Genomic DNA, 48,920 nt, shown 5'->3' with positions numbered 1-48,920 from the left:
AAGTATCTTCAAAACCAACCCACTGTTTTTATGCAAGCCTTTTACGGATTTTGCTTTTTGTATCTCCTATATTTCTTTTTTATAATAGTATTGAGATTGTCGTTGTCATATAAAGATAGACAAGAAGTAAAGATTGCTTTTCTGCCAGCAAACTCTCATTCATCCGAAAATATAGGCTTTACTTTTTTTGCATAATCTCGCCCTATGGAATCTGCTTTTTTGCTAAAATAAGAATCTAATATTTCTGCTTCAGCCAAAAATGAAAAATCATTATTTTTCATTAACTCTTTCGCAATTCCATCTTTTGTTAATTCACAAAGACATGAATAAATATCATCTTAATCTCCATAATATTTCATTTTTTTAAAGATTTTATATTCATTTTTAGCTATAGAGTCCAATTCTCTACTTGCAAAATAATCAAGGCAAGTTTTAGAAATATATTTCTTTTTTTTATCTTCTTCCGTTTCTATAAAATATTTGTTTTCCGGCATATGCTGGATAGCGTTCTTTCCAAGGGTTTTCATTTTCTCCCAAAACGGCATAGGTATATAATCATTCGGATTAAACAAATCTTCTTTACCCATCATTTTCATAATGCTGTCATTTTGGTAATTTTCAAAAAGACAATAATAAAAAACTTCTTGCTTGTAATTATTAATCCAGAACTTCAATTCACCTTCCTTATCTTTCTTTTTAGAAGGCTTCTTTGGGAAATCAATTCCATGATAATGGTCTAAATCAGTATATTTAGAGCCTGACTTGCATGAAAAAAATAACGTAAGGATTATTATCCCTGTAATTAAAAATTTAATAATTATTCTAGTATCCATACATCTATTCTTTTTATTCGTAAATTAAAAAAACAATTAAATGGGCAAGTAACCTTGCCAGCGGTGTTGGTGTAAATATAGTCAGCGTGTCCCGAAGCGTCGTTAGTATTTTCAACAGTGATCATAGAATATATTCCAGAAATGTTTTGAAGCTCTTGCAAGTTAGGAAAATTTTCGCCATTTGTTCCGCCATCGCTACTTGTAAATGAAAGATGCTTATTATTATAAGGAGTTGCAGAAGTAGCAGGATTTGTACCGAAAGTTTCACGCATCCAAGCGTTCAATGCTTTAGCGTTTAGAAAAAAGAACTTCCCAGCGAATTCAGCCCCACCTCCTTCTATGGTTTTACCAGGTAGGTTTGGAATCACTACCCCGCTTCGATTAAGAGCTATAGAAACTTTTAAAGCACAAGTATTATTTGTTTCAGAAGGATATTGATTGCGAACTTGTAAAACAGCTCCACCCACTAAATTATATATATTATCTGCACCTGCCAATAAAGATATACCATCAGCTGCTTTAGGCATTCCTGCTTTATAAGCATCTCTCGAAGGCAAATCTTGTTGAGGAAATGATAGGTTTGGGTTTTCCCAAAAAGCACTGTCATAATCCCAGTCCTGACCCTCTGTAGGTGTCATAAACCAATTTTTGAATTGTGCCATAGTCACAGAGGGATTCATTTCTAAATAATCTACCGCCCAACTACCAAAATCAATCGCTTCCTCGTCTTCTCTATTTTCGTAAAGATAATCAACTATTGTGTTTCCTTCATCATATCCAGCATTTTGCATAAAGCCTTTAGTATTATTTATTTTTACCGTATTGACGCCGAAAAAATTATTATTTAAAAACGAATAAAATGCCCAAAGGTTGAGTCTGTTAATACTTATGGAAGTTAAATTAGGATAAATGGAATTTAACTGAAAATTATGGTAATTAGTGAGTGCTTGTACCATTTGTTGTCTATTCTGTATGCCTACCCTGCCACCGTTTTTCCGGCAAAAATCTATCAAATAGGAGTGAATAAAATTATGCTCAATTATTAAATCCTGTAATTCTGGCGCTAGCGTACTTGTAAATGCCACTACTTGACCAGCAAGCAGAAAATCTAAATTATCAATGGCAACGTCTCCTTCGTAAGGATTTGGAATATAGATACCGCTATCATTACCGCCGCCTCCACCAGATGAACCTCCAGAACTTGGTGGATTGCCTCCTGGCACATTACCAGTATCTTCAAAACCAACCCAGACGTATGAAATTGTCGTTTGGAGGCATTCCCCTGTCTCGCAAGTCAAGCCATCACATGATCCTCTCTTTATACAATAAGCATTATTAGTACAAACTACATTATAACTAACCACAACAGCATAACCTGCACGTGCAGACATTCTATTATAAACCATTTCTGAACTTTCAAGCTCTCCTGTATGTGTAGGATTGGTTTTTTCGATATTATAAAAAATGATTTCATTCCATTCGGTTCCTATTTTTTCATACACAAGATTATAATATTCTTTAGCATTTAAGTCTTGAGAAACTGGATAAATTTTAAACGAATAGGTTGTTTTGCTATCAACTGGATTTACATATTTTTTTATACCAATGGTATCTGTGACAAATTCAGCTTCAATATCACGGGCCATTAAGTCCGTTGACCTATTTATATTCGCTGTTTTAATGTAATCAAATTTGGTTATACCTGTTTCGGCCTTGAATTGTTTAAAGGATATTTCATTCTTGTGAGGTACACCAGCATGGGAATGTTGGGACTCTAAATCTTCTTTGCTACAACTAAAAAATATAATTGTAAAAAGAAATAATACAACTGTTTTTAATTTGTTTGGTTTTCATACTCTACATGGCTTTAAGTTAAATTTTAAAATGTATATTTTTTTATTTAACACAATTATTAAAGTAAATTGCGATAATTCAAACTTATCAAAATTCATTCGATAACTATTTCGTTTTTCGGTATAATTATTTACTTTTATGAGCAAAATAAATCGTTTTATGGAATATTTAGAAAAAGAAATTGAAGAGAGTATTGAAAAAATTCTTAAAAAAATTAAAGATACTCGTAAATTAAAAGGCTTGTCTCACGAGAATATGGCAGTAGAACTAAATATTAGTCCATCGGCCTACAACAAATTAGAAAGAAGGGAAACAACTTTATCTTTAGAACGTTTGCTAAAAATAAAGCAGATTTTAGATTTATCTTTTTCTGATTTATTCGATATCAATTCAGGAGATGTTTACCACCAAGATTTAAAAGAGCAGTCTATTGGTACAGTGCAGAACTTATATCAAGAAAATAAAGAAATTACAGAAAAACTCATTAAATCACAGCAAGACGAAATCATCTTTTTAAGAGAGTTAATTAACAAAACAAATAAGTAAACTGATTACTTTTACTTTTGAAATTTATAAAGTACATATCTTTACTACTAGAATCACACTGATAATTTAATGAATTCAACACCCAAAGGCAAACTATTTCTAATTCCCACTACTCTAGGCGAATGCAATCCGATGGACGTGCTTCCGCAAACGGTTCAACGAGCCATTGAACTGATGGACACATTTGTAGTAGAAAACGAAAAAGACGCACGAAAATTCATCAAAAGCATTTGTCCCGAAAAAATCCAGGCCAATCTTAAATTGAGTGCTTTGAACAAACGCACGGAAAAGTCGGAACATTTTGCCATGATACAGCCTTGTTTAGAAGGTCAAAACATCGGTTTAATGTCGGATGCAGGTTGTCCAGGTGTTGCCGATCCAGGTGCTGCAATTGTAAAAATCGCGCACGAAAATGGCATTCAAGTCGTACCACTTGTGGGACCTTCTTCTATTTTGTTGGCCGTGATGGCATCCGGAATGAACGGACAAAGTTTTGCATTTAACGGTTATTTGCCCATTGATAAAGACGAGAAAAAAGCCATGCTGAAAAGTCTGGAAAAACTTTCCGCTGATAAAAACCAGTCGCAATTATTTATCGAAACACCGTATCGAAATAATAAAATGCTGGAAGATTTACTCACTATTTTGCAGCCTTCGACCCATATTTGTGTGGCTGCTGATATCACGTTGCCAACAGAATACATCAAGACAATGCGTGTTTCTGAATGGAAAAAAATAAAAGTTGACTTGCACAACCGCCCTTGCATTTTTATACTGCACAAAATGTAATTTTCAACCGTAATAAAAAATCCGCTCATCAAAAGAAGAGCGGATTTTTAGGTTTATTCAGGATGGTTGTTCTATTAGTAATAGTTGTATCGTCTTACTTTAGCAATATATTTTGCCAAACGAATTACTTGGTGGCTGTAGCCGTACTCGTTATCGTACCAAATGTACAACACGATATTTTTTCCATCAGCAGAAACGATTGTAGCGTTGCTGTCATAAATAGATGGGGCCGAAGTTCCGATAATGTCCGAAGAAACCAACTCGTTATTAACCGAATATTTAATTTGCTCCACAAGTTCGCCCTCCAAAGCATATTTTCGCATAATCGCATTGATGTCTTCAATCGAAGTTTCTTTTTCAACTTCCAAGTTAAGTACAACCAATGAACCATTTGGAACAGGAACACGAATTGCGTTTGATGTCAATTTACCAGCCAGCGAGGGCAATGCTTTTGCAACTGCACTTCCAGCACCCGTTTCGGTAATCACCATGTTTAAACCCGCAGCTCTACCACGACGGTATTTTTTGTGCATGTTATCGGTCAAATTCTGGTCGTTAGTATAAGCGTGAATCGTTTCCAAATGTCCTTTTACCACTCCTAAAGTATCTTCAATCGCTTTCAAAATTGGAGTAATCGCATTGGTCGTACAAGAGGCAGCCGAGAAGATATTTACCTCATCTGGATTGTATTCGTTTTGGTTTACCCCGTGAACGATATTTGGAACCCCTTTTCCTGGAGCCGTCAACAACACTTTGTGAGCTCCTTTAGAAGTCAAGTGTCTCGACAACGCTTTCTCATCGTTAAAGGCTCCCGTATTGTCAATAATCAAAGCATCCTCAATGCCGTAAGCCGTATAATCGATTTCTTCTGGACCATTTGCCGTAATAATATGAACGGTTGTTCCATTGATAATAAGTGCATTGTTTTCCAAATCAGCATGAACCGAACCTTGAAAATCTCCATGAATAGAGTCATGTCGCAACAACGAAGCTCTTTTTTCTAAAGTAGTCGCGTCGTTTTTGTCTCGTGTAACAATCGCTCTCAATCGCAACTGACTTCCTTTACCTGTTTTGGACATTAATTCTCTGGCCAATAAACGCCCAATTCGACCAAAACCGTAAAGTACTACGTTCTTTGGCTGAATTTCTTTGAACTTTTTAGCTTCTTTTAATTTAGAAATCACAAAGGATTTAGGGTCGTTAAAATTGTCGTGCTCTAAATGAAACTCGTAAGCCAATTTACCAATATCCAATTTCGATGGTGGCAAATCCAGTGAAGCAATCGCCTCTGCAATTTCAACTGAATCAAATACAGATATTGGTTTTCCCACAAATGCGTTGGCGTACTCGTGCAAATTAATAATATCACTTACGTTACGGTCGATCAACTGATTTCTAAAAAAAACCAATTCAATTGATTTGTCGTACCACAAATCGCTGATGATGTTGATGAATTTTACTCCAGCACGTCTTCTGTCGGCTTGAAAAGAGAGTTCCTTTTCGTAGGTCATGTTTTTATCCATTTCTGTAATTGTAAAAAAGTTAGTGTTGTTTTTTAAAATTTGGGGCAAAAATACTCATTTCAAACGTTTTCGTAAAGTATTTTGGCAACAATTTGATTAAACAATTCCAAAAAAATTTAACCAACTACGAAACCTCCTTTCAAATTTTCTTTCTTTTGGGCGTTTCCCTACGGGTCGTGCTGTACGCTGTATCCCCGATGAAAAATCGGGGGATGCCGCTTCCATCACTAACGCGGGGTTCTGTAACAACAGAAATTTTCGGATTTAAAGGGAAAATCTACATAATGCAAAAAAGCATCACTCCTTTGCGTCTTGACTCCCGAAATTTAGGGATTGCGGGAATCTTAAAAAATTATAGAAATAGAAAATTAGCTATCAAACAAAATTTTTAGGACTCATTTCAGAAACAAAATGATCCCTTTGCCAACATTGAGTAACCAAACCTTGTTTGTTTTTCGGAATACTCCAAGGCGGATAAACTCTAAAAGCGCGTTTTCCTTCTTTCAAATGTGTCGAAACAATTTTTTTCGCAATTAATGCCGACTTTGGAAAAATAAAGTATCCCAAATCCGATTCACTTTCAACCTCAATAATCAAAAAGTTAAAATCATCCGATTCCTCAAAAGGAGCAATTACACCACTCGGAATCCGTTTCCAAAACACCACAAATTGACCTTCTTTTTTTGGCGTTATTTTTGCCTTTCGAAAATGAAATTTAATTGTTTCCAGTTCAAAACTACAAGCACAATATGCTTGACTCTCTGGAAATTCAATAAAATGGATTATTTCATTATCAGCATTAGGAATTGCAATTTTTATTTTTTCTAAAACAGACATACTTAAATTTTACAGCGAAAATAATCTTTTAAAAAAAAAAGAGCCGATTTGCATCGACTCTTTTCAATAAATGTATTCTATACTAAATGATTATTCGCACCAGTTGACCACTATTGGTCATAATTTCCAACTGAACTCCTTGGGTTTCGTCTTTTCCACTCATCAGTTTGTTTACTTGTTGCATGTCGGTTACGGGAATATTATTTACCTTTAAAATTACAGCCCCTGTCAGTTCAGATTCAAACTGTACCAATCGAGGATTTTCGATGCTGGAGATTTTAACACCTGAGTTAATTCGAAACTTCTTTTTATCTGCAGTAGTTAAATTTTCTAATTCTAATCCTTTGAATTTTGACCGAACGATGTCATTTTTCGACAAGGTAACCGAAGTACTCATTTGCTTCTCTTCTCTCAAAAACGACACTTGCACTTCATCATTTGGACGTTTGGTATTGATATATCCGTTCAAATCAGCAAAACTTTGGATGGTTTTATTGTCAATTTTAGTAATCACATCCCCTTTTTTCAAACCGGCTTTTGCAGCACCCGAATTTTTAACCACATCACCTACATAAAATCCTTCGGAAGTTTTCAATCCCAATTCCTTAGAAATAGACGGATTTAAGTCGGAACCCTGAACGCCTAACATTCCGCGTTGCACCATTCCGTATTCCAAAATGTCTTCGATGATTTTTCGAGTGATATTAGATGGAACCGCAAAAGAATACCCCACGTACGAGCCTGTAGTTGAAGAAATCATCGTGTTGATTCCGATCAGTTCTCCTCGGGTATTGACCAATGCACCACCACTATTTCCTGGATTTACAGCAGCATCGGTTTGAATGAATGATTGCAATCCCGAAGTGTCCAAATTTCTAGCTTTAGCCGAAACGATACCTGCTGTAACAGTAGAATTCAAATTATAAGGATTTCCAACTGCCAAAACCCATTCGCCTACTTTTACATTATCAGAATCGGCGAAAGTAGCATAAGACAATTTTTCGTCGGCATCAATTTTGATCAACGAAATATCCATTTTCTCATCTGTCCCAACCAATTTTGCCTTGTAGGATTTTCCGCTATTCAAAGTGATTTCAATATTTTGAGCATCTTTGATTACGTGATTGTTGGTTACGATATATCCGTCTTCTGAAATTATTACACCAGATCCCGTTCCAATTTGCTCTTGTTGTTGACCTCCTCTATAACCATAATAATACTCTAAAATGGGATTTGAAACAGTACGATACGAAACATTTTTAACGTGAACAACCGAATGAACCGCTTTGTCGGCCGCATCTACAAAATCAATGTTTTCTGCTCCAAGACCCACATTTTGAGAATAATTGGGAGTGGCCACACTAACTACGTTTTTTGAATTTGAAAATGAGGAATTTTCATCAAAAAGTAATTTATAAGCGCCAAGTGTTGTGGCTCCACTTAACAACGCTACTACGAAAAGACTACTTAAATTTTTCATTATCAATTAAAAATTAAATTATTTAACGTCAAAATTAAGGTTTTCACTACTAATGTAAAATCGCTTTAACGCTCGATTAACAATGATTAACTTTTCATTAATATACGTAACTTTGTACCACTAAATGTTTATTATGGAACTTCAATTTTCTAAATACCAAGGCACCGGAAATGATTTTGTGATGATTGATAATCGCTTACAAATCTTTCCCAAGAATACCGCACTTATTAAAAAATTGTGTGACAGGCGTTTTGGCATTGGTGCTGATGGACTCCTATTACTAGAAAATGATTCCGAGACTGATTTCAAAATGGTGTACTACAATTCGGATGGAAATGAAAGTTCGATGTGCGGAAACGGTGGTCGAAGCATTGTAGCTTTTGCTAAAAAATTAGGCATTGTGGATTCAGAAACTACATTTATGGCTATTGATGGCGCACATTTTGCAACTATTGACGCCACAGAAACGGTTGCTTTGCAAATGAAAAACGTGGACGAAATTAAAATTGCAAACGACTATGTTTTTATGAATACGGGTTCGCCTCATCATGTCGAATTGGTTTCAGATCTTAAAAATGTGGATGTCAAAAATGAAGGAGCCAAAATTCGTTACAGCGATCTATATGGAAACGCGGGTTCGAATGTAAACTTTGTAGCACAAATAAATCCCGACACGTTTGCCGTTCGAACCTACGAACGGGGTGTGGAAGACGAAACTTTGTCTTGCGGAACAGGCGTTACTGCTGTTGCTCTTGCAATGTTTGCCACTGGAAAAACGACAAGTCAAAACGTTCATCTAAATGTTGAAGGCGGTTCGCTTACCGTAACTTTTAAAGAGAAAGAAAATAAATTTGCAGATATTTTCTTGATTGGACCAGCAACTTTTGTGTTTTCAGGTTGTGTAGAAATTTAAATTTTGTACAAAATGATTACTTTAAAAGGACCTAATCTATTTTTAAGAGCGCTCGAACCCGAAGACTTGGAGTTCGTGCATGCTATTGAAAACGACGAAGAAATTTGGACTTACAGCAATACGCAAACGCCGTACAGCAAATTTTTAATTCGGCAGTATTTAGAAAATGCGCATCAAGACATTTACGAAGCCAAACAATTACGGTTGGCCATTTGCAAAAACAATACTACGGAAGCTATTGGTTTGATTGACTTATTCGATTTTGATCCGCGAAATAATCGTGCTGGAATTGGAATTGTAATCCAAGACAGTTACAACCGCAAACAAGGTTTCGGGGCAGAAAGTTTAGGATTATTGATTAGCTACAGTTTTAAGCAACTGCATTTGCATCAATTGTATGCAAATATTGGTAGCGAAAATGAAACTAGTTTAAAGCTTTTTACTACTTTTGGTTTCCAACAGTGCGGCGTCAAAAAGGATTGGAATTTAATTAAAAATACTTATCAAGACGAAGCCTTATTTCAACTCATTAATCCATTTATTTAAAAAATCAAACTCGTGAACTTTAAAAAAATCCTCGTTTATTTTTCTCTTGTTGTAGTAGTTGCTGCATCCATTTACGGCTATATGCTTTACAGAAATATTTTCTCACCAAATACTCGTTTTGCCGAAAAAGAGATTTTTGTATACATCCCAACCGATGCGGATTATAACAAAGTACTGGAAATCGTCAGCCCATACATTACTGACATCGAGCGATTTAAAATGACTGCAGAAAAGAAATCCTATACAACGAACGTTAAGCCAGGTCGATTTTTATTTAAAAAAGACATGAATAACAACGATTTGATTGTCGCACTGCGAAATAATGTTCCGCTGAATTTGGCTTTTAACAACCAAGAGCGTTTGGAGGATTTTGCTGGTAGAATTGGTTCACAAATTGAAGCCGATAGCACTAGTTTGATGCAAAGTTTTACAGACGAAACTTTTTTGAAAGAACAAAACATGACGCGCGAAAACGTGCTGAGTTTGTTTATCCCAAATTCCTACGAGTTTTTTTGGAACACCTCTGCTGATAAATTCCGCGATCGTATGGCGAAAGAATACCGAAAATTTTGGACACCGGAACGTTTGGAAAAAGCAAAAAAACAAAATTTAACACCGTTAGAAGTTACCGCTTTAGCATCCATCGTTCACAAAGAAACAGTGAAATCCGACGAACGTCCAAAAGTGGCCGGAGTATATTTGAACCGTTTGGAACGAGGGATAAAATTAGAAGCAGATCCAACCGTTATTTTTGCGGTTAAAAATAATGCAAATGATTTTACTTTAGAGATTAAGCGGGTTTTGTACAAAGATTTAGAAACCGATTCGCCTTACAATACCTATAAATATGCGGGTTTGCCTCCAGGTCCTATTGCCATGCCTGATGTTACGGCGCTTGATGCGGTGTTGAATCCTGAAAAGCACAATTATATTTTCTTTTGTGCGAGTGTGACCAATTTTGGCTACCACGAATTCGCTGTTACTGCCGCACAACACGAAGTCAATCGGCAGAAATATGTAGCATGGATTAGTAAACAAGGCATAAAAAGATAAAAGTGACAAAAAAGTTTCGCCATAGCTTACTTTTTTTTCTAGCAGGAATGAATGCTGTTTTCGCTCAAGGCAAAATGGAATCTTTCTTAACACCTTCCGACACATTAAATGTTAAAAGACAAAATGCAGTATTTGCTACCGAAGTCGTGGCTTCTTCGGCAATTCTTTTAACATTAAACGAACTTTGGTACAAAGACTATCCAAAAAGTGATTTTCATTTTAAAAACGACAATGCACATTGGTTGCAAATGGACAAAGCGGGACATGTTTTTTCTGCTTACCACTTGGGTCGTTTTGGAGCGGAAGCTTTAGAATGGAGCGGAAGCAGCAAGAAAAACCAACGTTTGTATGGTGCTACTTTGGGATTCGTGTTTTTGTCTGCGGTTGAAGTAATGGATGGTTTTTCGGGCGAGTGGGGTGCTTCTTACGGCGATATTTTGGCCAATGCCTCGGGAACTGCATTGTATATTTCACAAGACTTGTTATGGAACGAACAACGCATCACACCCAAATTTTCTTACCATCAAACCGTTTATCCCACTGCGCGACCAAATACTTTAGGCAAAAATTGGAGCGAGCGAATTTTGAAAGATTACAACGGACAAACCTACTGGCTTTCAGCGAATGTTGCTTCTTTTGTACCCAATTCTAAAATTCCAAAATGGTTGAATTTGGCCTTTGGATACGGTGCCGAAGGAATGATTACAGGCGAAGATGTTTTAGTCAATTCGGTTTTTTTTCCAGAAAACAAAAGAACGCGTCAATTTTACCTGAGTTTGGACGTTGATTTAACGCGAATCGAAACCAAAAATCATCTTTTAAAGACCGTTTTCTCGGTTTTTAACACCCTAAAAATTCCTGCACCAACCCTCGAAGTCCGCGCTAACGGGAGGCTCACCTGGCATGGTCTTCATTTTTAGATTATATTAACACACTGATTATCAGATTTATATTTTTATTCGTATATTTGCTGGCTGAAATTTCTCAAAGTGACAGAAGTTGAGAAGAAATTTAAGTTATGATCAAAAAATGGATATATTACACTAGTATTGCACTTATTACTGCTTTTATAACTTTAAGTTTTAAAGCTACTACAGAAAAAAATAGCAACGTTGTAACACAAGACGAAGTGTCTTTTTACATTCTTCCATCCCTCGAAGATATTGACAACGAAGCTGAATTCCTCAATTTTAACTTTCCTTATACCGGAAAAACCTTTACTGGATTTAAAGAAGCACTTGCATTTAAAGAATCGCAAGGTCGTTACACTTTAATCAATTCCCTTGGATATATGGGAAAATACCAGTTTGGTCGTTCGGCACTTCGTGCGATTGGAATCCACGACAGTTCTGAATTTTTAAACAATCCGCGTTTGCAAGAGAAAGCATTTAAAGCACTTTTGGCAAAAAACAAGTGGGAGTTACGTAAAGAAATCGAAATGTACGAAGGAAAAGTGATTAATGGAGTTGTAGTTACCGAATCGGGTATCTTGGCAGCGGCTCATTTAGGTGGAGCAGGTTCGGTTAAGAAATTCTTCAAAAACAAGGGTAAGCGGGCGATCAAAGACCAATACGGAACAACATTGAAAAGCTATATGAAAAAATTTGGAGGTTACGACACCTCGTTTATTCAAGCGAATAGTAATGCAAAGATTAAGCATTAATTGCGAATAAAAACAATAGGCTTTTTTCTTTTCAAAGTAAAAAATAAAAAAACTCCCGAAAATTTCGGGAGTTTTTATTTATAAAAAGATCAACTTAAATTACGCTTTTCCAGCAGCAATTAAATTCAGTGCTGAACCAGCAACGAACCAACCTATTTGTCCGTCGTTATAGGTATGATTGGTTACGATAACATCGCTCGAACCGTCTTCATGCACGAACTCTAAACTCAACGTTTTACCTGGAGCAAACTCAGTTAAGTCTAAGAAATTGATGGTATCGTTTTCTTGGATTTTCTCATAATCCGCTTCGTTAGCAAAAGTCAAAGCCAACATTCCTTGTTTCTTCAAATTGGTTTCGTGAATTCGGGCAAAAGATTTTACCAAAACGGCTTTCACGCCTAAGAAACGAGGTTCCATTGCGGCATGTTCACGAGAGGAACCTTCGCCGTAGTTGTGATCGCCCACAACAATTGAAGGGACATTTGCAGCTTTGTAAGCTCTTGCAACCGCAGGAACCGCATCGTAAACGCCTGTTAACTGATTTTTGACTGTATTGGTTTTTTGATTGAAAGCGTTTACCGCTCCAATCAACATATTGTTAGAAATATTATCCAAATGACCTCTGAAACGCAACCAAGGACCTGCCATAGAAATGTGATCGGTAGTACATTTCCCGAATGCTTTAATTAATAACTTCGCACCGGTAATGTTGTGTCCGTCCCACGCTGTGAAAGGAGCAAGTAATTGCAAACGCTCTGAATCTTCGCTTACTGACACTACAACACTAGAGCCATCTTCCGCCGGAGCTTGAAAACCTGGATCTTCCGCGTCAAAACCATTCGGAGGTAATTCGTCACCCGTTGGTTCATCCAATCGAACCTCTTCCCCATTTTCGTTAATTAAAGTATCGGTCAACGGATTGAATCCTAAATCACCAGCGATTGCTAAAGCGGTTACCAATTCAGGAGAACCTACAAAAGCCAAAGTATTTGGATTACCGTCGGCTCTTTTAGAAAAGTTACGGTTAAAAGAATGAACGATAGTGTTTCGTTCTTCTTTTTCGGCGCCTTCTCGGTCCCACATCCCGATACATGGGCCACATGCATTGGCAAAAACAGTTGCACCGATTTGGTCGAAAGTATCAATAAATCCATCACGTTCAATGGTATAACGAACTAGCTCTGAACCTGGTGTAATGGTAAACTGCGACTTTATTTTTAAATTTTTCTCTGAAACTTGTTTTGCAATTGAAGCAGAACGTGCGATATCCTCGTAAGAAGAGTTGGTACACGAACCGATTAAACCTACTTGAATGTTTAAAGGCCAGTTGTTTTTAATCGCTTCTTCTTTCATTTTAGAAATTGGCGTAGCCAAATCTGGTGTGAAAGGTCCGTTTAAATGCGGCTCTAATTCAGAAAGGTTGATTTCAATCACTTGATCAAAATAAAGCTCTGGATTCGCATACACTTCTGCATCACCTGTTAAATATTCTGCCACTTTATCTGCAGCATCGGCAACATCAGCTCTGTTTGTAGAGCGTAAATATCGACTCATTGAAGCGTCGTACCCAAATGTAGAAGTTGTAGCTCCCACTTCGGCACCCATATTACAGATGGTTCCTTTGCCTGTACAAGACATTGCAGTTGCACCTTCACCAAAATATTCGATGATTGCACCTGTTCCTCCTTTTACCGTTAAAATTCCTGCAACTTTTAAAATAACATCTTTTGGTGCAGTCCAGCCTGATAATTTACCCGTTAATTTGACTCCAATTAATTTAGGAAATTTCAATTCCCACGCCATTCCTGACATCACGTCAACAGCATCGGCTCCACCTACTCCAATGGCAACCATACCTAAACCACCTGCATTAACAGTATGTGAGTCGGTACCGATCATCATACCACCTGGAAAGGCATAATTTTCTAAAACTACTTGATGAATGATTCCCGCTCCTGGCTTCCAAAAGCCTATTCCATATTTATTTGATACTGAAGAAAGAAAGTCAAATACTTCATTACTTTGTGTTTTTGCGCGAGCTAAATCAGTTTTTGCATCTACTTTTGCTTGAATTAAGTGATCACAATGCACAGTGGTGGGAACTGCAACTTTTGGTTTTCCAGCGTGCATAAATTGCAATAAAGCCATTTGTGCGGTAGCGTCTTGACATGCTACACGGTCTGGAGCAAAGTCAACGTAATCTTTACCTCTGGTAAAAACGGTATTGGGACTGCCTTCCCACAAGTGATTGTATAAAATTTTCTCTGTTAAGGTAAGTGGACGACCAACAAGTTCACGTGCTTTATCCACACGAGACGGCATGTTTTCATACACTTTTTTAATCATTTCAATATCAAAAGCCATAATGTTGTATGTTAGTTTTTTAATGATGCGAATTTAGTGAATTTAAAGCAAAATTGCAATTTGTCTAACAAAAACAACTATTCAAACGATTATTACTGCCAAATCATCAAATTAGTTGATTAATATTAAAAATTTTTATTTTTAAAACAAAATATTATGCAATTACTATTTTAAGCATCAATTTTTATCAAATTCGGAATTTGGCATCTGAACAATAAAAATAGAACCTTTCTAAATTAGTTAAAAAAAAAGTCCGTCAGCTTTAAAACTACGGACTTTTTAATAGGTTATCTTTTTTTTGATTAAAACAATTGCGTGATAATTTGTTCAATTGTTATTCCTTCGGCATCGGCTTTGTAGTTTTTTACGACCCGGTGGCGTAGTATTCCAATCGCAACGGCTTTTACATCTTCGATATCAGGAGAAAACTTTCCATTAAATACTGCATGGGCTTTAGCTGCTAGAATTAAATTTTGTGAAGCTCTTGGTCCGGCACCCCAATCGATGTAATTTTTAATATAAGCATTCGATAAATCATTGGTAGGCCTGGTTTTAGAAACCAAGGTTACCGCATATTCGATTACATTATCTGCCACAGGAATTCGTCGAATTAAATGTTGGAAATCGATAATTTCCTGTGCTGTAAAAAGTGGATTTATGGTTTGCTTTAAATCTGAAGTTGTGCTTTTTACTACTTGAACTTCTTCAGCAAATGAAGGATAATCGAGATTGATTGAAAACATAAATCGATCCAATTGAGCTTCTGGCAAAGGATAGGTTCCTTCTTGCTCGATTGGATTTTGCGTAGCCAAAACAAAGTAAGGCAAGTCTAACTTATAATTGTGTCCGGCAATAGTTACCGATCGTTCTTGCATTGCTTCTAATAAAGCCGCTTGGGTTTTTGGAGGCGTTCTATTGATTTCATCTGCCAAAATAATATTCGAAAAAATAGGCCCTTTGATGAATTTAAAATTACGATTTTCATCCAAAATTTCACTTCCTAAAATATCCGAAGGCATTAGATCGGGTGTAAACTGAATGCGTTTAAAATTCAAACCCAATGCCTGAGCGAGCGTATTGACCATCAATGTTTTTGCCAGTCCGGGAACCCCTACTAACAATGCGTGACCTCCTGAAAATATGCTCAACAATATCTGATCGACCACTACATCTTGACCTACAATGATTTTCGCAATTTCGGCTTTTAGAGCCATTCTTTTTTGCACTAAATTTTGAACAGCAGTAATGTCAGACATGTTTTTTTCTTTAGAATTATAAATTTAGACTTTAAATTGACTTAGACTTTCAACCAGTTGTTCATGAATTCACAACTTTTATATTCGCCGTTGATTTTGATATAGGTTTCCTTAATTTTAGCTTCCGTCCATTTGGCAATCTCTTTAATTTGCTTATCCCGCAAGGCAAATTCTTTGATTTTCAAATAATCTTGCGAATAATCAACAGGATGAGAAGGGATGCGATTAGTAACCATCATCAATTTATATACTTTACCTTTTACACGGTCTTCTTCAAGATAAGGCAACGAAACTTCTCCTGTTTTTAAGTTTGAAACTTGTCCGTAAAGAACAGCATCTAACTTAGTCATATCAAATTTGGTATCTAATGATTTTGGGTTTAATAAAGTTCCCCCGTTTGCTCTTGTTTCTTTTTCGTCTGATGAACTTCGAGCCGCATCTGCAAAACTGATTTCGCCGTCCACAATTTTCTTGCGAATTGAAGCCACTTCATCTTTGGCTTCCTTCAAGGCTTCTTCAGAAACTTTTGGAGCCATCAAAATATGCCGCAACTCTACGTCTTGACCTTTGATTTTTTCTACAAAAACAATGTGGTATCCGTATTCTGTTTCGAAAGGTTCCGAAATTTGACCTTCGTCTAGGCTAAAAGCTACCTCTTTAAATTCTTTTACCAATGGCGATTTTCGATTCACTTTCATGTAACCACCATTGGATTTTGACCCTGGATCTTGCGAATAAAGCACTGCTTTACTATAAAAACTCGAACCTGCAGCAATGTCTCTTTTAAATTCGTTGAGTTTGTCAATAACTTTCTGTTTTTCTGCTTGACTGATTTGTGGTTGAATTACAATTTGCGCAATCTCGACCTCGTCACTGATCACAGGTAATTCTTCTTTTGGGATATTTACGTAAAAATTACGGACTTCTTCGGGTGTAATTTCTACTTTTTCGATTATTGAATTGGTCATTCTTTTAGTCAACTCATTCATTTTCAGAATTTCAAAAAAGTAACGACGAAATTCCTCTTCCGAATTTTTCTTGTAAAATTTGACCAAATCATCGACAGAACCGCGACTTTGCTCCAACATGATTCCGATTTTTTCTTCCATCGTACTGTTGATTTCGGCATCACTCACCACAATACTGTCTTGCAACGCATGGTGGGCATACATCCGTTCTTCGAGCAATTTGCCTAACATTTGACAACGTGTAATGTTTGAAATATCGTTGTCGCTGTTGGCCAATTCCACTAAACTTTTATCAATATCCGAATCCAAAATAATATAATCGCCCACAGTGGCAATTACACCATCAATTTTTTGTCTACCTGTAAAATTAGTTGAAGTTTTGGAATTCTTCTTTACCGTATCCATTACCACCTCTTGGGCTGTCGCTAAAAACAACGAGCCAAAAGTCAACAACACTACGGCTAAATTTTTACTACTTATAAACTTCATAATCTTTATTTTTGATTGCATCATCTGTAATTTCCTTCTCAAATTTTTTAATTAATTCTAATTTTCTTCTATTTAAAATTACTTGTCGCAAAGTTGGTTTTAAATATTCAAAAGGACTGATTTGATTTCTATTAATCACCTTTTTTATTTTTACTAAATAAACGCCGCTGTTTTCATCCACTTTTTCGAACGCCATACCTTGGCTTATGTATTTATCCCTGTTATCGGGGTTTATAAAAGGTAATCTACGATAGACCTCGTTGAGCGATACCCAAACCGAATCATTTAAGGCAGAATTTTTAAACTGCATCTGATACATTCGCCAAAATGCTGCATCCGATTTTTTAAAGTTTAAAAACTTACTTTTAATTGCGGCAAGCTTAGGATGATCTTTCGAAGTATGAATGTACCGCAATTGAACAATGGTTCCGTTGGTTTTAAAATTCTCCTTGTTATCTTCGTAATATTGCTTAAGCTCTTTCTCAATAATTAACGTATCCACTGTGGTTTGTACCACTTTTTCAATATACGCTTTTGTGTACAAATCATTTTTGTACTGCTTGATTAAACTATTGAATTCCTCTTTTTTAGCATCGTCTAAATTTCTTTCTGCGGCTTTGATGAGCAATTTTTGTGTTGCCCATCGATCAATGTAACTTTTTATTATAAGAGTGCTTTCGGCTTTGGAACTGTTTTTCGGAACCAAGCTATCTAGTTCTGAACGGTATAAATAACTATTTCCAACTCGTGCCACAGCTTCAGTAGCGCTTTCTTTTGTGAAATAACTACAGGAACTAACCCATAACATTAGTAGTATCAGCCCGCTGTTTCTTATCATTTATAACTTAATTTCCGCCTTAACTTGTTCAAAAACTTCCGAATTTACTTTGATGGTAAACTCTTTTTTCAAATCAGAAACCCAATTTTCTTCTAAATATTGTTGGTAGTCGTTAATAACTTTTCCTTCACATTCCTCAAATGTTTTTTGACCGGCAGGAATTATATCTTTTACGCGACTGATAAAATAATAATTTCCTTCTTTTACAATAGCCGTCAATCCTTTTTTATCACTTACATTTTTTGGCAACAAGGTACTTCCTTCTTCAAAAAGTCCTTCTTTGTCAATCACTTCAATCTCTTTTCCGGAGTTTAAAGCTTCTTTAATTTCAGATGCCGACTTGCCTTTTTTCAACATTTTTTGTACTTTCTTGATATAATCTTCCTTGGTAGAAGAAAAAACCAATACATCGTATCGTTTATTCCACTGGTACTTTTGTTTGTTTATGTCGTAAAACGATTGCAATCCCAACGTGTCGGTTTTCGACTTTTCCCAAATTTCTTTTTCCATCAAGTCAAACAACAGTAAGCCGTCGCGGTATTCACTCATCACGTTTGCAAACTCGGGAAATTCATTTTCCAGATTCGCGTTGTAATACGCATTCAACTGCTGGTCTGTAAATTTCTCAAACAGTACCGATACCATCGTTTTTAAAGGTTTAATTTCTAAAGCCTCTTTTTGACTCGCTTGGATAAAGTTCAGAAAATCTCTGCCCGGTGCATTTTTGGTATTGATGGTTAAAATTGTTTCACCGAAAGGCGTTTTAACGTCTTCACTGGTCCAAGTCCCTTTGTAAAAATCTTCTGTGAGCGCTTTTTCTACTGCCGCATATACCTTCTTGTTTTTTGTAATGGTATATTTCTTTCTTAATTTATCGGTGAGTGAATTTTCAATTAAACGAGAGCGTTCGTCACGACTCAACTTTGTTTGCAAGTCGGCTTTTACTTCATCAAATGATTTAACGGCATTTTTGTTGTTGAACTTGACAATATGCCAACCAAAAGCAGTTTCAAAAGGAGCAGAAAGTGGTGTTTCTGGAGAAAGGCTAAATGCAACGTTTTCAAATTCTTCAGCACTCAATTGTCCTGAACTGAAGGGCGCCATTTTTCCACCATTTGGAGCAGACGATTTGTCTTCCGAAAATTGTTTTGCCACTTGTTCAAATTCTTCGCCTTGTTGTAACTTTTGATATAATTCTTGAATACGCAATTCATTTTTTTTATTCAGTTCTTTGTCATCCGATTTTAACAACATAATGTGCGAAACCACGACTTCACCTCGGTTGTTTCGAACATCGTTTACTTTAATCAAATGGTATCCAAAGCGGGTACGTATGGGCTGCGACACCTGACCTACTTGAGTATTGTAAGCCCCAGACTCAAAAGGATACACCATTCTAAAAACTGAAAAATAACCTAAATTTCCTTGGTTTTCTTTAGCAGATGGATCCTCGGAATATTGCATAGCCAAGGCGCCGAAATCTTCTCCTGCAACAATTTTCTTACGAACTTCGATTGCTTTGTTGAAGGCTTTTAGTGTATCTGCTGGACTTGCATTTTCATCTACAAGAAATAAAATATGTGATCCATTGATTTCTTTCAGCGAACGATTGTAGGCTTCCTGAATCAATTCGTTCGTAACTTTTACGTCTGTTAAATAATTTTTAGCCAATTGGGCACGGTAGGAATTGAGTTCATTCACATACTTTGAACCGTTTTGTAACCCCAATTGATTGGCTTTATTGATTTTGAGCTTATAACCTACGTATAAATTCAAGTACTGATTGAGGTCTTTTTGAGATTCGTCCTTCACTAAATCAATATTTTTATTGTAAACCCGTTTGAATTCATCCGTATAAAAAGGAGCGTCATCGATAGTAAACAATACTTTTTTGGAAGAATCTTGTGCCTTGGCAATGGCACTAGTTACTATCAAAAAACCGAACAACAAGTGTTTTAAATTCATTCCTTAGACCTATTTAGTTTATATTATTTTTAGATTTATAATGGTGTTTTGCTGTTCATTGGAAATGGCAGTAAATGCAATTTACAACGACCCACAAAATTAACAATTCAAACACATTATGCAAGTGAGTTGATTACTATTAACATAAAATTATACGGGAGTTTTATTTAGTTCGTTGCTAAATCGTTAATTTCAAATTCTGGTGACAATAAATTCGCTTCGACGGTTGAGTTGGTGTTCGGTCTCCGAACAAGGAAATTCATCTGCACATTGATTGATCAATTGTGTTTCTCCATAACCTTTTGCCTTCAATCGGCTGCTGTCGATTCCATTTTGAAGTAACCAGGTCAAAGTGGCTTGGGCGCGCTGATCGGAAAGAATTTGGTTATTTTCGAAAGAATCTCTACTGTCGGTATGCGACCGAATTTCAATAGACAGATTGGGATTTTCAACCAAAACTTTTTTTATTTTAGCGAGTTCTTTTGCCGCGTCCTCTCGAATTATGGACTTACTCAAATCGAAATAAATCGGCTGTAGCGACAGCTTTTTCGCTAAATCATCGCCCAATTCAAAAGCTGTTTTTTCTTTTTCAATAAAAATCTTCTCTAAAACAGCCGTTGAATAGCGTGCAGGATTGATTGAAATATGGGCAGAAGTATAGCCTCTTTCTATCATTTTTATCGTGTATTTTTTTCTTCCATCTACTGAAAACTGGTATTTACCGCTAGCATCAGTAGTCGTTTGATCTATTTGATTGGATTGAGCATCAAATAGTAGCACGGCAATACCCGCTTTTGTCTCTTCGGGATTTTGAATAATTACGGTTCCTTGTAAAATAGTAGTAAAGGAAATCGGAATCCAATTGTCAAATGCATAGATATCATCCATACCTTCACCACCAGATCGATTTGAGGTAAAAAAACCTTTTTTAGTTGTTGAATCGATAATAAATCCGAAATCGTCCACCTGTGAATTTATGGGCAAACCTACATTTTGGGGTTCATTAAAATTAGACTTTCCATCATGGATTGACACAAAAATATCCAGTCCACCAAAACCGTTGTGACCGTCGGAAGCAAAATACAGTTCACCCGCATCGCTGATGAATGGAAAAGTTTCTCGACCTTGCGTATTAATCACGGATCCTAAATTTTTGGGTATTCCAAAAGTACCATTCGGCTCAACCTGCACTCGGTACAAATCAGAAGCACCAAAACCACCCGGCATATCGGAAGCAAAATAGAGTGTTTTTTCGTCGGCACTTAAAGCCGGGTGGGCCACACTGTACAAATCGCTACAAAAAGGCAAAGCACCCACAACCGTCCATTCGGATCCTTTTTTCTCGGCTTTATAAATACTCAACAAGGTAGTTTGATTGAAATTAGTTCCTCGTTTATTATTTTCAAAATTGTTTCTGGTAAAATACATGGTCAAACCGTCCTTAGTAAAAACCGCACTGGACTCATTGAACTTTGAATTTATACTTTTGGCAAAACGGATGGGTTTTGCGTCAGCCGAATCGGAATCAACGGCATACAAATCGGTAAAACTGTGATTGGTCCACGAATGCTTTCGGGTAAAAACACCACTTGTATCTCTGGCGGAAGCAAAAACGATTTGGCTTCCATAAAAAGAGGCACCAAAATCGGCAACTGTAGAATTAAAATGTGCTAACTGAATTTTGCATCGCTTAAAATCCATTTTTTTATCTTGAGAATCAGCGAAATCAACACTTTGATCAGGGTACAAGAGCGTCATTTGTGTTAAAATAGCTTGAGCTTCATCATACTTTCCGATGGATTTCAGCACTTGTGAAAAACGAAAAAAATGATCGGGTCTATTATTCTCCGTTTCGTTAAACAGCAACTGAAACCATTTGGCGGAAGCCGTATAATTGGCATTAAAATAATACGAATCGGCTAATTCGGCATAAATTTGAGGGTTGCCTCTACCCTGTTCGACTGCTTTTTCAAGACTTTTTATGGCATCGCTGTAGGCCATTTCTTGAAACTGCTGATGCCCTTTCTTTTCCCAATTTTGAGACGCTCCGGAAACAGTCCAGAAAAGTAGCAAACAGAAACAACATAAATGGCAAATTTTCATTTTATCTAATTTAGAAAAATCGGGGTGAAACTATTTTATTATATTTCGAAAACAATTCGAATCGGAGAAAAATTTCGTGGGATCCCGAATTGTAATTTGCTAAACTGGTGGTATCGGTATCGTAAGAATAGCCTATTTGCCAAGAATCGTTTACTTGAAAACCAGCCAAAGCACTAACTGCAGCATTAAAACGATAGGCAATGCCAAATGTGAATTTTTCTACAAATAAGACATTGGCCGAAACATCAATTTGTAAAGGTGCTCCTTGTACGAATTTTGTCAGTACTGCGGGTTTAAATTGCCAATCGGCGTTCCAATCAAACACTTTTCCCGCTATGAAATAAAAGTGCATTTTATCTTTAGAAGTCCCACTAATGGCATCGTCGTAGCGTTTGGTTTCAAGAAAATTGGGAACCGAAATTCCGATGTAATTTTTGTTGGAATGATAATATACTCCCAGACCTGCATTAGGCGAAAATTGATTGTTTATTGTGTTTTGATCGTTTAGCACCACATCATTTGGATCTAAAATGGTCAAGCGGCTGTAATCGACACTTAGCAAATTAGCAGAAGCTTTCATTCCAAATGATAATTTATAGTTTGCATTTACAGGAATGGTGTACGAAACGTCGCCTGAAAAAGTGTTGCTGTTTGAAATGCCTATTTGGTCGTTAATAATCGAAATCCCGTATCCCAGTCGGGTATTTGAAATGGGTTTGTTGAAAGAAAAGGAATGCGTTATGGGAGCTCCATCCAACCCAACCCATTGGCTACGGTGTAAAAGAAACATACTAGTAACGCCTCTCGAGCCAGCATACGCGGGATTTATGGCAATTGTGTTGTACATGTATTGGGTGTACTGCGAATCTTGTTGCGCAAAAATGTTGCTCACAGAAGTAAGCAGCATTATCCAAAATAAGTAGCAACGTAATTTTAACTTCATCTATCTTCAAATGCATTTTGTAGCCAATCCAACTGAGAAACGCTACCTATTCGCCGCTGAAAATTACAAAAATAAATTTAAAGTTACACGATTGTGATTTCGGTGTTTATGTGTCTAAAATCGAATTGAATAATGAACTATAAAATTGTTATGTAAAGAACAATTGATTTTTGCGATTTTTTATAATTGCTTCGCCAGTTCAAGCAAAGTTTTCTTGTTCGCGTAAATATATACTATAATTATGCTTGTTGTTGAAAATGGAATAATAGATTCCTGGTCGAGTGACCAATTTATACGTAGGTAATTAAGGAAAATGAATGGAATGTAGTTTTAGTTTTTTTTAACAATTGTACTAATGGACATCTGGAGGAATGATTCATAACATAAAAGTAGCACCAAAATGATTTAAAAAAACAATTCAATTTTTATTTTAGAATATCTTGATTTAACCTTTATTACGCAATAATATTCTATTTTTGCAATCAAGAAAAAAAATTATGAGTTTTAATAAAGAAATAGAACGGCGACGTACTTTTGGGATTATTGCACATCCCGATGCTGGAAAAACGACATTAACAGAAAAGTTGTTGCTTTTTGGAGGTGCGATTCAGGAAGCGGGAGCTGTAAAAAATAATAAAATTAAAAAAGGAGCCACTTCCGATTTTATGGAAATCGAGCGTCAGAGAGGAATTTCGGTTTCGACATCGGTATTGGCTTTTAATTACAAAGAAAAAAAAATCAATATTTTAGACACGCCCGGTCACAAGGATTTTGCTGAAGATACGTTTCGTACTTTGACTGCTGTAGACAGTGTGATTGTAGTGGTGGACGTTGCCAAAGGGGTTGAGGAACAAACCGAAAAATTGGTTGCTGTTTGTAGAATGCGAAACATTCCAATGATTGTTTTTATCAATAAATTGGATCGTGAAGGAAAGGATGCGTTTGACTTGATGGATGAAGTAGAACAAAAACTAGGGCTGACCGTTACTCCAATGAGTTTTCCGATTGGAATGGGTTACGATTTCAAGGGGATTTACAATATTTGGGAAAAGAACATCAATCTATTCAGCGGAGATAGTCGAAAAAACATAGAGGAAACCATTGCATTTTCAGATGTCAATAGTCCGGAATTGGATAGTATTATTGGCGAGAAGCCTGCCACGAGATTGCGCGACGAATTGGAGCTTATTCACGAGGTCTATCCAGAATTTAACCAAGAGGCGTATTTGAAAGGAGATTTGCAGCCCGTATTTTTTGGTTCGGCATTAAATAATTTTGGTGTTCGGGAATTGTTGGATTGCTTTGTTGAAATAGCCCCATCTCCACGACCTAAAGAATCAGAAACCCGGTTGGTTGATTCCTACGAACAAAAGATGTCGGGATTTATTTTTAAAATTCACGCCAACATGGATCCTAAACACAGAGACCGATTGGCCTTTTTAAAAATTGTTTCGGGTACATTTGAACGCAATAAACCCTATTACCATGTGCGTCAAAAAAAGAATTTTAAATTTTCGAGTCCCAATGCATTTTTTGCCGAAAAGAAAGAAATTGTCGACATTTCTTATCCCGGTGACATTGTAGGTTTACACGATACGGGGAATTTTAAAATTGGAGACACACTTACTGAGGGAGAAGTGATCACTTTTAAGGGAATACCGAGTTTTTCTCCTGAGCATTTCAGGTACATCAACAATGCTGATCCTTTAAAAGCCAAACAACTTGAAAAAGGAATTGACCAGTTGATGGACGAAGGTGTTGCCCAATTATTTACCTTAGAACTCAACAACCGTAAGGTAATTGGGACTGTTGGAGCATTGCAATACGAAGTTATTCAATACCGGTTGGAGCACGAATATGGTGCGAAATGTACTTATGAAAATTTCCCTGTACACAAAGCGTGCTGGGTGAAACCTGATGATGCCAAAAACGCTGAATTTAAAGAGTTCAAAAGGATTAAACAAAAGTTTTTAGCCAAAGACAAATACGGACAACTTGTATTTCTGGCCGATTCGGATTTTACGATTCAAATGACGGTTTCCAAGTATCCAAGTGTTAAATTATATTTTACGTCAGAACTGGATTAGTATCAATTAAAACCAATACCTATGTTTTTTTTCAATAAGAAAAAGCCTATTTTAAAAGATTTAATTCCTGATAATCATATTGATTTCCACTCGCATTTGCTTTTTGGGATTGATGATGGTGCTAAAAATTTTGAAGAAACGTTGACGCTTGTAAAAGCGATGAATGGTTTTGGGATTACTCAATTTACCGCCACACCTCACGTAATGAATCATGTTTGGGAAAATACTTCTGAAATGATTATCAATCGACAGAACGAGGTAAATGCATTGTTCAAGCAACACCATTTAGATTTTACCATAAAAGGTGCAGCGGAATATTTAATGGACGATTCATTTGTGAAACTATTTCAGAATGAGCCGTTATTAACCCTTAAAGAAAATTATGTTTTGGTAGAAATGTCCTACATCAATGCGCCACTGCAATTGTACGATATTTTGTTCGAATTGCAAATTGCAGGTTACAAACCGGTTTTGGCCCATCCGGAACGCTATAATTTTTACCACAACCACTTTGAAGAATACAAAAGGCTGAAAACAGCCGGTTGTTTGTTTCAAATTAATTTATTGTCTACTGTGGGTTATTACGGTGAATTTGTCGCACGAACGGCTGAAGAATTACTTAAAAGAGGTATGATTGATTTTGCTAGTTCGGACATCCACCACGACAAACATGTAGCTGCATTTGATGGAAAAGTACTTTTTAAAGACGCTAAACCTTTACAAGAGGCCATCAATAATAGTTCGTTTTTCAAATAAAAGCATAATTGATGTAGAGTTTCCATCCAAAACACTTATTTGTGCTGTTCTTAGAATTACCAAAAGCTCCAAAAAAGAAAAAAAGTGTACTAAATCTTATGATTTAAGTACACTTTTTTTATTAATGTATTTTTTTGGAAAAACTTTTTGTTTTTTTTATCAAAACCAAATTTTGATTTAGAAAATCACTAATTTTTTCTAAAGCTAAAAAATTCTTTGTACCAAGGTAGTTTTACTTTTTCTACCCCGTAGCCGTAGCCGTAGCCGTAGCCATATCCGTAACCATAACCATAACCATAGCCTTTGTGCGTACTGGTATCATTAAGTAAAATAGACATATTAGGTAATTTCTTTTCTCTGTAAAGCCCATCTGGGATATTTAATAAACGCTTGTCAAGGAAATTGGCACGTACTACAAATATAAACGCATCAGCATACTTCGCAATTAATAAAGTGTCGGTAACTAAACTCACTGGTGCTGTATCGACAATGATATAGTCGTATTCTTTTTTCAACGTTTCAAACATCTCCCCGACCTTTTTGTTCATTAACATCTCTGCCGGATTAGGTGGTATTACACCAGCTGAAAATACATCAAAATGATCATAACCGTCTTGTCTGAAAATGTAATTGTGGATATCATCGTCTTTAGCAGTAATATAGTTGGTTACCCCTTTTTTAGGTAAATTCATATATTCGTCCAGTTTAGGGTTTCGAATATCTAAACCAACTAATAATACTTTTTCACCAGAAAGCGCGATTGTTCCGGCTAAATTTACCGACACGAACGTTTTACCTTCTTTTGGAAACGTCGATGTTAAGAAAATAACTTTAGCAACGGCTTCAGGTACCTCGCTCAACATAAAATCGACGTTTGTTCGAATCATACGCATCGCTTCGGCCGAACTCGATCGACTATCGACACTGATCAAGTCTTGATTAGAATCGGAATGCGGTAAATCACCTAAGAACGGAGCTAAAGTTGCGCCTTCAATATCTGAACGTGTTTTTATTTTGGTATCTAATAAATCATAGATAAAAATAGAGGCAAACGGGATCAATAAAGATAATACCAAGGCAGCCACGTAAATAGCATCTGGATTTGGTGAAATTGGATTTGGTTTTGAATAGGCAACATCAATGATTTTAGCATTGGAAGCTGTTGCATACAATAAGATGGCATTCTCTTCTCTTTTTTGCAAAAGATATAAGTAAAGTGCTTCTTTTACACTTTGCTTCCTTCCGATAGATCTGTATTGGCGTTCCTGTGTAGGAATTTCTCCAATTTTACCCCCTAAAACATCGGATTGCTTCTTTAAATCCCGCTCACTGATTGCTAAAGCATTTTCTAGATTTTTAAGACCTTGTCGGATACTTTGACGCAAACCCGTTAATTGTTGCTCCATATTTTGAACCGTTGGATTCTCGGGTGTAGCATCATTCAAAATCCTTTTTTTGCCTATAACCATCAAATTGTATTGTTCAATCAAACCACTGATATTTCCTTCATCCGGCACTAAATTAGCGGGTATAGTGGTTTGATTGTTTGCCTTACTCAGAAAGTCTGATACTTCCGCAACAATTCTCATTTTGGTTTGTACATTTAAATACTCCTTTTGATACTCAGTAGCCATTTCTAAAAAAGCACCTGATTCCGAAACAATGTCGGTTACTCGGTTTACTTTTTTAAAGGATTCCATACTCCCTTCTACTGTATCAAGTTCGCCCGAAATAGCATCTAAACGTTTATTGATAAACTTTTCGGTATTTTTTGCTACTTCATTTTTATCGCCAATAGCATCTTCATCGTAATTTTTTAGTAATACATCTAAAAAATCTTCCCCTAATTCTTTTACAGGATCGGTGACAGAAATTTTAATAACATTTGATTTAAGCGTGGTTGGCTCAATTTTTAATTTACTAATGTATTTATTGATAATGGACTCCGTGTTGGTTAGTCGTACAAGAACTGAGGAAAGACTTTTAGTGGATTGTTCCTTAATTACGACCATTTTTGCAAAAGGCAATGCAATGGTTGCACCAAAAGTATAAATACCACTAGGTTTTCCTGATTCATTTTCAATTTGAAAAGAATTACTGGATTTCATATTAATGACAAAAGTGGTATCTCTTTTATAAAAATCTTCTTTTTTATCAAAAAATTGCACTTTAATTGGGCTGCTGGTGTAGAGTTCGGTTGAAATAACGCGACCGTCCGCAAAATACGAAATATTCAGATTTAAGTCATTAATGGTTTTCCCAACGAGCGCCCGTGATTTTAATACTTCCGACTCACTGTCCAAATTGACTTTGCTACCTGCCAACCCTGGAATGTCGGCAAATGCACCCATTTCGCTTAAACCGCCCTTTTTGTCATCTTTTATAAATACGCTTGTACTTATGCTATAAATGGGGGTTGTATACCTTAGGTACAAAAATGCTACAGTTATACAAATGAAACCACTGAACAGAAACCACTTCCAATTCATGAAGTAGCGCTCTAATTGTTGTTTGATATTAAAATCGTCTTTAATAACTCTTTCGTTATTTACGTTTGGTTCTCTCATTGTCGTCTTGTAAAAATTGAATAAGTTAAAAGTAAAAGAGAAATAGAGGATAAAATAACGGTAATATTAGGTCCAATTGCCGAATTGTTCATCATAACTTTATTTGGTTCCACGTATACCACATCGTTCTGCGTTAAATAATAAAAAGGGGAATTGATAAAATCTGCTTTCGATATATCAACATAATTGTAGGTCTTTTTACCTTCATTTTCACGAATAATTAAAATATTATCCCTTCTTCCATATATGGTCAGGTCACCCGCCATAGATAGCGCTTCCGGCAGCGTTATACGTTCTGTATTTATTGGAAAAGAACCAGGACTTTTTACCTCACCCTGAACTGAAACTTTAAAATTTTGGATTCTCAAAGTGACATATGGATCTTTTATATAGGATCTCAACTTGGTTTTGATCATCGATAATGCAGCACTACGTGTCAATCCACCCAATTTGAGCGTTCCTAAAACGGGAAACTCAATATTTCCCTGATTGTCTACCAAATATGATAAGTAGGTAGGTTGTTCAACAGTTTCACCCGGTACCGCACCAGAAGTACCAACACCAAATGATGCTACATTAAAATTGGCAGTAGCTTCCGCACTAGGTGAAGATACAATGATTGACAATAAATCGTCCTGTTTTATCACTGGATTGTAAGAAATACTATCAGCATAAGCTGCTTCTTCGATACCTTTATAATAGCGCATTTTGTCTCGTGAAGCGCATGAGTTTAAAACTAACAGTATTATTCCCAGTGTAAAAAGTTTTCCGGTCATAGATTGAATTTTTTTAAAAAGCAAAGATAAAAATTATCATTAGTTTTACAACTTTATTATTTATCGAGTAGTACGAAGTCGGAATTCATACTTATAAATTCGGGAACAATCGATTTCATTTTAACTACTATCTCGTTCGTAGTGTAACATTCTGCTTCAAGTATTAATGCATCCACAGCTGTATTAAGTGCATCAAAATCTTCCATAGCTTCTTGCGCAATCATTATTTTCTCATGGTGCGTTGGTAGCGTTTTCGCTGTATCGTTAAGCAATTCTTCATATAATTTCTCCCCGGGACGTAGTCCTACAATTTTCACTTTGATTTCTACGTCTGGCGTAAAGCCTGCCAACCGTATCATCTTGTGTGCTAAATCAATAATTTTTACTGGTTTACCCATATCAAATATATAGACTTCGCCTCCATTACCCATTGCACCTGCTTCTAAAACCAACTGACAGGCTTCAGGTATGGTCATGAAATAACGGATAATGTCGGGATGGGTGATGGTAATTGGTCCGCCATTTGCTATTTGCTCCGTAAATAAAGGAACTACCGAACCATTTGAGCCCAGTACATTTCCAAAACGGGTGGTAATAAATTTAGTTGCTGTTGATTTATTGCCGTCTAATCTGTTTTTATGATGCAAACCTTGCACGTATTTTTCGGCAATTCGTTTGCTAGCCCCCATTACATTACTAGGATTTACCGCTTTGTCTGTTGAAACCATTACAAAGGATTCGCATTGGTATTTGCACGCTAAATCGGCTACATTTTTAGTTCCTTGAACGTTAACAAACACCGCTTGAGCAGGATTTCGTTCCATAAGTGGCACATGTTTGTAGGCTGCAGCATGGAACACAACTTGAGGACGGTATTTGGCATACACATGTTCTAGGGCTTCTCGGTTGCGAACGTCTGATATTATCGAAACAACCTTTACATCTTTGATCAATTTTTCAATTTCTAATGATAAGTGATGCAATGGTGTTTCTGCTTGATCCAACATCAAAACAGTTTTGGGTTTAAACGCAATGATTTGGCGCACAATTTCGCTTCCAATTGAACCTGCAGCACCCGTCACTAAAATTATTTTGCCGTTGAGCTGATTAGAAATGGACTGATTATCCAGAACAATAGGTTTTCGTTCCAGTAAATCCTGAATCTCAAACGTTTTAATTTTCTTAGCAATGTTTTTTTGATCTTCCCAATCTGAAATTAAAGGAACGGTGTATACCTTGTAATTGAATTCCAAACATTCGTCTACAATGGTTAGTTTTTCGTCTTTTGTAAGCGTTTTATCCGCGATAATGAGCACTTCCGCTTCTACGGAACGCATCAAAACAGGTACACGTTTGCGTAAACTTATTATGGGTAAATTTAAAATTCTTTTGGCGGTATTTTGTTTATTTTTATCTACAAAACCCACCACTTTAAAGCGTCGTGGCCGCTCTGCCATCAAAGCATTCGCCACTGCAATGGCGTTTTCGTCAGAGCCAAATATCAAACCCCGCATTAAATTCTCTTTACGTGTTTCGGAGAGGTATTTTTCAAAAGTTTGTTTTACTATAATTCGGTATACAAATAATGCTGAAAAAGAGATGACAAAATTAATCAACAGCCCGGTGTTCATGAAAATCTTGTTGCCATGAACATACAATACGATGTAATTAATAGTTACAAGTACAAATAATGTTGAAAAAGTAGCAAAACCTAATTTGATGGCATCAATAAATGAAGAGTGTCGAATAATACCAGAGTATGTTCTGAACAACCAAAAGAAAAAACAGTTGATAAAAAAATATGTTGGCAAAATATAGGCAATATACTGTAAATCGAATAAATCCAGTCCCATACTCCACAACATAATGTGTACGAATAAGGCACTAAAAATAACTGCCGAAATATCTATTAATAAAATAACCCATCTCGGTAGGTATCCTAAATTTTTTAAATACCCTATTGAACCCACGAGGCGGCTCTGGATTTTAAAACGGTTGTAGAGTTGTTGAAAATTAATATTAGGCACTGATAGGACTTTTTGCTACTGTTACAAAAATAGCGTATATTTTAATTAGTTAATGAATTATAAACAGTTCACACACGAAATTATTCAAAACTATACAAAAAAAGCTTGAATAGCTTCGGTAATTCGTAAACGATCTGCTTCAGTCAAGTTGGAACCAGAAGGTAAGCAAAGTCCTTTTTGAAATAATTCTTCGGCTACTGCACCTCCATAGTAAGGAAAAGTTGCAAATACGGGTTGCAAATGCATTGGTTTCCACAAAGGACGACTCTCTATATTTGATTTTTCTAAAAGCAATCGCAGTTCTTCAGCTGTTTTTCCATTTGACTGTGTTGTATCTATAGTAATTGCCGAAAGCCAATGATTGGAAAAATAATCAGATGTTGGCTCTTGAAATACGCTAACACCAGGAATATTTGCAAATAGATCCACATAAAAATGATGCATGGCTCTTCTTGCTTCCACATGCGATTGCAAAACTTCCATTTGTCCGCGACCGATACCGGCACAAATGTTACTCATACGGTAATTGTAACCTATTTCTGAATGTTGGTAATGTGGTGCTGCATCACGGGCCTGGGTGGATAAAAATACTGCTTTTTCTTTTTCGCCAAGGGAATGTGCCACGAGAGCACCTCCACCGGAAGTAGTTATGATTTTATTTCCGTTAAAAGACAATGCTGCTAAAGATCCAAAGGTACCGCAATTAACTCCTTTGTAGGTACTTCCTAATGCTTCGGCACTGTCTTCTAAAATAGGAATATTGTACTTGGCGGCCACTGCATGAACAGCGTCTACTTGATAAGGCATTCCGTATAAATGGACTGCAATAATCGCTTTGGGTGTTTTTCCTTTTGAAATTCGGTCTTTAATGGCTTCTTCCAAAGCAATAGGACACAAATTCCACGTCGTTTCTTCGCTGTCTACAAAAACCGGTGTTGCCCCAAGATAGCAAATTGGATTTGCCGATGCCGAAAAAGTCATGCTTTGACAAATGACTTCATCACCTGGCTTGACTCCTAAAATAATCAGACCCAAATGCAATGCTGCTGTACCTGAACTTAACGCTCCAACATACACTTCACCTCCTAGATAACTTTGTAAGTCTGTTTCAAATCCGTTAACATTTGGACCTAGAGGTGCTACCCAATTGGCACCAAAAGCTTCTTTTACAAACTTTTGTTCGGAACCGCCCATATGGGGTGAAGACAACCATATTTTATCCTGCATATTGTATTTTATTTGGTGCAAATGTACAATTTTGACTGAAAAGCACGTTGTATTTTTGTTTGAAAGTTTAGTTTTATTTTATGAGACCTTTATTTGGAGACCGGAGTTAGGGGTTAGGATTTGGAATCTGGAATCTGGGATTTGGAATCCGGGATTTAGGATTTAGGATTTGGGAACTTTAGAAATGAGTAACTTATTTTTCAATAGCATTTTTACTCATAAATAATTCCGTATCGAAAGCTAAAGGGACAAATGTGAAAAATAAAATTTTAACGTCCAGTAGAAAAGACTGGTTTTGAACGTACCATTTGTTGATTCTTACTTTATCCGGCCAAATAATGGCATCATTATAATCAAAGGGATTCGGTTGGTGTTGCAAAATTTGTTCTTCGTTTCTGTATTTAAGAGAAGCTAAACCCGTAACACCTGGTCGAACTTGTAAAACCAAGCGATCTTCTCCCGTTAACTTATCGGCATAACCCGAAATATCGGGACGTGGCCCCACAAAAGACATGGTTCCGTTAATGATATTAACGAGCTGAGTTAACTCGTCTAATTTATACTTTCGTAAAAAATTTCCGAATGAAGTAGATAACTGCGTTTGGTCGTTAAGGGTTTTAATTTTGTAAATAGTAAAAAATTTTCCATGTTGTCCAATTCGCATTTGCTTGAATAATCCAAATGATTTTGTGTCGATACTTGCCAAAAATACTCCCATCACAATGGGTATCCCAAAAACTACAAGTAGTAATAACGCTACCCAAAAATCGAATAGGCGTTTAAACATTAGTTCGAATTGTGGAATTTTATAGGCTTGGCCGGAATTCCTACGGCAGTACAATTGTCAGGAATATCAGTTGTTACCACTGCTCCAGCACCAATTATTACATTGCTTCCAATAGAAACTCCTTGAATTACAGAAGCTCCTATACCAATATGGGTGCATGATCCCACAGAAACACCACCACCGATGCAACTATTTGGGGATAAATGGACAAAATCCCCTACTATACAATCGTGTTCAACTATGGCACCCGTGTTTAAAATCACATGATTTCCTACACTAGCACCCGGATTGACGATTGCGGCAGCAAAAATTTGTGTACCAACTCCAATTGCGGCATGTTTAGAAACAATTGCAGCAGGATGAATTGTAGTAACAAATTCTGCTTTTAAAGTATTTGCTACTTTTTTTCGGGTTTGACAATCTCCGATAGCTATAACAACTTGTTTTCCAGCATAAAAGGTAACATTATCTTTTTGAACCACTTCAAAACTGAATAGTTTTCGATTTTCAAAAACATCATCGGCAACCGCAATGATCTGGTACTTACTTTCTTGTTCGACACAATCAACAACTACTTTCCCATGTCCACCAGCACCGATAACTATAATTTCTTGTTTCATCATGTTATTCAGAAGTTCCTTTAAATGCAGTGGTTGTTGCTTGTCCCTCTGCAGAAATACCTTCGCTTATAAATACTTTTTTTACCGTTTTAAAAAGGATTTCTACATCGAGAAAAAACGAAATATTGTGAACGTACCAAACATCGTATTCAAATTTTTGTTCCCAACTGTTGCCATTTCTTCCGTTGATTTGTGTCCAACCTGTAATGCCGGGTCGTACCAAATGTCTTTTTTTCTGAAATTCATTATAAAGTGGAAGATAACTTTCTAAAAGCGGTCGAGGCCCCACAAAACTCATTTCGCCTTTTAATACATTCACCAATTGCGGAATCTCATCTAATGAAGTTTTCCTAATCAGTGTTCCTAACTTGGTTAGTCTTTGTTCATCTGGCAAGAGTAGTCCTTGTTCGTCACGGGTATTTTTCATCGTTTTGTATTTTACAATCGAAAAGACTTTGTTGTTTTTTCCCACCCGTTTTTGAAAGAAAAAAGGACTTTCTTTAAAATCCAAATACAAAATTATAGAGATAATGAGAAACAAAGGTGCTAAAATCAGCAAGCCTACTAGTGCAAAAAGGAAGTCGCAACTATTTTTTAGAAATATATACATCTACATTTTGTCTGATAAGTTGATTACTAGGTTTTTAAAAATACCTTCTGCTTCTGATTGATCACCTACACAATTTTTTACTGTAAAAAAGCCTTTGACCACGTTGAAATTTTCCGATTCACAAACTTCAATATTCGTTTTATCAGTTAGAAAAAACATTGTTTTTTTCTTTTTGGTTTCCAACATTACATTTGAAATCGCTTTTATGTGCTCGATATTAAAATCTTTATAGAACAAAATTCGGAATGTGCTCTCGTTTTCCTCGACTAAAAAGTAGTTGTCGTCAATGCTTATGACTGACGTGTCATTAGTACGATTTACATATTGCCCCAACCATTCCTCTTTATCGTAATGAAAAACCGTTTTGTTTTTCGCATTGTTCGTAAAGCTTTCAAATAAGTCTAGTGATTGCTTCTTTTCTAAAAAAACGATTTCAAAAAGAGGTACGTTTTCAAATGGAGTTTCGTTCGAAAGGATGTTATTGGCTTCGAGACAGTAATAATTGAGATCTACAAAACGCCTGTAACTACCATTACTTTCAGTAACAAAAGCGGTTAAAAAAGGCACATTTTTCTCTATGCAAATTTGCTCAAAGAGTTCGATGATTTGGGTAAAGCAACCTCTTCCTCTTGCATTTGGTAACGTCCAAGATCCTGTGAAAATGGCGATATCGTGAATGACTCCGTCGTTTGTTTTGATCATTCTAAACGACAAACCAGACCCAGCGATAATTTCGTCTTCTTCGTTGGCAAGCAGGAGGATGTCGCTGTGGTGTTTGCCTATTTTTCTCTCAAAAGCCCAATTGTATTGGGTATCGCTACCCCAATTTGGAAAACATAGATTGAGATATTCTATGTATTTACTTTTGTAATTTTCTGGATTTATAAGTACTTTATTCATCACTTTAATTATTATTTTGTTTTATAAAATCGGCCATTTCTCCCATAGTGGTCCACCAGATGGCATCACCATATTTAGCTTCTACTGCGGTTAAAATACAGTCAATATAGTTCACGTATAATTCATCTATTCCGTCAACGGCTACATAATTGAGTACTCTTTTAATCATGTGTCCTTTAATAGAGACCAGTCCCTCCTCTTCAATGATTTCAAATACGCGATCAATAGCGTTATTGGCTTGCACATTAGATGGAAAATGCACTAAATTATTGGCTAGTTTTTCTGGATACAAAAGCGAAACACCTTTAAGACCACTCATATCGGCTTTTGCCTCTCTTGATATTGGTGTTCTTACGTCTCGTGACGAAGCTAAAAAAGTAAACTCATTTTCTTGCAAGACTTCCATTAACTGTGGTGGTGCATTCCAACCTGGAGGGCAAATTCCTTTTACGTAATTCACTTTTGAAGTGTCAAAAATAGCCAGCATTTCTTTGACGATCTGCTGAAACTCTTCCTTGGATTGATTTTGAAATTCTACGGGAATTTTTAAACCTTTATGTACGTGATGCAGTCCATGACAAGCTATTTCAAATTGCTGATTTTGATTCAAAAATTTAACAAAATCAGGATGCTTGGCCAAACTCATCGTTCCCTTTTTTAAAACTTTCGATAAGTAAAATTTATCTCTTAAAGAAGGTATTTTTGCAATCAACTTTCGGGTGGGAAACGGACTGGTTTCTCTCCAGTCGGCGGTAGTAAATAACGTGATGCGTAACTTTGGGTGTCGGCTGGTTAGCCAAAGTAGGTGTTTGAAAACGCCTTTTTCTAAATCACCTCCTGCTTCGTACAAATCGGTACTTTTACCCGGAAATATATCATCAATGGTGAAACAAATGGCTGCTTTTTTATCTTTTGGTTTCCAATTCATAATTTGTTAATATTTATCCTCACCCCTCCCGATAACTACCGGGACTCCAAAGGAAAGGGAGTTGTCAAGTTAAGTTTTGTTACCCTCCTTATTTTAATAATCGTTCCTTTTTATAGGAGGTTAAATTGAGTGAACTATTTTTCTTTGTACTACAAATTTAAAAATATCCACATTAATGGATTTGAAAGGCTCTATTTTTTTTTATTGTAATTACCTATAATATATTGATATTCTGACAACAACGCATTCCAAACTATTTGCTGATCAAATTTTTGTGCGACTATTGACCTTGCATTTGATTTTGTAAAATTATAAAAATTTACATCCGTAAGATAGATTTCCATTGCTTTTTCTATCGCATTGGCGTCTTTCGAAGGTATGATTAATCCGTTGATTTTATGTTTGATAATTTCGTTACAACCGTTGATATCGGTTACAATACTAGACAATCCCATAGCTCCCGCTTGCAATACTACGTTGGGAAAACCTTCGCGGTAGCTCGGAAAAACCAAAGCATTTGCAATTGCAAAAAACGGACGAACATCGTTTTGATATCCTACCGAAACGATTTGCGGCTCACTTTCGATGGCGTTTATGGTTTCGGGCAATAAAGGATCTAATTCTTGTTCATAATTACCCACTAAAAGTAACTTCACATTTTGTTGCTTGGTTGCTAAATTTTTAAATGCAACAATGAGTTCGTTGATGCCTTTGTCTCGAACCAATCGTCCTACAAATACAAAAACAAAATCGGTTGGTTGAATGTTCCACTTGGTTTTAAGTGCCTCTATTTCGGACGTCGAAAAATGTGCGGTATCAAAATAAGAAACATCAATCCCGTTTACATTTCCATTGGCAATAATTTTCAAAGGTTTGGAAGTAATCCCAAAACGAATTAAATCATTTTTAACTCCTTGTCCTTCGGGGTACACGTGGGTAGCCGCTCCGCACAATATTTGATCGGTTTTGATTAATATCTTTTGGATAAAACCCGTTCTGGAAGGAAATACCAAACCTGTAAAGGTGTGCATTCGGATGGGAACGCCTGCGGCTTTGGCAGCCAACATCGACAAAAGTCCGGCTTTAGGTGTTATGGAATGTACCATTAAAGGTTTTTCTTTTTTAAAAACAAAGTACAGCTTGAACAAGGCAATCAAATCTTTGAAAGGGCTGATGTTCCGTTGCATGTCTACCGTAAGGGTTGCAATACCTTCTCGCTTTTGCACTTCGCTCATTTCAGAACCTTTGGAAGCAAGTCCGATTACTTCAAAATGTTTGCTTAAAAATTGCAGTTGCCCTTTCAGCAGTACATTCAAAGACAAAGGAATTGTGGAAGCTCGGATTATTTTTGGTTTACCCATTGTGTATTTTTCTATACAGTTCTAAATGATTGTTGACCATAACGTGAATATCAAACTTCATAGCATGTTTAACACATGCTTCTGCCACTTGATTGTAATAGACTGTATCTTCCAGTAATTTAGTGATCGCGTTGGCCAATTGTTTGTCATTACTTTCTTCAAATAAAATACCATGTCCTTTTACCATTTCTTGCAAACCGGGCACATCAGAAGCTACAAATGGTTTCCCCGACGCCATACCTTCGATACTGGACAAGGACATCCCTTCAAAATGCGAGGACAAAACTACAATATCTGCCGTTTTTAAAAGATTGGGAATATCGGTTCTAATTCCTAAAAAAAATACCCGATGTTCTAATTGCAATTGGGTCACGAGCTCTTGACATTTGACTTTCGTAACGCCTTCTCCTACCAAAAGTAATTTACACGTTTCGGGAAGTTGCGCCACAGCTCGAATCAAGCACGCTTGGTCTTTTTGTTCCCTAAATCCTGCAACCTGAATGATTACTTTGTCTGTTGCACTTATGTTTTCATTGATCTCCGTTCGGTTTAATGGTTGGGCATCAATGATGTTTTGAATCGCAACACCGTTTTGAATCACTACAATTCGGTTTCCTGAAAACCCCGTATGATCTCGAAGTAAAGCTTCAATTTTGGTAGATATTGCTACAATTTTATTGTAAAAAGTATAGCTCCACTTGTCAACTGCTTTGAAAAATTTATTTTCTAAACGCCTATTGGTTGTATTGTGTTCGGTATAAACCAACTTTATTTTCGAAAAAGAAAGCAACTTGGCCATTATCACAAAGTACTGAGCGGGAAAAAGATGCACATGAGCGATGTCGTACTGCTTGAGTATTTTGATCATTTTAAAAATACTCGAAGGACTGTAGACTGAATCGTTATTGAAATTATAAATCTTACATGAACTGGATGCTTCCAAGGCTTTGTGAAACGCGTAATTGTCGTTTTTAAAAACGATAACATCTACCGAAACACCATTTTCGTTGTATAATGGAACCGTATCTAAAATGAGTTTTTCGGCACCTCCTGTGGCTAAGCTGTTTAATATATGTACTACCTTCATGAGCTACTAATCATAAAATGAAAGGGTTAGGATTGGAATAGGTTTTTATAGGTAACTATGCATACTTTTGAAAATCTCGCTTGTACATAATGTATCCTAAAGGCAGCCCAATTACAGAAAAAATGGGATTTGTTTTTTTGAATTTTGATATAAAACTTTCCTTTGAGTTGAATGCAAAGCGCCAAAAGTTGATTGTAGCCCTTACTTTTTGCGTCACCGGAATGGCTGCATTTGCCAACTCACTATAAGTAAGCATTGTAGCTATTGGAGCATTCATTCTGATCTTTACAATTTTAGCCGTCAATCCATCAGGTTGGTATTCGGCGATGTAAATGGGTTTATCGGTGTAATATAGTTTGTATTTTTGAGCGATACGGTTCCACACCAACACTTCAGGACAAAACTTCTCGTTAACAATTTCTGGAAAAGGAAACTCTTTTAGCACGTCGGTTTTAAAAACTTCGGCCAAATCGCCTTTGACATTGTAGGTATTACGTATTGCAATACTGTTCGTAAAAATAGGTTCGAATGAATTACCGCCTACTTTTTGAAAATCTGGAGTTATGCAAGTGCCTGACACTCCTCCCACATCTTGCAAATTTTCAGTTTCTTTGATGATCTCTAAAACGGTTTGAATACTTTCTTGAGGAAGCATGTCGTCGGAATCCACAATGAAAAAGTAAGGAAACTGTGCCATTTGCACGCCTTTATTGATGGCAAAATGTTTCCCGCTATTTACTTGTTTGTGGTAAGATATTGTCAGTTTGCCTTCCTTTTTAAAACCCTGTACTAGCGATTCGGTGTCGTCAGTGCTTCCATCGTCGACAATGACCCACTCAAAATTGGGATTGGATTGCAACAGCAAACTTTGGTACAATCGGAGTACTAAATCTTTTCTATTATACGTAGGAGTAAATACTGATATCATAAGTTTTATTATCTATATTCCATAAATTCCCACATTGAATTTCTTTCGGTATCGTCAAAAATGGTTTTATAAGGCATGAAATCGCCACCATCATAAATAAGCAACAATCTTATAAATACCAAACTAAAATAGATAAATAATACAGTTCGGTACAATTTCAAATTGGATATGTCCTTTTGAAAGTAGATAAAGTAGGTTAAACCCAAAACATAAAAAGGCAAATAATACCAAGTGAATCTTACGAAGGTTGCATTTGAAATCCCGAGTAAACTGATGAGAATGTACACTACCAATCCATTTGCAATAACCCTCGTAGTTGGATTTTTGTAAAATTCTACTTTTGTGGACAATAAAATGACCGAAAGTACAATAATTTCTATAAAATAAAACAGATTTACCCCTTCGTCTTTATTGACATAAATTGCCACTTTTTGATCTTCTGTGGAATCTGCCAAATAACCCAGCAAAAAATTATTAAGTGGTGTCACGGCAATTATTACTACCGCCGTAATCATGTAAAACAATTGGGACGAACTGAAATTTCTATGGGCTACAAAAATAAACGGCAGGAAAAGGATTGAAGATTTATGTACGTTATAGGCTAAAAATATGACGAAAAAATATTTCCAATATTGTTTTGATAATACAAATGGAATGGCCAACGTAATGATTCCCATTGCCAGACCTTGTCTGATGTAGACAAATGACATCAGGAAAAATTTACAAAAGAAAATGAATAACGAAAGTAGTAGTAAGGGACTGTATTTTTTATAGGTTCTGAACTGGAAAAAAAAGATCAAAAACGCCATTACAAAAAACATAAAATGGCGGTCTTCGTTAAAAAATTTTAAAAACAAATAGAAATAACGGAATCCTATTTCCATAAGGTCATAGGTAAGTAAAAATAATACATCCGCCTCATAAATTTCGCCATACACATACACGTCGTAACCTCCAATCATGTCGCGCAAACCCACCATCAAACTAGCTCCAAAAAACAAAAAATAATACCAAATTTTTTGACTTGGACTTTTGTCGTTTTGGGCAGCAAAAAAGAAACAGAGAAATATGATGAGGTATGGAATCATGTATGGCTAATTTGATTTTTAAAATCATCCGAAATATATTGCAAAGAAAATAAACGATTTGCATCATTTAAGTTCTCCTTAAATTGATGGTATGCGGTCGACAATCCTTCTTTATCTTCTATTAATTGCGGTAAATTAGTTTTTAAATCATTCAAATCTTCAAAGAAGTAGCCTATTGGCCCAACCTCTTTTTCGAGATAATCAAAAAATGGATGCTTGAAGCCAATTACGGGTATTTTCATTGCAATAGTATCAATTACAGCACCACTGGTTCTGAAAACATATTGATTTTTATCGTAAAAAAATATGGTAAAATGTAATTTTGAACAATAAGCTTCGTACTCAGCTCGATCTAAATAATCCGGTTTGTCGGGTCTCGAATTTCCTGTTTTCTCTACAACCAAATCATTTTTAAATTTTAAAATATTTGGAGTTATAAGTCCTATAGTTGCAAATTCGATCTTTTTATTAATTACCTCTTTAGAAAAATGAGTTGCGAGGTCGTACAATAAATGTGAATTTTTACGCTCTACTTCCATACTTCCAATATGACCGATATTTATTGTATCAAATTGAAAATTATTTTTTTCGAATATCTCTGGATTTGAAAGTGTGAATGAATGATTGATTTCTATAATTTGACTTTCAACAAGAAGACTATCTTGAATCATCCTATTTTTAGAAATCTTATTTATCACAATGAATTTAAAAGAGGCTTGTTTAAACTTAAACATATTCTTGTGCAGGAAAGCATTGAAACGCTCCATCGCATTCGTAGCATTGTAGAGGAAATCGACATCTCCATGTAGTACTGCAAAAGTGGGCACTCTGAAGATAAGTTTAAGTAACCGAAATAAGAAGAATGAAGTAACCGTTGTGACTGATAGAATTACAACCTCATTTGATTTAGCATTCATCAAGATTTTAAAAAAACTAAAAAACCGAATGATTTCTTTGTAAAAAAAAACGATTGTCTTTGCTGCTTTATTGGACGGACTTTTTGGGTATTTTATTTCGTGAAGAACCACTTTTTTCACTAGTTCCGGAGTCAAAATTGAATTAGTCGCAACTTGATTGGATTGTACACCAAAATAGTGAATATTGTCTGGGCTGTAGACATTGTTTAGAATGGTAATCATCGAGGCATTAAATACCATGTGGTGATTCTTTTCTGATGTTTGGTCTATATAAGTAACTTTATTTTTTTTCATTTTTTTGCATCATTTGTTCCAATTCATAAAAAACTTTTTCCAAGAATAGCAATTATTCCCATAAAAAGATAGCTTTTACTTGGGGATAAAATCGTTGCAATATTTCACTAATTTTTAAACTTAAAATTTGATGATATTACAACAATTCTGGATTTTCATTTTCTAATCTATTGTACAAATTTTTAACCTCTTGCGCATTTTCCTTATGAAGAATTAAATTAGCAGTATCTGTGGCCACAAATATAGTATTTTTTACGCCAAGAAATGCCGTAAATTTCTCGGTTCCTATAACCATATTCCCATTTAAATCCGTAGTATGTCCATTGGAAACTAAATAATCGTAAATCGCTTCGAACGACCCTAAATCCGACCACTCAAAAGAAGAAGGTATCACTTTTATTTTTTTGCTTACCTCCATAATTGCATAGTCGACACTTATGGAAGGAATTAGTAAAGACAATTCGGCATTTAAATCTCCGTTGCAGTTGTGTTCCCAAACTTTTTTTGAACTGTGATAAATTTCGGGATTGTAAAGTAGAAGTTCATCCAACACCACTCCTGCTTTAAAGCAAAACATTCCGCTATTCCATAAAAAATTACCTTTATTTAAAAACATTTGTGCAGTTTCTAAATTTGGCTTTTCTCTAAATGAAATCACATCGGAATCATTGTACTCGATGTATCCATATCCTGTTTCTGGCTTCGTGGGGACAACGCCAAAAGTTACAATAGCGTTTTGAATTGCTAACTTTACAGCTTCTTGCATAGCCTTTTCGTACGCAACTTCGTTCTCAATAATATGATCGGAAGGCGTAACAATTAAGATATCATCTGGATGAACTGAAAAAGCAGCAAAAGCGATTGCAGCTGCCGTATTTCTTGGTACTGATTCAGTTATAATAGTGCAATTTAAATCACTTTTACGAAGTAAATCTTCTGTTAAAGATTTATTTTCAATATTTCCAACTACAATTACCTCTGAAGCAATTTTTAAGTTTCTATCTATGGTTAATTCAAAAAGTGATTTGCCTTTAAAAAGAGGCAGGTACTGTTTTGGATTATTTTTTCGTGACAACGGCCATAATCGACTTCCAACTCCACCTGTTAAAATTACATTGTGTATTTTCATATGCTTAAATAATCGTATTCAATTTGAATAATGTTATCTTTTTTAAAATATGTTGTGCTATAATTCATAGTATAACTTCAACAAATTGTTTGTTTGTTTAGTTTTTCTGACCTCATATTTTGGAATCAAGGTTTCATAACTTAGCTTAAAATTTGCATCAATTCCGATGAATTTAAATATTTATCAACGCTTGTAAATTATATTTACAAAAGAGATTCGTAGTGTTCGAATACCAAAATTTAAGAATACATTTTATTATTTATTAATTTTATGTCATTTAGGAATTCCAACAATCCAATTAATAAAATGCAAAATTTCAGCGCACAAACTTAAGAATAATTAATGCTTTTACAAGAGGTTGTTTTTAAATAGGTTTTGTTTGGGCGTCTTCAATTTTAGTTAAAAGTTTTTGGAATTAACTCCTAAACTTTAAAATAAACATAAAAAATGATTCCGCATTAAAAAGTAAACTTGTCGATCTTTGAAAATTGGACTTCAAACTTCCCTTCAAAGGATATAAGGATTTAGTTTTTAAATCCGTGATACATTTCTTTTTAAACTCGAAGCTCACTTCGGTAGGATTAGTAAAAAAGCGCCATAATAAATTCCAAATTACTGTATTGTAATTTTTTTCAAGAGCAATTTTTAAGGCTTCAGATCCACTTTTCAAGTGTAAAATATTCATTTTTATTTGCTCTGCAACTGTAATACTGTCCGAAAGGTAGCGCTCTTTTCTTTCTTTAAGTAATGTGGTTGTCATACTGTCCGATCGTCGATAATAGTTGTAGGCTACAATATTTGTAAAATAAACATTTTGAGCAGGTATAAGAATACGAATGGTAAACTCTACGTCTTCTTGCATTATACCTTGAAAAAAAGTTAAATTGTTTTCCTTTAAAAAAGTGGTCCGATACATAAAAACACAAGCCGATGAAGGCTGATAGCCCTCTATTAATGCTTGTGCTCCAAAAATTGATTTTTCATATTTTATGGGGTGTTTTAAAGACAATGCACCCACCTTAAATGCTTCGTCTACAAACTGCAGACGAAAACCCACTAGATCAGCATTATTAATTAATGCGATGGAATAGATTTTTTCAATTTCTGTTGCTTCAATCCAATCGTCTGAATCTAGGAATATCAAGTAATCTCCTTTGGCAAAATGGATTCCTGTGTTTCTGGCTCCTGAAAGCCCTAGGTTTTCTTGATTTATAATTTGGACATAGGAATGCTGACTTTGAAACTGTTTCAAAATTTGTAGACTCTCATCGGTTGATCCATCATTTATAAAAATGACTTCTCCTGCCAATTTGGTCATTAATGGAATTAGAGAGTCAAAACACTTTTGGAGGTATTTTGATGTATTATACACTGGGATAATAACTGATAGCTTCATATACCTTTTTATCAATTATTGCTTTACTAATTTTAACTTCACGTAATCTACTACCACATTAAAGTCATAATACAAACCAGTTATAAAGTCAATTATACTACTCAATGGACTGACTCTAAAATTGGTTAAGGCCATATTCAAATACACCTTAGCTATGAAATTGTCTCCAATTTTATGAAATTCTGAACCAAAAATTTCTTTCACGGCCTTATAATGCAAAACTGCTTTTTGACCTTGCAATGGATTTATTACCGAAATCCCTGATGCATGACGTCGATAAGCCGACATAATGGTACTGATGCAATAAATTTCACCTTTACTAGCCAATGTTAAAAATAGTATTATATCTGGAAAAATAACGTCCTTATGTGCACAATTTTTAAATATTTCCTCTTGATACTTGTTTCTAAAAACCACAGAAGCAGTTGGAACTATCCATTTACGAAAAATTTCTAATGCTACATACGTTCTAGTTTCTAAGTTGGTTTCAATACCTGTGTTAATATTTTGATCTGTGTTAATAATTTTACAACCTGAAAACACCATCGAATAGGTCTCATTTGCTTCTAAGAAGTCGACTTGCGTTTGTAGTTTTAAGGGATCAATCCAATAATCATCTCCTTCTAATACAGCAACATATTTTCCATTTAAATTTTCTAACAAGGAGTGATTATTTTGAGCCATTCCTACGTTTTGATTTTGAAGAAGTACCTTAATGAGGTTCGGATATCGTTTTTGATAATCTAAAACTATTTGTCTAGTTCCATCATTTGAATGATCTTCGGCGATTACTATTTGAAATGTAAAATTTACTGATTGCATTAACACACTTTCAATAGCTTGACTAATATAAGCCTCGTGGTTGTAGGCCAACATTGCTACAGAAACCATTGGTAACTCATTTGAAGTAGCATCAATTAATTTGTAGCTACTCATTTTATGCTATTGTTTACTTCAACAAAAATCAATCCTTTAAATTTAGTTGGTGTAACACTACATTTTATAAAACCATTACATACTAATGAAGTAAAATGCTCGTTACTTGATAGTAAATTGAAAAAACCTGTTTTTCGATTTTTAAAAATCAACTTGATATTACAAAGCAGATTGTTTACAATAGTGTAAAAATTATTAAATATATCTATTTCAATTTTCATCTAATTCTGTTTGGTTAATATTTAAGAGAAACGATTTTTAATTAAAACGAATGTATCTATTACTAGATTACAACTCTTTTATTAAAACTAATAAGAATATGTTTTTATTTTCCGAATCTCCAAATTGCTTTTAATAATGGCTCTGAATTGAAAAGTAAGTTGACCACTTTTTGAAACGATGACTTCAAACCTCCTTTAATAGGATATAATTTTTTTGCTTTTAAATCGGCAAGACACAGTTTTTTGAATTCATAACTGACCTCTTTAGGACTGGTTAAGAAACGCCAAAATAGATTCCAAATAACCGAATTATAATTTTTTTCTACCGCTCGAATCAAATCTAAATCTTCTGTTTTCAGTGTTTTTAAATTTTCTTTAATCAAACTTGCTACAATGATGGAGTCTGATAAATACTTTTTAAGTTTTTCATTAGAAGTGGGTAACGAAATAGTTCCTGAATGCCTGTAATAATTGTATGCGACTCGGTCAGTAAAATAAACTTTTTGAGCAAACAACATTATTCTTGTTGTAAATTCTACATCTTGTTGCGCAATTTTTGGGTAAAATTTCAGATTGTGCTGTAATAAAAATGTTCGTTTATAGAAGAAGAGACAAGATGAAGAAGGCTGAAATCCTTGAATGAGTACTTGGCTTCCTGCAAGAATCTTAAAATACTCTAGTGGGTGTTTATCTCTTTGCCCCATTGACATCGAATTCTCGTCAAAAAATTCTAAACCATACGAAAGCAAATCTAAGTTGTTTGAAATGGCGAATGGTAATAATTCCTGAATAACCTCAAAATTAAGCCAATCATCTGAATCAAGAAAGAGAATATATTGTCCTCTTGCAGCATCTATTCCAGTATTTCTAGCTCCAGATAGTCCTTGATTTTCTTGTGTAATAATGGTTATAAAATCGTTTTTGGGTACCATTTCATTTAGTACTTTCAAACTTTGATCTGTAGAGCCATCATTCACAAAAATAATTTCGTATCCTATTTCGGCATAATTACCGCTTACAGAATTGTAGCATTTTTTAATATAATCTTCTACATTATAAACTGGAATGATTATACTTAATTTTAATTCTTCATCCATTTTGCAAACCACATTTGGAACATTAATAATTTCCAGATAATTGTTTCATCTGGAAGTTTCGAATTTTTAAAATCTTCAACTATTTTTAAGACAAATTCCGTGTTGAAAATACCCGTCTCGTCTATGGCATCCTTATTTAAATGAAGGTCTAGAATGTAGGATAAATCTCCTTTTAACCAATCATAAATAGGTACAGAAAAACCGGCTTTAGGACGGTCCATCATTTCTTGTGGTATATATTGATGCACAATGTCTTTTAATATTCTTTTTTTAACACCCTCTTTTAATTTAAATTCTAGAGGCAATCGTGCACAGTATTCAATTAACCTATGATCTGTCAAAGGTTCTCGTCCCTCAATAGAATAGGCCATTGTAGCTCTATCCACTTTAGTGAGAATATCATTTTGCAAATATTGTTTATAATCGATAGCCATACACATGGAGATGGTGTCTTTAAAATCACGAACATCGGTTTTAAAATACGATTTAAATGGATGTTTTTCTTTAAAAAGTTTTTTTAGAACAGCTATGGACATTGTTTGAAATCCTTCAAACAACATCGACTCTTTATACTTATCTTCTTCTTTAAAAATTCTTGAAAGTGCTAGAAATTTTCTTCTTTTAAACGAAGTAACGGGTGATAAACTGGAAACAAAATTTGCTGTACCTGTCAAAATACTGCTATTAACGTATTTTGATTTACTAAACAAACGATTGTAACGATCCATTGCAACATATTGATTGTACCCACAAAAAACTTCGTCACCGCCATCTGCAGAAATTACTACTTTGACATGTTCGCTGGATTTTTTGCTCACAAACATAGTGGGTATCGCAGAACTATCAGCAAAGGGCTCGTCATAATGAAAAGCTATTTTGTTTATGATTTCGGCTGCATCTTTAGATGAGCAATAATATTCATAATGCTCAGTTCCGAGGTATTCTGAAATAGCTTTGGCAAATGGTGCTTCATTGTTCCCAGCTTCAAAGCCTACTGTAAATGTTTTAACAGGAGTAGAAACTTCTTTTTGTAAAACCGCTGCTACTAAACTACTGTCATAACCACCACTTAAGAAAACTCCAATAGGAACATCGGCAACTTTTCTGTATAAAATCGCTGATTTTAATAAATCGTGTACATGCCTTTTTGCACTTTTATAATCTATATCAATTCTATTTTTGGAAGTATAATAATCATAAACGTCCCAATAGGTCTTAATTTCAAATTTTTTTGTACCAAGATTATAAGTACCTATGCTTCCTGATGGAAGCTTGTACAATCCTTCATATATAGTATTGTTCGATGGAATGTAGGAATAAATAAAATAATCTTGCAGCACATCATATCTGACTTTCTTGGTAAACTGTGGATGATTTACTACCGATTTAATCTCGCTACCAAAGAGAAAAAGATTTTCTGACTGGAAATAGTGCAAAGGTTTAGAACCTACTCGATCTCTAATAAGAATAACTTCGTTGGTCTTCTTATCATAAATTACAATGGCAAACATACCTATAAACTTATGAACACACGCTGTACCCCATTCTTCATAAGCATGAAGTATCATTTCGGTATCTGATTCGAGTAGAAAACGGTGACCTAGTAAAAGTAGTTCCTCTTTTATTTCTTGGAAATTAAAAATTTCTCCATTAAAAACAGTGGACAAATGATTATAATGCATCGGCTGATTCGCATTTTCCGACAAATCAATGATGGAAAGTCTTGCATGCGCTAGACCTACTTCAAACTGCTGTTCAGGAAAAATTGAAGTTGAAAAATTATCAGGGCCTCGATGCTTTAAAGTTTGAATCATTGAGTTTAAAACCCCCGAACCAGAACTACCCTTAAAATCAACATAACCACAGAGTCCACACATATACTAATAAATTTAATTGCCAAATAATTTTTTAAAAAGACCTTAGCTCAAAAACTATAACCATTCGAAACAATCTTGATAACCAGAGCGTTTTAGGAAGACTGTGGTTTTTAAATATGTTGTAAGCCTTGTTTTATAAAATGTTACAAAAGAGGACAAAAATATCAAATAAAATCTATTTATTGTTATAATTTTCAATACGAATCATAAAAAATTATGCATATCCTTTTTTAATCATACTCCTGTAATACTTGCTATCACTAGTCTATCGAAGATTTTCTCACCAAAATATCTGCGATTTAGCTTATAAACAAACTCGTTCAGATACAGTTGTAAGTTTT

Annotated in this window: 41 protein-coding genes and 1 pseudogene; 10 read left to right on the top strand and 32 right to left on the bottom strand. The window is 35.4% G+C overall.

The window, feature by feature from the left end:
- Positions 1–195: hypothetical protein (locus ACIQ2X_RS00445; protein WP_396176902.1), on the top strand; the 195-nt coding region annotated here is incomplete at its 5' end.
- Positions 196–338: 143 nt separating this feature from the next.
- Here ACIQ2X_RS00445 and ACIQ2X_RS00440 read toward each other — a convergent pair.
- Positions 339–833, bottom strand: a complete 495-nt coding sequence (locus ACIQ2X_RS00440) for a hypothetical protein (RefSeq protein WP_396176901.1) — start codon at positions 831–833, stop codon at positions 339–341.
- Entirely contained in the window at positions 818–2,479 is a 1,662-nt protein-coding gene (locus ACIQ2X_RS00435) for a T6SS effector amidase Tae4 family protein (RefSeq protein WP_396176900.1), read from the bottom strand. The genes ACIQ2X_RS00440 and ACIQ2X_RS00435 overlap by 16 nt, the downstream gene beginning before the upstream one ends.
- A gap of 367 nt (positions 2,480–2,846) precedes the next feature.
- On the opposite strand from ACIQ2X_RS00435, the gene ACIQ2X_RS00430 reads away from it, so the two are divergent.
- Complete coding sequence (locus tag ACIQ2X_RS00430; protein WP_396176899.1) at positions 2,847–3,233, top strand: helix-turn-helix transcriptional regulator; 387 nt, start codon at positions 2,847–2,849, stop codon at positions 3,231–3,233.
- 69 nt (positions 3,234–3,302) lie between these two features.
- Positions 3,303–4,022 carry an SAM-dependent methyltransferase gene (locus ACIQ2X_RS00425; RefSeq protein ID WP_396176898.1) on the top strand — a complete coding sequence of 240 codons (720 nt, stop codon included), beginning with the start codon at positions 3,303–3,305 and terminating at the stop codon, positions 4,020–4,022.
- 74 nt (positions 4,023–4,096) lie between these two features.
- Here the strand turns inward: ACIQ2X_RS00425 and ACIQ2X_RS00420 are convergent, their stop codons facing one another.
- The 3 genes from ACIQ2X_RS00420 to ACIQ2X_RS00410 all read right to left on the bottom strand — a co-directional run bounded on the left by ACIQ2X_RS00420 (position 4,097) and on the right by ACIQ2X_RS00410 (position 7,862).
- A complete protein-coding gene (locus ACIQ2X_RS00420; protein WP_396176897.1) occupies positions 4,097–5,545 on the bottom strand; it encodes a glyceraldehyde-3-phosphate dehydrogenase in 1,449 nt (482 codons plus the stop codon).
- Positions 5,546–5,920: 375 nt separating this feature from the next.
- Entirely contained in the window at positions 5,921–6,382 is a 462-nt protein-coding gene (locus tag ACIQ2X_RS00415; RefSeq protein WP_396176896.1) for a MepB family protein, read from the bottom strand.
- Between the two features lie 82 nt (positions 6,383–6,464).
- Positions 6,465–7,862 carry a Do family serine endopeptidase gene (locus ACIQ2X_RS00410; RefSeq protein WP_396176895.1) on the bottom strand — a complete coding sequence of 466 codons (1,398 nt, stop codon included), beginning with the start codon at positions 7,860–7,862 and terminating at the stop codon, positions 6,465–6,467.
- 133 nt (positions 7,863–7,995) lie between these two features.
- On the opposite strand from ACIQ2X_RS00410, the gene dapF reads away from it, so the two are divergent.
- The 5 genes from dapF to ACIQ2X_RS00385 all read left to right on the top strand — a co-directional run bounded on the left by dapF (position 7,996) and on the right by ACIQ2X_RS00385 (position 12,037).
- Positions 7,996–8,775: a diaminopimelate epimerase gene (gene dapF / locus ACIQ2X_RS00405; protein WP_396176894.1), complete on the top strand. Its 780-nt coding sequence runs from the start codon at positions 7,996–7,998 to the stop codon at positions 8,773–8,775.
- Positions 8,776–8,787: 12 nt separating this feature from the next.
- A complete protein-coding gene (locus ACIQ2X_RS00400) occupies positions 8,788–9,321 on the top strand; it encodes a GNAT family N-acetyltransferase (RefSeq protein ID WP_396176893.1) in 534 nt (177 codons plus the stop codon).
- A gap of 12 nt (positions 9,322–9,333) precedes the next feature.
- A complete protein-coding gene (mltG, locus tag ACIQ2X_RS00395; RefSeq protein WP_396176892.1) occupies positions 9,334–10,374 on the top strand; it encodes an endolytic transglycosylase MltG in 1,041 nt (346 codons plus the stop codon).
- Positions 10,375–10,376: 2 nt separating this feature from the next.
- Positions 10,377–11,294 (top strand): DUF2279 domain-containing protein, encoded by a 918-nt coding sequence (locus ACIQ2X_RS00390; RefSeq protein WP_396176891.1) that lies wholly within the window; start codon positions 10,377–10,379, stop codon positions 11,292–11,294.
- Between the two features lie 98 nt (positions 11,295–11,392).
- On the top strand, positions 11,393–12,037 hold the full coding sequence (locus ACIQ2X_RS00385; protein ID WP_396176890.1) for a peptidoglycan-binding protein LysM: 645 nt from the start codon (positions 11,393–11,395) through the stop codon (positions 12,035–12,037).
- A gap of 99 nt (positions 12,038–12,136) precedes the next feature.
- Here the strand turns inward: ACIQ2X_RS00385 and ACIQ2X_RS00380 are convergent, their stop codons facing one another.
- The 7 genes from ACIQ2X_RS00380 to ACIQ2X_RS00350 all read right to left on the bottom strand — a co-directional run bounded on the left by ACIQ2X_RS00380 (position 12,137) and on the right by ACIQ2X_RS00350 (position 22,963).
- Positions 12,137–14,401 carry an aconitate hydratase gene (locus ACIQ2X_RS00380; protein ID WP_396176889.1) on the bottom strand — a complete coding sequence of 755 codons (2,265 nt, stop codon included), beginning with the start codon at positions 14,399–14,401 and terminating at the stop codon, positions 12,137–12,139.
- 302 nt (positions 14,402–14,703) lie between these two features.
- On the bottom strand, positions 14,704–15,657 hold the full coding sequence (locus ACIQ2X_RS00375; RefSeq protein WP_396176888.1) for an AAA family ATPase: 954 nt from the start codon (positions 15,655–15,657) through the stop codon (positions 14,704–14,706).
- 41 nt (positions 15,658–15,698) lie between these two features.
- Positions 15,699–17,114 carry a peptidylprolyl isomerase gene (locus ACIQ2X_RS00370; RefSeq protein WP_396176887.1) on the bottom strand — a complete coding sequence of 472 codons (1,416 nt, stop codon included), beginning with the start codon at positions 17,112–17,114 and terminating at the stop codon, positions 15,699–15,701.
- The gene (locus ACIQ2X_RS00365) at positions 17,098–17,952 is read right to left on the bottom strand and encodes a hypothetical protein (RefSeq protein WP_396176886.1); all 855 of its coding nucleotides are present in this window, start codon (positions 17,950–17,952) and stop codon (positions 17,098–17,100) included. Before ACIQ2X_RS00365 ends, ACIQ2X_RS00370 begins: the two co-directional genes overlap by 17 nt.
- A complete protein-coding gene (locus ACIQ2X_RS00360) occupies positions 17,953–19,917 on the bottom strand; it encodes a peptidylprolyl isomerase (protein ID WP_396176885.1) in 1,965 nt (654 codons plus the stop codon).
- Between the two features lie 192 nt (positions 19,918–20,109).
- Positions 20,110–22,020: an OmpA family protein gene (locus ACIQ2X_RS00355; RefSeq protein ID WP_396176884.1), complete on the bottom strand. Its 1,911-nt coding sequence runs from the start codon at positions 22,018–22,020 to the stop codon at positions 20,110–20,112.
- A 10-nt stretch (positions 22,021–22,030) separates the two neighbouring features.
- On the bottom strand, positions 22,031–22,963 hold the full coding sequence (locus ACIQ2X_RS00350; protein WP_396176883.1) for a type IX secretion system membrane protein PorP/SprF: 933 nt from the start codon (positions 22,961–22,963) through the stop codon (positions 22,031–22,033).
- A 497-nt stretch (positions 22,964–23,460) separates the two neighbouring features.
- Here ACIQ2X_RS00350 and ACIQ2X_RS00345 point away from each other — a divergent pair, with 497 nt between their 5' ends.
- Both ACIQ2X_RS00345 and ACIQ2X_RS00340 read left to right on the top strand, forming a co-directional pair.
- A complete protein-coding gene (locus ACIQ2X_RS00345; protein ID WP_396176882.1) occupies positions 23,461–25,050 on the top strand; it encodes a peptide chain release factor 3 in 1,590 nt (529 codons plus the stop codon).
- A gap of 21 nt (positions 25,051–25,071) precedes the next feature.
- Positions 25,072–25,806: a tyrosine-protein phosphatase gene (locus ACIQ2X_RS00340; RefSeq protein WP_396176881.1), complete on the top strand. Its 735-nt coding sequence runs from the start codon at positions 25,072–25,074 to the stop codon at positions 25,804–25,806.
- A gap of 188 nt (positions 25,807–25,994) precedes the next feature.
- Here the strand turns inward: ACIQ2X_RS00340 and ACIQ2X_RS00335 are convergent, their stop codons facing one another.
- The 20 genes and pseudogenes from ACIQ2X_RS00335 to ACIQ2X_RS00240 all read right to left on the bottom strand — a co-directional run.
- Positions 25,995–28,373, bottom strand: coding sequence for a GumC family protein (locus tag ACIQ2X_RS00335; RefSeq protein ID WP_396176880.1), 2,379 nt, complete (start codon positions 28,371–28,373; stop codon positions 25,995–25,997).
- Positions 28,370–29,080 (bottom strand): polysaccharide biosynthesis/export family protein, encoded by a 711-nt coding sequence (locus tag ACIQ2X_RS00330; protein WP_396176879.1) that lies wholly within the window; start codon positions 29,078–29,080, stop codon positions 28,370–28,372. Before ACIQ2X_RS00330 ends, ACIQ2X_RS00335 begins: the two co-directional genes overlap by 4 nt.
- Positions 29,081–29,205: 125 nt before the next feature.
- Entirely contained in the window at positions 29,206–31,176 is a 1,971-nt protein-coding gene (locus ACIQ2X_RS00325) for a polysaccharide biosynthesis protein (protein WP_396176878.1), read from the bottom strand.
- Positions 31,177–31,266: 90 nt separating this feature from the next.
- Entirely contained in the window at positions 31,267–32,403 is a 1,137-nt protein-coding gene (locus ACIQ2X_RS00320) for a DegT/DnrJ/EryC1/StrS family aminotransferase (protein WP_396176877.1), read from the bottom strand.
- A gap of 193 nt (positions 32,404–32,596) precedes the next feature.
- Positions 32,597–33,190 carry a sugar transferase gene (locus ACIQ2X_RS00315; protein WP_396176876.1) on the bottom strand — a complete coding sequence of 198 codons (594 nt, stop codon included), beginning with the start codon at positions 33,188–33,190 and terminating at the stop codon, positions 32,597–32,599.
- Positions 33,190–33,813, bottom strand: a complete 624-nt coding sequence (locus tag ACIQ2X_RS00310; protein ID WP_396176875.1) for an acetyltransferase — start codon at positions 33,811–33,813, stop codon at positions 33,190–33,192. The genes ACIQ2X_RS00315 and ACIQ2X_RS00310 overlap by 1 nt, the downstream gene beginning before the upstream one ends.
- Before the next feature lies 1 nt (position 33,814).
- Complete coding sequence (locus tag ACIQ2X_RS00305) at positions 33,815–34,420, bottom strand: sugar transferase (RefSeq protein WP_396176874.1); 606 nt, start codon at positions 34,418–34,420, stop codon at positions 33,815–33,817.
- Positions 34,421–35,320, bottom strand: a complete 900-nt coding sequence (locus tag ACIQ2X_RS00300; protein WP_396176873.1) for a GNAT family N-acetyltransferase — start codon at positions 35,318–35,320, stop codon at positions 34,421–34,423. It abuts the gene before it with no gap.
- A 4-nt stretch (positions 35,321–35,324) separates the two neighbouring features.
- Positions 35,325–36,248 carry a DUF2334 domain-containing protein gene (locus tag ACIQ2X_RS00295; RefSeq protein WP_396176872.1) on the bottom strand — a complete coding sequence of 308 codons (924 nt, stop codon included), beginning with the start codon at positions 36,246–36,248 and terminating at the stop codon, positions 35,325–35,327.
- Positions 36,249–36,439: 191 nt separating this feature from the next.
- Positions 36,440–37,609 carry a glycosyltransferase family 4 protein gene (locus ACIQ2X_RS00290; RefSeq protein WP_396176871.1) on the bottom strand — a complete coding sequence of 390 codons (1,170 nt, stop codon included), beginning with the start codon at positions 37,607–37,609 and terminating at the stop codon, positions 36,440–36,442.
- Positions 37,602–38,696 (bottom strand): glycosyltransferase, encoded by a 1,095-nt coding sequence (locus ACIQ2X_RS00285; RefSeq protein WP_396176870.1) that lies wholly within the window; start codon positions 38,694–38,696, stop codon positions 37,602–37,604. Before ACIQ2X_RS00285 ends, ACIQ2X_RS00290 begins: the two co-directional genes overlap by 8 nt.
- Before the next feature lie 55 nt (positions 38,697–38,751).
- Positions 38,752–39,624, bottom strand: coding sequence for a glycosyltransferase family 2 protein (locus tag ACIQ2X_RS00280; RefSeq protein ID WP_396176869.1), 873 nt, complete (start codon positions 39,622–39,624; stop codon positions 38,752–38,754).
- Between the two features lie 8 nt (positions 39,625–39,632).
- Positions 39,633–40,712 carry an EpsG family protein gene (locus ACIQ2X_RS00275; protein WP_396176868.1) on the bottom strand — a complete coding sequence of 360 codons (1,080 nt, stop codon included), beginning with the start codon at positions 40,710–40,712 and terminating at the stop codon, positions 39,633–39,635.
- The gene (locus tag ACIQ2X_RS00270) at positions 40,709–41,923 is read right to left on the bottom strand and encodes a hypothetical protein (protein ID WP_396176867.1); all 1,215 of its coding nucleotides are present in this window, start codon (positions 41,921–41,923) and stop codon (positions 40,709–40,711) included. Before ACIQ2X_RS00270 ends, ACIQ2X_RS00275 begins: the two co-directional genes overlap by 4 nt.
- 136 nt (positions 41,924–42,059) lie before the next feature.
- The gene (locus tag ACIQ2X_RS00265; RefSeq protein WP_396176866.1) at positions 42,060–43,052 is read right to left on the bottom strand and encodes a mannose-1-phosphate guanylyltransferase; all 993 of its coding nucleotides are present in this window, start codon (positions 43,050–43,052) and stop codon (positions 42,060–42,062) included.
- Between the two features lie 415 nt (positions 43,053–43,467).
- The gene (locus tag ACIQ2X_RS00260; protein WP_396176865.1) at positions 43,468–44,448 is read right to left on the bottom strand and encodes a glycosyltransferase family 2 protein; all 981 of its coding nucleotides are present in this window, start codon (positions 44,446–44,448) and stop codon (positions 43,468–43,470) included.
- Positions 44,449–44,463: 15 nt separating this feature from the next.
- Complete coding sequence (locus ACIQ2X_RS00255; protein WP_396176864.1) at positions 44,464–45,384, bottom strand: glycosyltransferase; 921 nt, start codon at positions 45,382–45,384, stop codon at positions 44,464–44,466.
- A 325-nt stretch (positions 45,385–45,709) separates the two neighbouring features.
- Positions 45,710–46,702, bottom strand: coding sequence for a glycosyltransferase (locus ACIQ2X_RS00250; protein WP_396176863.1), 993 nt, complete (start codon positions 46,700–46,702; stop codon positions 45,710–45,712).
- Positions 46,687–48,579 (bottom strand): asparagine synthase (glutamine-hydrolyzing), encoded by a 1,893-nt coding sequence (asnB, locus tag ACIQ2X_RS00245; RefSeq protein WP_396176862.1) that lies wholly within the window; start codon positions 48,577–48,579, stop codon positions 46,687–46,689. The genes ACIQ2X_RS00250 and asnB overlap by 16 nt, the downstream gene beginning before the upstream one ends.
- Positions 48,580–48,813: 234 nt before the next feature.
- Positions 48,814–48,920: pseudogene (locus ACIQ2X_RS00240) on the bottom strand (IS1595 family transposase); the annotation flags it as partial.

Origin of the sequence: Flavobacterium sp., assembly GCF_044368625.1 — a bacterium.
Taxonomy (GTDB): Bacteria; Bacteroidota; Bacteroidia; order Flavobacteriales; family Flavobacteriaceae; genus Flavobacterium.
This window is presented reverse-complemented; position numbering and strand designations above follow the sequence as displayed.

Bases quoted from the DNA above. Each gene is read 5' to 3' on its own strand.
- ACIQ2X_RS00440 (WP_396176901.1), bottom strand. From the start codon at position 833: ATGGATACTAGAATAATTATTAAATTTTTAATTACAGGGATAATAATC.
- ACIQ2X_RS00435 (WP_396176900.1), bottom strand. From the start codon at position 2,479: ATGGCCCGTGATATTGAAGCTGAATTTGTCACAGATACCATTGGTATA.
- ACIQ2X_RS00430 (WP_396176899.1), top strand. From the start codon at position 2,847: ATGGAATATTTAGAAAAAGAAATTGAAGAGAGTATTGAAAAAATTCTT.
- ACIQ2X_RS00425 (WP_396176898.1), top strand. From the start codon at position 3,303: ATGAATTCAACACCCAAAGGCAAACTATTTCTAATTCCCACTACTCTA.
- ACIQ2X_RS00420 (WP_396176897.1), bottom strand. From the start codon at position 5,545: ATGGATAAAAACATGACCTACGAAAAGGAACTCTCTTTTCAAGCCGAC.
- ACIQ2X_RS00415 (WP_396176896.1), bottom strand. From the start codon at position 6,382: ATGTCTGTTTTAGAAAAAATAAAAATTGCAATTCCTAATGCTGATAAT.
- ACIQ2X_RS00410 (WP_396176895.1), bottom strand. From the start codon at position 7,862: ATGAAAAATTTAAGTAGTCTTTTCGTAGTAGCGTTGTTAAGTGGAGCC.
- dapF (WP_396176894.1), top strand. From the start codon at position 7,996: ATGGAACTTCAATTTTCTAAATACCAAGGCACCGGAAATGATTTTGTG.
- ACIQ2X_RS00400 (WP_396176893.1), top strand. From the start codon at position 8,788: ATGATTACTTTAAAAGGACCTAATCTATTTTTAAGAGCGCTCGAACCC.
- ACIQ2X_RS00385 (WP_396176890.1), top strand. From the start codon at position 11,393: ATGATCAAAAAATGGATATATTACACTAGTATTGCACTTATTACTGCT.
- ACIQ2X_RS00380 (WP_396176889.1), bottom strand. From the start codon at position 14,401: ATGGCTTTTGATATTGAAATGATTAAAAAAGTGTATGAAAACATGCCG.
- ACIQ2X_RS00375 (WP_396176888.1), bottom strand. From the start codon at position 15,657: ATGTCTGACATTACTGCTGTTCAAAATTTAGTGCAAAAAAGAATGGCT.
- ACIQ2X_RS00370 (WP_396176887.1), bottom strand. From the start codon at position 17,114: ATGAAGTTTATAAGTAGTAAAAATTTAGCCGTAGTGTTGTTGACTTTT.
- ACIQ2X_RS00365 (WP_396176886.1), bottom strand. From the start codon at position 17,952: ATGATAAGAAACAGCGGGCTGATACTACTAATGTTATGGGTTAGTTCC.
- ACIQ2X_RS00360 (WP_396176885.1), bottom strand. From the start codon at position 19,917: ATGAATTTAAAACACTTGTTGTTCGGTTTTTTGATAGTAACTAGTGCC.
- ACIQ2X_RS00355 (WP_396176884.1), bottom strand. From the start codon at position 22,020: ATGAAAATTTGCCATTTATGTTGTTTCTGTTTGCTACTTTTCTGGACT.
- ACIQ2X_RS00350 (WP_396176883.1), bottom strand. From the start codon at position 22,963: ATGAAGTTAAAATTACGTTGCTACTTATTTTGGATAATGCTGCTTACT.
- ACIQ2X_RS00345 (WP_396176882.1), top strand. From the start codon at position 23,461: ATGAGTTTTAATAAAGAAATAGAACGGCGACGTACTTTTGGGATTATT.
- ACIQ2X_RS00340 (WP_396176881.1), top strand. From the start codon at position 25,072: ATGTTTTTTTTCAATAAGAAAAAGCCTATTTTAAAAGATTTAATTCCT.
- ACIQ2X_RS00335 (WP_396176880.1), bottom strand. From the start codon at position 28,373: ATGAGAGAACCAAACGTAAATAACGAAAGAGTTATTAAAGACGATTTT.
- ACIQ2X_RS00330 (WP_396176879.1), bottom strand. From the start codon at position 29,080: ATGCGCTATTATAAAGGTATCGAAGAAGCAGCTTATGCTGATAGTATT.
- ACIQ2X_RS00320 (WP_396176877.1), bottom strand. From the start codon at position 32,403: ATGCAGGATAAAATATGGTTGTCTTCACCCCATATGGGCGGTTCCGAA.
- ACIQ2X_RS00315 (WP_396176876.1), bottom strand. From the start codon at position 33,190: ATGTTTAAACGCCTATTCGATTTTTGGGTAGCGTTATTACTACTTGTA.
- ACIQ2X_RS00310 (WP_396176875.1), bottom strand. From the start codon at position 33,813: ATGATGAAACAAGAAATTATAGTTATCGGTGCTGGTGGACATGGGAAA.
- ACIQ2X_RS00305 (WP_396176874.1), bottom strand. From the start codon at position 34,420: ATGTATATATTTCTAAAAAATAGTTGCGACTTCCTTTTTGCACTAGTA.
- ACIQ2X_RS00300 (WP_396176873.1), bottom strand. From the start codon at position 35,320: ATGAATAAAGTACTTATAAATCCAGAAAATTACAAAAGTAAATACATA.
- ACIQ2X_RS00295 (WP_396176872.1), bottom strand. From the start codon at position 36,248: ATGAATTGGAAACCAAAAGATAAAAAAGCAGCCATTTGTTTCACCATT.
- ACIQ2X_RS00290 (WP_396176871.1), bottom strand. From the start codon at position 37,609: ATGGGTAAACCAAAAATAATCCGAGCTTCCACAATTCCTTTGTCTTTG.
- ACIQ2X_RS00285 (WP_396176870.1), bottom strand. From the start codon at position 38,696: ATGAAGGTAGTACATATATTAAACAGCTTAGCCACAGGAGGTGCCGAA.
- ACIQ2X_RS00280 (WP_396176869.1), bottom strand. From the start codon at position 39,624: ATGATATCAGTATTTACTCCTACGTATAATAGAAAAGATTTAGTACTC.
- ACIQ2X_RS00275 (WP_396176868.1), bottom strand. From the start codon at position 40,712: ATGATTCCATACCTCATCATATTTCTCTGTTTCTTTTTTGCTGCCCAA.
- ACIQ2X_RS00270 (WP_396176867.1), bottom strand. From the start codon at position 41,923: ATGAAAAAAAATAAAGTTACTTATATAGACCAAACATCAGAAAAGAAT.
- ACIQ2X_RS00265 (WP_396176866.1), bottom strand. From the start codon at position 43,052: ATGAAAATACACAATGTAATTTTAACAGGTGGAGTTGGAAGTCGATTA.
- ACIQ2X_RS00260 (WP_396176865.1), bottom strand. From the start codon at position 44,448: ATGAAGCTATCAGTTATTATCCCAGTGTATAATACATCAAAATACCTC.
- ACIQ2X_RS00255 (WP_396176864.1), bottom strand. From the start codon at position 45,384: ATGAGTAGCTACAAATTAATTGATGCTACTTCAAATGAGTTACCAATG.
- ACIQ2X_RS00250 (WP_396176863.1), bottom strand. From the start codon at position 46,702: ATGGATGAAGAATTAAAATTAAGTATAATCATTCCAGTTTATAATGTA.
- asnB (WP_396176862.1), bottom strand. From the start codon at position 48,579: ATGTGTGGACTCTGTGGTTATGTTGATTTTAAGGGTAGTTCTGGTTCG.